The following is a 55,729-nucleotide window of genomic DNA, read 5'->3' on the forward strand; positions in this document are numbered from 1 at the left end:
AAGGATATTCTCCTGGGAGTTAGTCGCCTGGCGAACGGGCTATGGTCAGGCCCTGCCCGTGGCGCCGGTGCAGGCTATCGAAGATGTCGTGCTGCGGCACATGTCGGGAACCGAAGAGGTGGCAAACCCGGCGCATTATCGGCTGGAGAAAGACACACATCGTCCGCGTCTGGTGCCGCTGGGAACCGTGTTGCCGCCCGTGCCGTCAGGCGGGGCCGTCGTGGTGCGGTTTCGCGCAGGATTCGGTGCGGTGTGGGGCGATTTGCCCGCTGATTTGGGGCAAGCGGTTCTGCTGTTGGCGGCGCATTACTATGAGTACCGCGCCGATACGGCGCTGGGCGGCGGTTGCATGCCCTTTGGCGTGACCAGCCTGATCGAGCGATATCGCACAGTGCGCCTGCTGGGCGGGGGGGCTGCGTGATGAAGCAATTCAACCTTAACCGGCAAATGGTGCTGGAGGCGCCCATGCGCGTACCTGACGGAGCCGGAGGCTACGGCGAAACCTGGCAGCCAATCGGCGAGCTGTGGGCAGCAATCATCGCACGCACAGGGCGGGAGGTGACAGGTGGCACAGCGCAACTGTCTAGCACAGGCTACAAAATCGTAGTCCGAGCGGCGCCCTATGGTGCGCCCTCGCGCCCAAAGCCCGAGCAGCGGCTGCGCAGTGGCAGTCGCATTTTTCGGATCGAGGCAGTGACGGAGCAAGACTCGATGGCCCGCTATCTGACCTGTTACGCACAAGAGGAGGTGGCGGTATGAGCTATGGCGGTTCAGCGGCGCTTCAGGCCGCAGTTTATGGGCATCTGATCGGCGATGCGGACCTGTCCGCGCTGGTCGGCGGTGCGATCTACGACGCGCCACCAGCAGGCTCCTTGCCACCCCTTTATGTGACGCTGGGGCCAGAAGATGTGCGTGACCGTTCGGACGGGACATCAGGCGGGGCGTGGCATCGATTTACTGTGTCGGTAGTCAGTGATGCCGCTGGGTTTGCAACGGCAAAGGAGGCGGCGGCGGCGGTCGGCGATGCGCTTACGGATGCAGATCTGACCCTTGAGCGAGGGCATCTGGCGGCGCTGAATTTCTACCGGGCGCGAGCACGGCGCGACGATCAGCTAAGGCGGATCGATCTGACATTCCGCGCCCGCATTCAGGACACGGTTTAAACCTTTCAATCGGAGACAAGATAAATGGCAGTTCAAAATGGCAAAGACCTTCTGATCAAGGTCGATCTGACGGGCGACGGCAACTTTGAATCGGTGGCTGGACTGCGCGCGACGCGCATCAGCTTCAACGCCGAAAGCGTGGATGTCACCAGCCTAGAAAGTGCGGGCGGATGGCGAGAGTTATTGGCTGGCGCGGGCGTTAAATCAGCAGCGATTAGCGGGTCGGGCATTTTTCGCGATGCGAATTCAGACGAGCGGACACGGCAGATCTTTTTTGATGGAGAGACGCCCGACTTTCAAGTGGTCATCCCCGATTTTGGCATCATCGAAGGGCCGTTTCAGGTGACATCGATTGAGTACGCTGGGACGCATGATGGCGAGGCGACTTATGAGCTGTCAATGGCCAGCGCGGGCCGCATGATCTTTACGGCGATCTGAAATGGCGAACCCATGGACAGGTGAGGTGGCGGTGGTCATCGACGGTGAACGGCGCGTGCTGAAGCTGACTTTGGGCGCGCTGGCGGAGCTGGAGGCAGGGCTGGCGGCGGGTTCGCTGGTGGATCTGGTTGAGCGGTTCGAGGCGGCTGCGTTTTCGACACGCGATGTGCTGGCACTGATTGTCGCCGGATTGCGCGGCGGGGGCTGGCAAGGAACGTCGGCTGATCTGATCGCAGCCGAGATCGAAGGCGGGCCGCTGGCGGCAGCCCGCGCTGCGGCCGAGCTTCTGGCGCGCGCTTTCATGCTGCCTGAGGACCGATGAACGGATTCGACTGGCCAGGCCTGATGCAAGCGGGCCTGAGAGGCTTGGGACTGAAACCCGCCGAATTCTGGGCGCTAACGCCGGCGGAGTTGCGGCTGATGCTGGGCGAGGCGCAGGGCGGCGCACCATTGGTGCGGGACCGGTTGGATGCACTGATGCAGGCCTATCCCGATATGCGAGGAGAGAGCGATGAGTGAGCAAGAAAACATGGACGCACTGGACGCGCAGATAGAGGCGCTGGACGGATCCCTAGGGGCAGCTACCGAGATGGCGGCGGCGTTCAACGCGGAGCTAGGCCGCGTCCGCGGCACGTTCGAGAAAACGGGTTACGATGTGGCGACGCTGGACCGTGGAATGAGCCGAGGATTGCGACACGCGATCAAAGGCGCCGTCGTGGACGGCGAGAGCCTGTCATCGTCGCTGCGCACGCTAGCGAATTCGATGATTAACACCGCGTTCAATGCGGCAGTAAAGCCGGTTAGCGATCATGTTGGTGGTCTCTTGGCTAGCGGCGTGGGCAGCTTGGTCGGCGGACTAATGCCTTTTGAGAAAGGTGGAAGCTTTTCCCAAGGGCGCGTCCAGCCCTTTGCCAGTGGCGGCATCGTCAGCGGGCCTGTGACCTTTCCCATGCGGGGCGGCACCGGCCTTATGGGCGAGGCGGGTCCGGAGGCAATCATGCCTCTGGCGCGTGGGGCGGATGGCAAGCTGGGTGTGCGCGGCGGTGGCAGCACCGGGAACGTCAGCGTGGTGATGAACATCTCGACGCCCGATGCCGAAGGTTTCCGCCGCAGCCAAGGGCAGATCGCGGCGCAGATGAGCCGGGCCTTAGGGCGCGGCCAGCGCAACCGATAAGGGAGAAGAATCATGGATTTTCACGAAGTGAGATTTCCGGCAAACCTGAGCTTTGGCTCGGTCGGCGGACCAGAGCGGCAGACAGATGTGGTGACGCTGGCCAATGGATTCGAAGAGCGGAACACGCCGTGGCAACATTCGCGCAGGCACTACGATGCGGGCGTGGCCATGCGCGGTCTTGATGATATCGAGGCGCTTATCGCGTTTTTTGAGGCGCGGCGCGGGCAGATCCACGGCTTTCGCTGGAAGGACTGGTCCGACTACAAATCAGGTGGTGCACTACTGGCCCCTAGCTATGACGATCAGCTGATTGCGTTCGGTGACGATCTGACACCAACGTTCCAACTGACCAAGAGCTATCGGTCGGGCGAGCATTTTTATGTTCGACCCATTGCCAAGCCCGTTCGCGGGTCCGTGCGTATTGGTCTGGGCGGGGATGAACAGCAGGAGGGCGTGCACTACGAGTTGGATAGTGTGACGGGGGTGGTCACGTTCAACCACCCGCCAAACGAGGGCGACCGCGTGACAGCCGGCTATGAGTTTGATGTTCCGGTGCGGTTCAATACGAACCGGATCATGGTCAGCGTCGCCAGCTTTCAGGCAGGCGAAGTGCCAGACGTGCCGGTGGTGGAGATACGGATATGAGCGGGTTGAACGCTGAGCTGCACGCGCATTTGCAGACTGGTATTACCTCGACTTGTCGTGCCTGGGCACTTGAGCGCAAGGACGGCACCATCATGGGATTTACTGACCATGACGGGCCGTTGACCTTCGATGGGATCAGCTTTCGTGCCGACACGGGGCTCAGCGCATTGGCAATTCAGCAAAGCACTGGTCTATCGGTAGACAACACCGAAGCCCTCGGCGCATTGAGCGATGTGTCCATCAGCGAGGAAGACATTGAGGCGGGCCGCTATGACGGCGCCGAGATACGCGCGTGGTTGGTGAACTGGCAGGACGTGCGCCAGCGCCATCTACAATTTCGCGGAACGATCGGCGAGTTGCGCCGATCCGGCGGCGCGTTCGAAGCGGAGCTGCGCGGCCTGACTGAGGCACTGAACAGACCACTGGGGCGGGTTTATCAAAAGCCATGCTCGGCGGTATTGGGCGATGAAGCGTGCCGGTTTGACGTCGATACCCTCGGCTATTCCAAAGAGCTGACAGCGGTTGAAATCATGGAACGGCGCGCCTTTCGCTTTGCAGAGTTTGGCGGGTTCGACACCGGCTGGTTTCAGCATGGGCGGCTGAAAGTGATTAGCGGTGCAGCCCTCGGTCTAAGCGGGCTATTGAAGCGCGATTACATAGATGGCTCGAAACGCGTCATCGAACTGTGGCATCCACTGCGCGCCGATGTGCGCATAGAGGACCTGCTGCGGTTGGAGTCTGGATGCGACAAAAGAGCCGAGACTTGCCGCCTGAAGTTTCAGAATTTCTATAACTTTCAGGGATTTCCAGACATTCCGGGAGACGATTGGTCGATCACCGATCCGTCCCGCTCAAGCGGTCTCGACGGGGGGAGCAGACGATGATCGGGAGCAATCATGAGCGCTTCGCTATAGCCGCGCGCGGCTGGATCGGTACGCCATATCTACATCAGGCATCGTGCAAGGGGGCCGGGGCCGATTGTCTGGGCCTTCTTCGGGGTGTCTGGCGCGAAGTACTGGGGAGCGAGCCGGAAGTGCCGCCCGCCTATTCGATGGACTGGTCTGAGCCTGCACGCATTGAAGCGCTGTGGCAGGCGGCGTCGCGACATTTGATACCCAAGAAATTATCCTCTGACGCGCCCGGCGACGTTCTGCTGTTTCGGATGCGCGACGGTGCGGTCGCAAAGCATCTGGGCATTGCTGCGCGCATAGGCGCGGATGCGTCGTTTATTCATGCCTATTCAGGTCACGCTGTGGTCGAAAGCCCGCTGAGCCTGCCTTGGCGGCGCCGGATCGTCGCGCGTTTCACCTTTCCTGAGGAGTTGATCTGATGGCAACAATTCTACTTTCCGCCGCTGGTGCGGCCATTGGCGGGTCTGTCGGCGGCACAGTTCTTGGCTTGTCTATGGCCGCTGTCGGGCGCTTTGCCGGAGGTGTCATCGGGCGCTCAATCGATCAACGGCTGATGGGCCAAGGCTCGGACGTGGTAGAATCTGGGCGTGCAAGCCGTCTTCGACTGACCGGATCGGGTGAAGGTGATGCCATCGCGCAGATCTATGGGCGGATGCGCGTGGCGGGCCAGATAATATGGGCAACCGAATTTCGCGAAGACATCACAGTAACCAGCAGCAGCGGCGGCGGGAAGGGAGCGCCAAGCGGGCCAAAAGTGCGTGAGTTCAGCTATTCCGTCAGCGTCGCACTGGCATTGTGCGAGGGCGAAATTAGCAATGTGGGCCGTATCTGGGCCGATGGCAGCGAAATTGCGCGTAACGGCCTGACAATGCGCATCTATCCGGGCACCCGCGATCAGCTACCCGATCCGCGAATTGAAGCGGTTGAGGGCGCGGGAACTGTTCCGGCCTATCGTGGAACCGCCTATGTGGTAATCGAAGATTTGGATCTGGGCCCGTATGGCAACCGCGTGCCACAGTTTACATTCGAAGTGATGCGTCCGTCGCAGAGCGATGAGGACGGCAGCGATCTGGATCCTACGCGTGGTGTTCGTGCGGTAGCGCTGCTGCCGGGCAGCGGCGAGTACGTACTGGCCACAACACCTGTAACGCTTAACTATGGAGCGGGTGCATCGGCGCTTGCCAACGTGAACACGCCATCTGGCAAGTCCGATTTTGCCACTTCGTTAGACGCGTTGTCTGGTGAGTTGCCGGGTTGCGGCAGCACATCTCTGGTGGTCAGCTGGTTCGGCGACGATCTGCGGTGCGGAACGTGCAGCCTTCGGCCCAAGGTCGAGCAAAAGCAGTTTGAGGCGCGGAATATGCCGTGGACTGTCGCCGGACTTAACCGACAGAGCGCACGATCCGTGCCGCAAACCGCAAGCGGCAACCCCATCTATGGCGGAACACCGACCGATGCGTCTGTGATTGAGGCAATTAACGCGCTCAAGAGTGCAGGCCAAGACGTGATGTTCTACCCGTTTATCCTGATGGATCAGGTAGAGGGTAACACCCTGCCCGATCCCTATAGTGACGCCGAGAACCAGCCAGCCCTTCCGTGGCGCGGACGCATTACTCTGAATCAGGCGCCAGGCAGGATTGGCAGCGCCGACGGATCGGGCGCAGCAAATGCGGAGGTCGCTGCGTTCTTTGGCACGGCCAAGGCCAGCGATTTTACGTTGGGTTACGAGGAACCGGAGGTCGAAGCGCCGATTAGCGGCGCGCGCAGGAACGAATATTTTGATTTGCTAAAGCTAGTTCCGCCCGAGCCCCGCAGCCCAATCACCTACCACGGGCCCGATGAGTGGGGCTATCGGCGATTTATCCTTCACAATGCCGCGCTATGCGCTGTTGCGGGCGGCGTAGAGAGTTTCTGCATCGGATCGGAAATGCGTGGGCTGACGCAAATTCGGGGTGCAGGGGGCTTTCCCGCTGTTGCTGCGCTGATCGATCTGGCCGCGGAAGTGCGCGCTCTACTGGGGTCGGAGGTTAAGATCGGGTACGCTGCCGATTGGTCAGAATATTTCGGTTATCAGCCCCAGGACGGCACCGGTGATCGTTATTTTCACCTTGATCCTCTATGGGCGGACACCAATATCGACTTCATCGGAATCGATAACTATATGCCCGTGTCAGATTGGCGTGATGGGCAGGATCATTCGGATTCCGAGTGGGGATCGATTTATAATCTTGAGTATCTCAAGTCTAACATTGAGGGCGGGGAGGGCTATGATTGGTTCTATCATTCGCCGGAGGCAACAGAGGCGCAGATCCGTACGCCGATCACGGACGACGCTTATGGTGAGCCTTGGGTTTGGCGATACAAAGATATCAGAGGATGGTGGGCAAACTTGCATCACGATCGAGTGGACGGCGTGCGTGCCTCGCAGCCCAGTGCGTGGGTTCCTCAATCGAAGCCGATCAGGTTCACCGAGATGGGCTGCGCTGCGATCGACAAGGGCACAAACCAACCGAACAAGTTCGTTGATCCAAAATCTTCCGAATCCTCATTGCCAAAGTTTTCTGATGGACGGCGCGATGATCTGATCCAGCGACAGTACCTACGCGCGATGCGCGATTACTGGACTAATCCGGCGCATAATCCAGTCTCGAACGAATATGGCACGCCGATGATTGATATGGAACGCGCTTATGTCTGGGCTTGGGACGCGAGGCCGTTTCCATTCTTTCCAAACAATCGCACTTTATGGGATGACGGTTCAAATTATGCGCGTGGACACTGGCTTAACGGGCGCACATCTGCACGGTCTCTTGCATCCGTAGTACATGAGATTACGGCCCGCGCGGGTCTGCGGCATATCGATACGTCACAACTGTTCGGCTATATCAGCGGATATTCTGTTGAGCAGGTGGGCGAGGCGCGGTCAGCGCTTCAACCGCTGATGTTGCGCTATGGGTTTGATGCGATCGAGCGAGATGGCATGCTAATTTTTCGAATGCGCGACGGTCTGGTGGATGGACAGATAGGAATGAATCATCTGGTGCGTGATGTTGAAAGCGGCACACGGCTAGAGGAGACCCGTGGCGGAGCGGGGGAGATCGCCGGGCGTGTGCGCTTGCGATTTATTGAGGCAGATGGCGATTTCGACGTCATCTCGGAGGAAGCGGTGCTGCCCGATGACACGACGCACGCCGTGTCAACATCGGAGGTCCCGCTAGCTATGACGCGGTCCGAAGGTCGCGCCGTGACTGAGCGATGGCTGTCAGAGGCGCGCGTGTCTATCGATTCGGTGCGCCTGACCCTTCCGCCCTCGCAACTAGCTCTTGGAGCGGGGGACGTGATCGGACTGAACGAGGCTGGCGGCAAAGGGTTGTTTCGGATTGACCGGGTAGAGCAGATGGGCAATGCCCAGCGCATTGACGGTGTTCGCATAGAGCCTGAGAGTTATCGCCCTATAGACATTACTGAAACGCCGCCAAGTGTACGTCCCTTCGTGCCGCCGGTGCCAGTGATGCCACTGTTCTTAGACCTGCCTCTTATGACAGGCGAGGAAGTTCCGCATGCGCCGCATCTTGCGGTGACGGCTCAGCCTTGGCCGGGATCGGTCGCGCTCTATACGTCGCCGACTGACGCGAATTATAAAGTAAACCAATTAATCGAAGCGCGTTCGACTATTGGCATTCTGGAGACATCTTTGATGCCTGTATGCGCAGGAACGGTTGACCGGGGCGATGGCCTGACTGTTCGGATGCTGACCGGACGGATGGAGAGTGTGAGCAGCGATGCATTACTCTCAGGTGCGAACCTGTGTCCGGTCGGCGATGGCACCCCAGATGGGTGGGAAATGCTGCAGTTTCGCGACGCAGTGCTGGTGGACAAGGACACATATATACTCAGCCACCGTTTGCGAGGTCAGCTAGGCACAGAGACGGCAGGCGCAAACGGCTGGCCGGAGGGCAGTTATCTAGTAATGATGGACGGTATTCCGCGCCAGATTGCCCTGCAAAATGCTTTGCGCCGCAGAACGCAACACTACCGAATTGGCCCGGCAGGGCGCGCAGTCGATGATCCGTCTTATCAGCATACGGTCATAGCATTCGAGGGGATTGGACTTCGACCATATAGCCCTGTCCATCTACGCGCGGCGCTTGCAGTCGATGGAAGTACTGACATCCGATGGATTCGCCGCACCCGTATAGACGGTGACCACTGGGACACTCCCGAGGTGCCATTGGGCGAAGAGACCGAGAGCTATTTGCTGCGGATTGTTCGGAATACTAGTGTACTGCGCGAGGTCACGCTGACTCAGCCTGATTGGAGATATGATGCCAACCTGAAAGCTGAGGATGGGACAACGATGCCCTTCGAAGTGCACGTGGCGCAGATTTCGGCAAAGTTCGGGCCAGGTGTGTTCGCTAAGATAACTGTTGTCGATTAGCCTCTGGGCGCGAAATAGCCTTCACGCGGTTGGGTTATTGCCCAACCGCGCTGGCGGTGCTCCTTGCTTATTATATCCTGCATCGAATTGGCGTCCGTGATGACGTTCATCACGGCATTGCATTTTGCCAATCGCCCACATGTGATATATTAGGGCGACGAAACAGGAGCCTCGCTATGAAAAAATCACATGCACATCTATCCGAGTGCGATCCGGTCTGGCATCAGGTGACGTTAGAGGCCCAAGAAGCTATCAATGATGAGCCGTTGATGGGGGGGCTCATTCATTCCAGCGTCCTGCATCACAAAACACTGGAATCGGCATTGGCCTATCGAACTTCGATGAAACTGGCGTCGAATGAGATGCCGGAGCAGATTTTGCGAGAAATCTGCGACTGGGCCTATCGTTGCGATCCTAGCATTGGCATCGCGGCGCGGGCCGATATTGTTGCTGTCTATGATCGCGATCCGGCCTGCGATCGGTACATTCTGCCACTCTTATTCTTTAAAGGGTTTCAGGCGGTTCAGGCCTATCGTATCGCACATTGGCTGTGGGGCGAAGGCCGGCGCGACATGGCGCGGTTTTTCCAGATGCGCGTCTCAGAGGTTTTTGGCGTCGATATTCATCCCGCTGCCAAGATTGGCAAGGGGATCATGATTGATCATGCCCATAGCATCGTCATTGGCGAGACTGCGGTGGTTGGCGATAACGTTTCTATGCTTCACTCCGTCACGCTAGGCGGCACCGGCAAAGAAGAAGAGGATCGTCACCCCAAAATCGCCGACGGAGTGCTGATCGGCGCTGGTGCCAAAGTACTAGGCAACATCAAGGTTGGACGGTGCAGCCGCATTGCTGCTGGCTCGGTCGTGCTGGAAGAGGTGCCGCCATGCAAAACCGTGGCCGGCGTTCCGGCCCGTATCGTGGGCGAAGCTGGCTGCGATCAGCCATCGGTGCGGATGGATCAGTTGCTGGGTGTGCGGTAGTAGCAGGCGCTGTGGGAAGCATTGAGAGATTTTGTTTATTGGATGAGCAAGCACCGGGTTTATTCCGGTGCTTGCTTTCTTAGCAGGTCGGAACTTTAGAAAATGTTGTCGAACAAAGTAGACAGCGCGTTGTGACGGGGCGCCATGATACTGTCTGCTAAGCTGTTGAGTGGTGCGCCATTTTCACGGACACCCAGTGGGATCGTAATACCCAATCGGACGGTATCCACATCGGCATCCGAGCCGCCGGCATCCAGATTGGTCCGGGCCAATTCTAGCGAAATCTGCGCTGGCACGGTTGAGATCTGACGCAGATCGTAACTGGCGCCGATACCGTAGGACGTGGCTTCAACATTCGCAGCGTCAAAATCGACGCGGCTGATGCCGCCAAAGCCCACAAAACCAGCCCCAAAATTATGGCTCGCGCCGATGCCATAGCTTGCCAAATTACTACCACTGGCATTTGTATTCAGATCACTCAGTTGCCAGTGACCGGCAATTTTGGTGTCTGCGGTCGGCGTGTAGGAGACATTGACGCCATAGTCGATCCAATCAGAGGAATTACCAACACCTGCAATCGACGCATCGGTCCAACCGATATTCGCCTCAGCCTGAATAGTCTGATTTCCGTAACCGCCAGTGAAGCCGTAGGATGTTGCGTCCGCATCCCCGGTCAGCAGCCCGTTTCCGTTAAAATCGGTATAGTCGACATAGCCGCCAAACATCGCGCCGGAGAAGGTCTGGTACTGCAATCTCAGCCCCAGATCTGAGACATTTATATCACCGCTACCCCCATCGGGATCGGCATGGACGAACGAGCCTTCGGCGCCGATGCTCCACCCGTTTTGAAATGCGAACTTTCCAATTCCATCAAGGGTATAACTGTTCAAATCACCGCCCCCATCCGAGGTGGTGGAATGGCCGTATCCTAATGTCGCGGCGCCGGAAATATCTTGGGCTAGGCTTGTGGTCGGGAATGCGAGCAATGCACATACCAACAGTCTGTTTGTTTTAATCGTCACTGCATCTACCTCTTATTTTTTTATTGTCATTGTTAGATCTCTTGAATCACAAGAGCCCTCTTCTTAGCAACGTCTTTTCCTAAAAAACTACCGTCACTTCCCGTAAGAAAATATATGGTTAGATTTTTTTCGCAGATGAAATCACCATAAAAAAACACGCCCGTAGGCGTGCTTTTGTATTCTTATCTTACAGATTGTTATCCGTATAGCTATCTGATCACGCCAACATCACCATCGGATTTTCGAGGTTTTCAACAATGTGCTTGAGTAGATCGGCGCCCATAGCCCCGTCAATCACACGGTGATCAACGCTGAGGGTGACAGACATGACTGTCGCAACGGCCAACTCGCCATCTTTGCCGACGACAGGCTTTTTAACACCTGCTCCAACGGCAAGGATAGCGCCTTGGGGTGGGTTGATAACCGCATCGAAATTATCGATCCCGAACATGCCAAGATTCGAGATGGAAAAGCTACCACCTTGATACTCGTGCGGGGCGAGTTTGCGATCACGCGCGCGGCCTGCGAGATCCTTCATCTCGGCCGACAGGGCAGAAAGCGACTTCATGTCTGCGTCCCTTAGAACCGGGGTAAAGAGCCCGCCCTCGATAGCGACGGCGACCGCGACGTCCGATGGTTTGAGCTGTAGCACGCGATCGCCTGCCCAGACGGCATTCGCCGCAGGCACAGATTGCAATGCCAATGCGCAGGCCTTGATGATGAAGTCGTTGACGCTCAGCTTGACGCCGCGCGCTTCGAGTTGCTTGTTCAGATCGCCCCGAAACTTCAGCAATGCATCCAAGCGAATGTCGCGGCGGAGGTAGAAATGCGGCACGGTCTGCTTCGCCTCGGTCAGGCGTGCGGCGATGGTGCGGCGCATACCGTCCAGCTTGACCTCGGTATACTCACGATCCGCGTAGATCTTGGCGACGGCATCGGCAGATTGGCCTACTGGCGTTGGTGCGGTCGCAGCAGGCGCGCCCACGGTGTCCGACTTGGCAACGCTTGCCTTCTTGGTCGGCTCCGCGCCCTCGACGTCAGCCTTGACGATGCGGCCATGCGGGCCCGAGCCGTCAATCTGACTCAGGTCCAGGCCCTTGTCCGCCGCGATGCGGCGCGCGAGAGGCGAGGCAAAGATGCGCTCGCCATCGGCACTCATGGGTGCTTCGGTTTCTGTCGGCGTAGCGCCTTTAGCCTCAGATTCCGGCGCAGAATCCTCAACTTTTTCCTTTTCAGGCGCGGGTGCGCTGCCCGCGTCTTTGATGTCGCCTGCGCTCTCGCCCTCTTCTAACAGCACGGCGATAGCGGTGTTCACTTTCACCCCTTCGGTGCCGGCCTCGATCAGAATCTTTCCTATTGTTCCCTCGTCAACGGCCTCGAATTCCATCGTCGCCTTGTCGGTCTCGATCTCGGCTAGCAGGTCACCGGAGGACACGGTATCGCCCTCCTTAACCAGCCATTTGGACAGTGTGCCCTCCTCCATCGTGGGGGAAAGGGCGGGCATCAGAATTTGTATCGGCATCGCTCTTTCTCCTTAGCGGTAGGTCACTTTATGCACCGCGTCCAAGACCTCTTTGGTCGAGGTCAGGGCCAGTCGTTCTAAGTTTGCTGCGTAGGGCATGGGCACGTCCTTGCCGAGGCAATTGATAACGGGTGCGTCGAGGTAATCGAACGCGCGCTCCATAATGACGGCCGCCAGGTGGTTTCCGATGGACGCCACTGGGAAGCCCTCTTCGACGGTCACGCAGCGATTGGTCTTCATCACGGACGCGATGACCGCGTCATAATCAATGGGGCGCAGGGTGCGCAGGTCGATGACCTCGGCCGAGATGCCGTCCTCTGCCAGTTTTTCGGCGGCTTCCATCGCGTAGGTCATGCCGATGCCAAAGCTGACGATTGTCACGTCCTCGCCTTCGCGCCAAATGCGCGCCTTGCCAAACGGCACGGTGTAGTCGTCCATCACCGGCACGTCGAATGCCTTGCCGTAAAGCATCTCGTTCTCGAGAAAGACCACTGGGTTCGGATCACGGATGGCCGTTTTCAGCAATCCCTTGGCGTCGGATGCTGAATAGGGCTGGACCACCTTTAGTCCGGGGATATGCGCGTACCAGGCGGCATAATCCTGTGAGTGCTGGGCGCCGACGCGCGCCGCCGCACCATTGGGGCCGCGAAACACGATGGGGCACCCCATCTGGCCGCCCGACATATACAAAGTCTTGGCCGCCGAGTTCAGAATCTGGTCAATCGCCTGCATGGCGAAATTCCAAGTCATAAATTCCACGATGGGACGCAGACCTCCAAAGGCAGCGCCAACGCCAATTCCGGCAAATCCATGCTCGGTGATCGGCGTGTCGATCACGCGTTTGTCGCCAAACTCTTGTAGCAGGTTCTGAGTGATCTTGTAGGCGCCCTGATACTCGGCCACTTCCTCGCCCATTATAAATACGTCGCCATCGCGGCGCATTTCCTCGGCCATTGCCTCGTTCAGCGCCTCGCGGACGGTCTGCTTTTTCGTCTCGGTGCCTTCAGGCCAATCTGGCGTGCTGTCTGGTTTCGGGGCTGCCGCCTTGGCCGGGATGGCCTTGTGCGCGTCCCGCTCAGGCTCGGATTCCTCGCCTGACTTCGGCTCTTCTTTGGCGTCTTTCTTGGGCGCATCGCTGATGTCTTCCGCGCTTTCGCCTTCTTCCAGCATAACGGCGATGGCGGTGTTTACTTTCACCCCTTCGGTGCCGGCTTCGATCAAGATCTTGCCGATCGTGCCTTCGTCAACGGCCTCGAATTCCATCGTAGCCTTGTCGGTCTCGATCTCGGCGAGGATATCACCGGAGGCGACGGTGTCGCCCTCCTTGACCAGCCATTTGGACAATGTCCCCTCTTCCATCGTGGGGCTGAGGGCGGGCATGAGAATCTCTATTGGCATGTGGTCTCCTCCTCAGGCGTTCTGCGGCGCGATTTCAGCATAGATGTCCGTCCAAAGCTCGGCTGGGTCCGGCTCGGGGCTGTCCTTGGCGAATTCGGCGGATGCGTTGACGATCTTCTTGATCTCTTTGTCGACCGCCTTCAGATCATCCTCGGTTGCGTGCTTGCCGGTAAGCAGCAAGTCGCGCACATGCTCGATGCAGTCCTTTTCTTCGCGCATCTTCTGCACTTCGTCGCGGGTACGGTACTTGGCCGGGTCAGACATCGAATGGCCGCGATAGCGGTATGTCTTGATCTCTAGAATGTACGGACCTTTACCAGAACGGCAGTGCGCCACAGCCTTTTCACCAGCTTCTTTGACAGCCAGCACGTCCATACCATCGACAACCTCGCCGGGGATGCCGAACGCCTCGCCCCGCTTGTACAGCTCAGCACTGGAGGTGGAGCGCTTTTGCGCCGTGCCCATCGCATATTGGTTATTCTCTATGACAAAGATGACGGGCAGATCCCACAATTTGGCCATGTTGAACGTCTCGTAGACCTGTCCCTGATTGGCCGCGCCGTCGCCGAAATACGTAAACGTCACGCGATCATTGCCGCGATACTTGTCGGAAAACGCGAGACCCGCGCCCAGCGGCACGTTCGCGCCGACGATGCCATGACCGCCGTAGAAATGCTTTTCTTTTGAGAACATATGCATCGAGCCGCCTTTGCCGCGGCTATAGCCATCCTGCCTGCCTGTCAGTTCGGCCATGACACCGTTCGGGTCCATGCCGCAGGCCAGCATGTGACCGTGATCGCGGTAGGTGGTGATGCGCTTGTCGCCCTCTTCGGCGGCGGCCTCCAAACCGACGACGACGGCCTCTTGCCCGATATAAAGATGGCAAAAGCCACCGATCAGGCCCATGCCATATAGCTGTCCTGCCTTCTCCTCGAATCGCCGGATCAGCAGCATGTCGTGATAATACGCCTTCAGTTCATCAGCCGAAGCGTTTGATTTGCTTGCTTTCTTCTGGGCAGCCATTGGCAGGTATCCCCTTGGTTGGCACAGTTGTCATGGATAGTTTAACGCTAAACTATACGCGGCACAAACACTTGCGCGCCTCCAAGCATGATAGGCACTGCACCATGGCGGGGGCAAGCGATCTTAGCGGATGACGATTTCGTCGCTGCGCAACAGGCCGATCACAGCGCGCGCCTGCTCGTCCAGCAAATCCAGATCCAGATAAGTATCGGACAGCCGGTGCGTCAGGTTTTCCATCAACACAACCTCCGCATTCAACAGATCTAGCTGCACTTGCAACTCGCTGGCCTCGGCGTCGATCTCGGCGCGGCTGAATAGGCCAAAATCACCCTGCACAGCGGCAAACGTGAAATATGCACCCAGCGAGAAGGCGATGACAAAGTAAACGAACACCCCCACAGGGAGATTTTTGCGATTAATCACTGGTCTTGCCTCAATGCTATGCCTCTGAGCGGGCCTTGTCGGTACCTTGTCATATATGCCGCACCTAGGGAATCCCATTTCGCGGCAGCCAATCAATCGCGCGGTGGGCGTTGCAATCTTGTGCGTGCGCCGCGTAAATGCGCTCGCTAAAGGAGAGCCATCAATGCCCCACACCCGCAATAGCGCATCCAGCGGCCCCCATTCCGAGACCGACACACACGCTATTACAAACCAGCCCGCACCGCGCGGCGATCTGGATTTGTGGGCAGATGATCCGGCCCTACAAGATCACGCGTTGGATACGGATCACGACCACCTCGCGCTCTTTGGCCGCAAGATGGGGCGCATGGGCATGCGCGATGCCGGAATGGACGCAAACCGTCACCAGCCGGAGGCCCGTCTCTTTGACTCAGGCGGACGGCGGCTGGACGAAGTGGCGTATCACCCCGCCTACCACACGCTGATGCAGGCCGGTCTCGGCGCCGGATATGCTTCATTGCCTTGGGAGGGGGCAGAGGGCGGCCATGCCACCCACGCCGCGATGGTGTATCTGGCATCGCAGGTCGAGCCGGGTGTTTGTTGCCCAATGGCGATGACCTACGCCGCTGTCCCGGCACTGCGCGCGTCCAGCACCCTCTTTGATACGTGGGTGCCAAAACTGACCGCGCGCCTTTACGATCCAGCGGTAAAGCCGTTGGCACAGAAGGCTGCGGCGACCATGGGCATGGCGCTGACCGAAAAACATTGCGGCTCAGACCTAAGCCAGGCCTCCACCCGCGCAGTGCGTGACGGCGACGCATACCGTCTGCGCGGTCACAAGTGGTTCTGCTCGGCCCCAATGTCGGACGGATTGGTAACGCTGGCGCAGACAAATGGCGGGCTGACCGCATTTCTGGTGCCTCGCTGGCTGGACGGCACACGAAATGCGGTTCACATTCAACGGCTGAAGGACACGCTGGGCAACAAATCAAACGCCCTGGCCGAGATCGAATTTGCCGATGCGCTGGCGTATCCATTGGGCGATGAGGGTGACGGCCTGCGGCACATCATGACAATGATCCACCACACCCGCCTCGACACCGCCATCGCCCCCGCCGGGCTGATGCGCGCAGCATTGGGTGCAGCGCACCATTGGACGCAGCACCGCAGCACCGCTGAGGGAAGGCTGATCGACCAACCACTCATGCAGAGCGTTCTTGCCGATCTGGCCCTAGACTGGGAGGGGGCGCTGGCACTGGGCCTAGGGGTCGCCCGCGCTTTCGATGACACCACGGAACAGGGCCGCGCCTTTGCCCGCCTCGGCGTTGCGCTGGCGAAATTTCTAGGAAGCAAGCTGTGCCCCGTCGTTGTCGGCGAGGCAATGGAGTGCCTGGGAGGCACCGGATACATTGAGGAGAGCGGCCTGCCGATGCTCTACCGCGAGGCGCCGATGAACGGGATCTGGCAGGGGTCCGGCAACGTCATATGCCTCGACATTCTGCGCACATTGCGCGCCGTCCCGATGGCGGGCGAAGTTCTAAGTGATGCACTCGGTGCAGTCACAGGCGAGTTTCGCCGCTATGATGCGGCCCTTCGCGCGCACATGGAGCGCTTTCCCCGCCTCCCTGACGAGGCGCAGGCGCGCTGGTATGCAGACAGCCTCGCGACGCTGCTGACCGCGTCGGTCCTGATCCGGCAAGCGCCACCCGCGATCGCCGAGGCCTACATCGCCACCCGCCTGACCAGCGAGCGCGGCCGCACTCCCGGCGCGATCTCTGGTGTCGATACAGGCGCCATTCTTGCGCGGCTTGGCTGAAGGCGCTTCAGAAAAGAGATTTTTTGCCTTCGGCGAGGATATTTATCCGCAAGAAGAAAGCCTGCCCGGTCTTCTTGCAGTCAAGTATCCCGGAGGCAGAAATGGAAATCCAGTAGGGTTTTCCGCGAGGGGGGCTAGCCCCCCCGATTATGCAGCTTATCCTGCGATGGATGCGGAATGAATACTGTCAATCGTTGCACCTATCGTCTGGTTGAATTCGGCGTCGCTCTGATCTGCCGAAAGCCCTTCGGTCAGCGCGCGGCTAAAGCTGGCGACGATGCCGCTGTTTTGCGCCAGACGACGGTTCGCCTCGTCCCGTGAATAGCCGCCCGAGAGGGCAACGACGCGCAAGACTGCGGGGTGTCGGGTCAGCGGGTCATAGCAGCCAGCCTTTTCGGGAAGGGTCAGTTTCAGCATCACCTCGGTGCCCGTCGGTAGCGCGTCCAGATGGCGGGTGAGCGCGTCCAGCAGCAACGCTTCCGCTTCGGCCTTATCATTGATCGAAATGGTGACTTCAGGCTCTATGATAGGAATCAGGCCGTGAGCCAAAATCTGGCGGCCCACCTCAAATTGCTGCGCGACGATGGCCTCGATTCCAGTAGCCGAGGCCGCATCTATGACCGAGCGCATCTTAGTGCCAAAAATACCCGCCCTGGCCGCCCGCGCGCACAGCGCGTCTAGATCTGGCATCGGCTTCATCAGGCGCACGCCATCCGATGCGTGCTCCAGACCCTTGTCAACCTTTAGGAACGGCACGACTTCGCGCTCTTCCCACAGGTATTGCGCCGAGGGTTTGCCGCCTATTTCGCGGTCCATCGTCATCTCGAACAGGATTGCGCCAATAACTTTGGAGCCGTTGAAATCTGGCGCTTGGGCAATCCGCGCGCGCATAGCGTGGATTAGGTCAAACATTTCCGCCTCGGAGCTGTACGCATCCTCGGGCACGCCATAAAGCGCCAGCGCTTTGGGCGTCGAACCGCCGGATTGGTCCAACGCCGCAACAAAGCCGTTTCCGGCGCGGATTTTTTCGGCTTGGCGTTTATTGGTCATATCGGTCTGGCTCCACCCTTTTCGTTCGCGCCTCTGCACATAAGCGAGCGGCGCAGCCGTTGCAATTGTGGTGGCGCTAACGGCTGGCGGTGAAGGCGGCGAGAAGGTCAGACAGCGATAGCTCGCTTACTCGCAAGGGCTGCTGGTCGATATTCGCCGAAATTAAGACGGGTGGTTGCCTATCCTCCAACCAGCCGACATGCGGGCCTAACTTAGCAACACTCAGATCCGTCTCAAGCCTGCTCGCCGTGATTTGCTCTCCTCCTAGGCCGCGCAGCATCATCGCTACCTCGGCAGGCGCTCGCAATTCATTTGCACATCGTCCAGTGCCAGCAACGATCGCCTCTTTGATCGTACGGGCCAACTAATTGCAGCGCGGCCTAGCCTGAGCGACGATTGAAATCGCCCGCGGCCCGTGGATTAGCCCTTTAGGGCGGCGACACCGGGCAGATCCTTGCCCTCCATCCACTCTAGAAATGCGCCGCCCGCAGTCGAAATGTACGTGAATCCATCTGCCGCGCCGGCCCGGTTCAGTGCCGCGACTGTATCACCCCCGCCTGCGACTGAAATCAGCTTGCCCGCGCGGGTCAAGTCTGCAGCATGACGGGCGGCGGCATTGGTGGCTGCATCGAAAGGGGCGATCTCGAACGCGCCCAATGGGCCGTTCCAGATCAGTGTCTTCGCGTGGTCCAGCGCCTTCGCCACACGCGCGACGCTACGCGGCCCGGCATCCAGAATCATCGCGTCGTCGGGGCACAAATGCACAGCAACTGTTTCATTAGGGGCGTTCTCAGCAAACTCTCTCGCGACGACGATGTCGGCAGGCAGAATAATCTCGCAGCCCTTATCTGCCGCCTTCGACATGATCTCGCGGGCGGTTCCTGCCATGTCATGCTCACAAAGTGATTTGCCAACGCCCTGTCCTTGGGCGGCGAGGAAAGTATTCGCCATGCCGCCACCGATCACCAGACTGTCGACCTTTTCGACAAGGTTGCTCAGCAGGTCCAGCTTGGTTGAAACCTTGGCACCGCCGACAACGGCGACGACCGGGCGCTTGGGGTTGCTTAACGCCGCCTCCAGGGCCTGCAACTCGGCCTGCATCAGGCGGCCAGCGCAGGATGGCATCAGATGGGCAATGCCTGTGGTGCTAGCATGGGCACGGTGCGCGGCAGAGAACGCGTCGTTGCAATAAACATCGCCCAGCGCAGCCAGACGGGCGGCAAACTCCGCATCGTTGGCTTCCTCGCCGGGGTAGAATCGGATATTCTCCAGCAGGAGCACTTCGGCGGCGGTGGCCTCGGCTGTGATGTTTTCCGCGCCCTCCAGCGTCTCAATCAGGCGAACAGTGTGGCCCAGCGCAGCTTCCAGCGCAGGCAGAAGTGTTCGCAATGACAGATCCAGCACCACCTTGCCCTTGGGCCTGCCAAAATGTGCGATCAGCATGGGGCGTCCACCCTTTGCGAGGATGTCGTTCACAGTCGGCACGATCCGCGTCATGCGCGTGTCGTCGGTCACGCGCCCTGCCTCGACTGGCACGTTGATGTCCACACGAACCAGGACGCGCTTGCCGCTCAAGTCCATATCGTCGAGGGTTTTCCAGCTCATCCCGCCATCCTTGCCTTGCGAAGTCTGGCCCCTCTTGGCGCGCCAATGCAGGCAGGTCAAGACGGCCTGCTTGGCAACGCGCGCCCGAGCACCTAGATATCCTTGCGACGCATATCAAAAAAGGAGGCCCATCCATGGCCGAGATCAAAGACCCAGAAAACACCATCCTCATCGAGCTGAAAGACGGCACCGTCGCGATTGAGTTGCTGGCCGATGTCGCCCCCGGCCATTCTGAACGGATGAAGGAGTTGGCGCGCAGCGGCGCCTACGACAACGTGGCGTTTCACCGCGTCATCAACGATTTCATGGCCCAGACGGGCGACGTGCAGAACGGCAATATGGAAAAGGATTACAATCCGCGCGGCGCCGGAACCGGCGGCAGCGACCTGCCTAACCTGAAGGCCGAGTTCTCTAAAATCCCGCATGATCGCGGCACGTTGGGTGCAGCGCGCAGCCAAAGCCCCGACAGCGCGAACAGCCAGTTCTTTATCAACTTCAAGGACAACCATTTCCTGAACGGTCAATACACCGTCTACGGCCGTGTCATTCAGGGGATGGAGCACGTGGACGCCATCGCTAAGGGCGAGCCGCCCGCGAACCCCGACCGCATGATCAGTGTAAAGGTTGCCTCCGATGCGTAACCTACTGGCAGCCGCACTTCTGATGGCGACCGCCGCACCGGCGCTGGCCACAGGTCTCGAAATCGACATCGCGGGCGAGGCGAACGGTACAGTCACCATTGAGCTATTCGATGATGTTGCACCGGGCCACGTTGAGCGAATCAAAACCCTGGCAGAGCAGGGCGCCTATGACGGCGTCGTATTTCACCGCGTCATCAGTGGCTTCATGGCCCAGACGGGCGATGTGCAATACGGCAAGGTGGACGGCGATACCTCTGGTGCCGGGTCCGGCGGATCAGACATGCCCGACCTCAAGGCTGAATTTTCCGATCAGCCGTTCGAGGCTGGCGTCGTTGGCATGGCCCGCAGCCAAAGCCCCGATAGCGCGAATAGCCAGTTCTTTATCATGTTCGGCCCCGCGCCGCACTTGAACGGCCAGTACACAGTCGTCGGCAAAGTGATCGACGGCATGGACGTGGTGGAGAGCATCAAGCGCGGTACCGGCGGCAACGGCGCCGTCGCAGGCACCCCAGACGTTATGACCGCCGTTCGCGTCACGGACTGACGTTGACTGCACCGGACATCGCCACGGGCTATGAGCCACTAAACACGCTCAAGCCCGTGGCGGACCGCATTTGGCTCATCGACGGACCTGCCCAGCGTTTTTATGGGATGCCATTCTCGACGCGCTGTACTGTCTTGCAGCTTGAGAATGGCGATCTGTGGGTCCACTCGCCAACCCTGATGACAGGTGCCCTGCGCGCCGAGTTGGACAGCCTGGGACCCGTGAGGCACCTCATCGCACCCAACTGGATCCACTACGCGCATATTAGTGAATGGCACCGTGCCTATCCAGGCGCTGTCACCTACGCCGCGCCCGGCGTGGCGGCACGCGCCGCCTCAAAAGGGCTGATAATAACCTTTGATCACGATCTCGGACCCGAGGCCCCACCGCCGTGGCAGGGACAGATCGACCAGATGATTGTCGACGGCAGCAAGGTTCACCGCGAGGCTGTGTTCTTTCACCGCGCCTCGGCCACGCTGATTGTGACCGACCTCATCGAAAATTTTGAGACGGCCAAGCTACCGGTATGGATGCGCCCTCTTGCCTGGATCGCCGGGATCGACGACAGCGATGGCAAAATGCCGCCGGATATGCGTCTGACCTTTCGCAAGGGGCCGCTGGCCAATTCGGTTGAACGCATGATCGCCTGGCAGCCGCAGCGCCTTATCCTTGCTCATGGCCGCTGGTACGAACAGGGGGCCGTGGATGAATTGCGCCGCGCCTTTCGCCGTATCCTGCGCGACCGGGAATGGACGGGCGCGATGGATAGGATCGAGGCGGACCGCGCCCAAAACGGGCGCCGCGACGAGTAACCCTCGCGGCGCCGGTAATTGTCAATACGGGCGCCAACTTTAGGTGCGTTACGACAGCGCCAATGTCGGCTTTGAAGGTGCTGCAACGCAGAGATTACCACCCGTTTCGATGTGTTATATGGGCCAGAAACGCTGCCTGCAAAGGGCGGAGAGGCAGTCAGTCCCGATGTCTTCAATTTGAGCAAGGCGGACCTTGATTGAGAGCCCGAAATCCAAACTGCAATTCTAAAAAGGGCCCGATCCAATCACGGGCGCGTTCAATCTGGTAGCGGAATAAACTCATCCCGGTCATTTACGGGGAGGTCAAAGAGCCCTTCACCCCAACGGTTAGCACGCCATTCTTCTTTGGCGGTCTCGATTTTCTCACGGCTGGAGGCCACGAAATTCCACCAAATATGACGCGGCCCATTTAGCGTTGCACCGCCAAGGGCCATGAGCCGGGCACCCCGCGGTCCAGCCGAAACGGTGATTTTGTCGCCCGGGCGAAACACCATCATTTGCCCTGCTGCAAAATCTTGACCTGCGATGCTGACTGATCCTTGGGTGATGTATAGACCGCGATCTTCGTGATCTTCCGGCAGAGGGAACCGCGCGTCGGGGTCCAAAATGACGTCAAGGTAGAAGGTTTCGGAAAACATCGTTGCTGGGGCACTCTCGCCGTAGGCTGTGCCGAGGATCAGCTTGGCATTGATCCCTTTATCATAAATCTCTGGAATCGCTTCTTTGCCATGATGTTCGAAAATAGGGTCCATGTCTTCCATTTCGTCGGGCAACGCCATCCATGTCTGGATTCCAAATAGGGAGTGTGGCCCCTTGCGGCCCTCAACCGATGTGCGCTCAGAGTGGGTCACACCTTTGCCCGCAACCATCCAGTTCAGCGCGCCAGGGTGGATGATCTGGTCGGTGCCAATGCTGTCTCGGTGGTGGAAATCGCCCTGATAGAGATAGGTCACCGTGCCAAGACCAATATGGGGATGCGGGCGCACGTCGATCCCTTGTCCGGTGAGGAATTCAGCGGGTCCGGCCTGATCGAAAAAGATAAACGGCCCCACCATCTGTCGTTTGGGTGCAGGCAGGGCGCGCTTTACCTCGAACCCGCCAAGGTCGCGCGCACGGGGTATTATCAGGGTTTCGATGGCGTCCACCCCGATTTCATCAGGGCAACTGGGGGTCAGGGCGGGATTCCAACTCATAGCGTCCTCCTATCGGGTTGGCTAATTATGGATCTTCTCCGCCGAATTTGTAAACGGCGAGCTGTTCTGACTCAAAGAACGCGGTGTTCGTCACCCGGCGGTTCGGTTGATCCGGCAAAGCACATATTTCAGGGTGGAGGGGCGCCCATCGTATGTGCTGCGCATCAAAATGAAGGAGTCCAAGATGACCACCGGCATCCATCACGTCACCGGTATCACCGCCAATGTTCAGGCGAATGTGGATTTTTACGTCGGCTTTTTAGGGCTACGACTGGTTAAGCGCACGGGCGGCTTTGAGGATGCTGAGCAACTGCATCTGTTTTATGGCGACAGGGCAGGATCACCCGGCTCTCTCATCAGCTTTCTGGTTTGGGAAAGCGGTGCGCGCGGACGGGTCGGCCATGGGCAAGTGGCGGAGGTCGCTTTTGCCGTGCCGCCAATCAGCATGGGTGAATGGCTTACGCGCGCCATGGATGCGCGTGTTCCGGTCGAAGGGCCAAAGCGCGAAATGGGCGAGCCGGTGCTGCGCCTGAAAGATCCGGATGGTTTGATCGTCAAGCTGGTTGGCGTTGAAGGGCGCGCGGCGGCTCCGCTGACCGGTCCCCACGCACCGACGCGCCTTCGTGGCGTGACAATCCTGTCTGAGCGTCCTGATGAAACTGCGGGTTTTGTCGCCCTGTTCGGCTACCGGGAAATCGGCGCCGAGGGGGCAATCCGGCGGTTGGTGTCGGACCATGATGTGGTTGATGTACGCGACGTCTCCGGCTTTGTGCCCAGCGTTCCGGGTGCGGGGATTCTGGATCATGTGGCTTTCCGTGCGCCAGATGAGGAGGCTGTTCGCGCGATGCGGCTGTCGATGAAGAACGGTGCAGACGTGACAAATGTCCATGATCGCAAATACTTCCTTTCGCTCTATATGCGCGAGCCTGCCGGAACATTGATCGAATATGCCACTGACGCCCCCGGATTCGCAGTGGATGAGCCCATCAATCATCTGGGTGAAACCTTGTTCGTGCCGCCGAACGACACGGACCGGGCGCAAGACCTGAAACTGATGTTGCCGCAATTCGCCCTGCCTGGCGAGGAAAGGTTTCCCATGCGCGATTTGCCGTTTATCCACCGTTTCCACCGACCCGACCGCCCCGATGGCAGCACTATGGTGCTGTTGCACGGCTCCGGCGGCAATGAATCAGATATGATGCCGTTGGCCCATCGGATCAATCCGCGTGCAACTCTGCTGGGCGTGCGCGGACGATCGACCGAGGAAGGGATCAACCGCTGGTTCCGCCGTTTTGACGCGATGACCTACGACCAGGCTGACATCCGCGCTGAGGCGAAGGCCTTCGGTGCCTTTGTCGACGGCGCGGTCTCTGGCTATGGGCTGGATGCGGGGCGAATCGTTTTTCTTGGTTATTCAAATGGGGCCAATCTGCTGGGTGCGGTGATGCAATTACAACCCGGTACTATCTCACGCGCGATCCTGCTCCGGTCAGTGCAGGCGCTGGAAGACGCGCCAACAGCCGATCTTGCGGGTGCAAATGTGTTGATGCTGAACGGGGCCGATGATCCATTTGGTCGGATGGCCCCGGCGCTGGAACGCGCACTATGCGCGGGCGGCGCGACTGTAGATAGCCGCACCTTGGCCGCGGGCCATGAATTGACGCCAGAAGACGCAGACCGCGCGAAACGTTGGCTGTTGAAGGCGCTGCCACGCGAGCAAGCCGAAAGAGAAACGCATGTCTGATCCCGTCGGCGCAGATAGAGGAAAAGCCGCTGCCGATGAAATAGCTGCGGTCGCGGACCGATCTGGCCGTATTCTTTGGCAGCATCTGGCAGACGAGGAGGATGTAGTGAGTCCGCTGATCATCGCCGACCCGGTTAGAGCGCCTCAGAGAATCCGGTTAGAAATGCGAACAGTTGTTCACGGGTGGTTTCATCCACGAGGTTGCCGTCATCGTTGAACAGAGGCCCCGCCCGCGAGACGAGCAGCCGTCCCTCGACCCAAGGCCGCGTGCGCAGTGTGCGCAACACCGGCAGCCAGTGATCCTGCGCAAGCACCGTGCCAAACCCGCCGGGCGAGGCACCGATGACGGCGACAGGTTTTCCCACAAAGATTTCTAGGCCCGGCCCCCGTGACATCCAGTCGATGGCATTTTTGAACACGCCCGGAACGCCATTATTGTATTCCGGCGTGACCAGCAGCAGCGCATCGGCGGCTGCCAACTGATCCTGCAATGTCTTAACCGCCGGGGGTAGCCCAGATTCAGCTTCTTTGTCTGCGTCATAGAGAGGCACCTCGTGGATTGAGCCGATCTGGACCGTCACACCGTCTGGGGCGAGTTCAACCGCGGCGCGCAGCAGACCTGAGTTATAGGATGCGCGGCGCAAGCTGCCTGAAAGGCCGAGAATTGTGGTCATGAGATGCTTCCTCTTGATGATGCGTGGCTCAATCTGCGGCGGATCATGGCGGTTGCCACCAAGAACAATGCGATGAGCTCCAATGCCATTGGCGCGGTCAATGCGATAAGTAATGTTACACCCGCGACGACCAGCAGCATCCAGCGCCCTACGCCTTTCAGGCAAAACCGGTCGCGGATCAGCCAAAGTGTCGCCAGATAAATTGCGACGGACACTGCCGTTGCCAGTATCCCGATCTGCGGGCCGATATGCGCGGATTGATCCAGGGCGTGCGCCATAACGATCATGCCGGCACCGGCGGATGCCCCAGCAGCAAAAAGCGCAAAATGGCCGTAGCCCCACAACAGTGCCTGTCCTAATTCAGCGCTTACCAGATGGTCATCATCCGTGAAATAGACGCCCCAAAGTGAAAAGGCGATGATGGCTGACAGGACCGCCAGCCAGAGAAACTCCCGGTCGGGAAAGATGGCGTTGTTCTCAAGCTGGATCATCGCGGTGATCGCAATGAAGGTTTCGCCCAGAACGATGATGTTCAACAGACCGTAGCGTTCGATCAAATGATGGCGGTGCCATGCGGTGGCGCCGCTGCGTTCGGCAAGGGCGGGAACCACCAATTCCCCCACAACACCAACGACAAAGAGCGGCAGGTAAATCGCTGAATACGGCGGCACCAACACGACAAGTGCGATCCAGTAGACCTGCATCACGGTGATACCTCCGGCATAGCGCAATGCGGTCGTGCGGCGTTCGGGATCACCGTGTGCCGCGCCCAGCCAAAAAACCGCCATGCCAAGTCGCATCACGATGAACCCCAGTAGGGCCAGCCAAATACGTTCATGTGCGAAAACCGTCCCGATGCCTGCTGCAAGCATCAACGCGCCAAACATGACGACCATGGTGAGAATACGAAACGCCAAGGAGTTGTTGTCATAGGCCGAGGCGAACCACGTGTAGTTCATCCAGGCCCACCAGATCATGAAGAAACTACAGAGGAAGCCGATCACGCCCTGTATGGTATGGGCCTCTTCTATCGCATGTGCGAGGCCATGTGCGGCGGCGGCGATGGCGATAACCGAGGCAAGGTCAAACATCAGTTCCAGCGGTGTCGACGCGCGGTGTGTCTCGGCAGGATTGCGGGCGGGGAAGTGAAAGACGCTATTCAAAGTCATACCGATCTAAATGTGTCTTGAAGCTATATTCAATCTATTGGGTTTTGATATTTTGCATAGGCATCATCTATGGAAACAGGCCGCCGGGGTTTCCGGCGGCCAGAACATCAGTCCAACGGCTTCAGACCCGCTTCAATCTGCGCGCGTTTATCTTCGAGGAAGGGCGGTAGGGCGAGGCTCTCACCCAGCGCTTCCATCGGCTCGTCTACGGCAAAGCCCGGCCCGTCAGTTGCGATCTCGAACAGATTGCCGCCCGGTTCGCGGAAATACAGGCTGCGGAAGTAATACCGTTCGACCTCGCCGGAATTGGGAATTTTGAATTCGGCCAAGCGTTCTGCCCATGCATGGCTCGTATCCCTGTCCGGCGTTCGAAACGCTACGTGGTGCACCGCGCCTGCGCCTTGTCGGGCCGTCGGCAAATCGGGCTGAACGGCAACATGCAGTTCGCTTGCCGCACCGCCGGCGCCCATCTCAAAGACATGCACCTTCCCGCCGCCGTCCGGGCTGGCATAATCACGTGTCGGGCGCATGTTCAGAACCTGTGTCAGCACCGTATGCGTTGGGCCCAGGTCAGGCACCGAAATCGTGATTGGCCCCAGACCTCGGATCTGATGTTGCGCCGGCACTGGGCTGCGCTCCCACGGATGCGCGTCGCCCGCATCATCTGCGGTCAGTCGGAACCGCTGCCCCTCCGGATCATCAAAATCAAGCGTGGCGCGGCCATCGAGCGTGGTGATTTTGCCCTGTTTCAGTCCGTTGTCGGACAGACGTCCGGCCCAGAAATCAAGACTATCTTGGTTAACCCGCAGCCCGGTGCGGCTGATCGAACGGGTGCCGCGACGTTCCTGCGCCGCTGGCCAGTCAAAGAATGTCAGGTCTGTGCCCGGCGTTGCCTTTCCGTCGGCATAAAACAGGTGATAGGCGGATGTGTCGTCTTGATTAACGGTCTTTTTGACCAGACGCAGGCCCAGTATTTGAGTGTAGAACCGCTTGTTTGCCGCTGCGTCGGCGGTGATCGCTGTCAGATGGTGGATTCCAGTTAGGTCCATTTTGGCCCCCTTTCGTTGCATCAAATATCAGGGTTTTGATCGTTTGTTGCCAGCGATAGAGTTGCGAAAGCCGCGTTCTGTTATTGCGAACGGCTTGGTGCCTGCTAATCTTTCCCAATGCGGTATACTTTGGATGAGATCGAAACCTTCCTCGCTGTCATGGAGCTTGGCACCATAACGGCTGCCGCTGCGCGTCTGAATCTATCGAAATCCGTTATCAGCAAGCGTATTTCGGATCTGGAACTTACGCTCGCTACGGCACTGTTTCGCCGCAACGCAGGTCGCATCACACCAACCGAGGCCGCCCAGATGTTGGATGGCCGGTTACGTCCGGCTTTGGCTGAATTGACCGCCGCCACCGAAGGCGCCGCCTGGGGCGGTGCGGGAGACGACATCCTGCGTGGAACGCTCTCGATCGCCGCGCCGATGAGTTTTGGAACGCTTTATCTGTCGCCGATCATTGCCCGCTTTGCGGCGCAAAATCCGGAACTTCACCTTCGCCTCGACTATGACGATCGGGCGCGCGATCTGCTGCATGATGGCTTTGACGTGGCTATTCGCATTGGCCAATTGCGCGACACCGCTCTCATGCAGCGCAAACTTTGTGAGGATGAAACTATCCCCTGTGCCAGCCCTGCCTATCTAGATCGAAATGGGCGGCCGACGTCCTTGGCAGAATTGCGTGATCATCAGGTTATCGGTTACAACCATATGTCGAACGCGCAACTTTGGACGCTCCATGGCAATGTTCCGCCACCACTGCACAGCCGCCTTACGTTGAACAACGGTGAGGCGATCCGCGACATGGCAATCGAAGGACTGGGCATCGCTATCCTGCCCGGCTTTCTCGTGGCGGCTGCCATTTTCCATGGCGTGCTGGAACGTATCTTGCCCGGCATGGAAACACGCCGCTTGCCAATCGCTGCCGTTTGGCCGCCCGTCACGCCGATGCCGCCGAAACTACGTCACTTTGTTGATCACTTGCTTGTTGAGCTTGATGGTGGGCAGCCATGGAAGTTTCACTAACAAGACCTCTAGTACTGCAGGTATATCCGCGCCAAGATGTAGGCCGGATCGGCTGGGCGCTATCTCATCCAAATTTCGACACGGCGATTGGCGCGACGGCCCCATTCGCTGTCATCGCAGGCCATTGGCATCGCTTCACCAAAGGCTTCGGTTTCTATCTTGAGGCGGTCCAGTTGCGCCGTCTCGGCGGAGTGAAGGACCGCATCGCGCACAGCCTTGGCGCGGCGCAGGGCGATTTTGCGGTTCGCGCCCGCTGGACCCTCACCATCGGAAAACCCGACAAAAACCAACTGCCGCCCATCGTAGAAGCCGCTCTCTAGCGCGCGGGCCAGACCATCGACGTTAGAGCGTGACTGCGCGTCCAGCCGGGCAGATCCCGGCTCGAACCGAAAGGTCGTGGTCAGGCGTTTTAGCGGGCTGAGAATCTGTGTCATGCGCTGCAGGTCGCCCAAAGTCACCTCCTGGCCAGCGCGCAGCACGGCGTTGGCAAATCGGTCGCCCTGATCGTTTATCGCAATCTCTTCGGGCAGTTGATCGACGAATCCAGCGCGCCGGATCACGAGCTGCGCGGCAGGCTCACGCGTGAAGGCCAGAAATTCGCGCACCAGCTTGGGCAGGCGGCGGGCCGGCAGATAGAGAAACATGGGCGCGGTCAGGGGGTAATCCTCGGTCTTGACCGCGCGGCGTGTCGCCTGCATCGCAAAGCCGCACTCACCCGTCAGGGCCAACTCGAAGGTCAGCCCCTTTTCCGAGCGGCTTCCAATGCCCAGCGCAAAGGGATCCTGTGACACGGCCTGCGACAGCGCGGCCCCGTCCAAGTGCCGGATTGTTCCGTCCACAAATGCGGTGGCGCCGCCCTGCAACATGCGCCGCTCGGTCGACTGACCGAGGCCGGTCGTGGAGTCATGCAAATGCACCGCGATTGGCGCATCGGCGCCTCCCAATTGCACCCAGTCGGTAATCTCACCCGCCAGCACTTGGGCCAGTTGGGGTGTCGTGATCGTCGTGACCGGATTGCCCGCCGACACCAGCGGCACCAACGCGTCGAGGGCCAGAACCCGGCTGCGCCGCGTGTCCCGCAGATCACCCAGGCCGGCCTCGCGGCCACGGATCGCCTCGCTGCGGGTGACTTCGCGCAGGGACATGACCATATCGGCCTCGCCTGCCAGCAGGTCGGCAAAGCCCTCGTCGGTGTTGGTCAAACGTAGGTAGAAACGCCCGCGCGCCTCGCCGTTGGTGGGATCGGACAGCGTGTAGGCAAAGCTGACGTCGGAGGCATTATCGCGCGCCGCCTCAAGGCCTTGGCGCAGCGCGAATGCCTCAATCAGGGCAGGCATCAGGATATGCCCGATCGTCGGTGCGCCCGATAGGGTGACCTCGGCGACGTACGCGTTGAGGTTTGGGCAACCCGGCCCCTCGCACAGCACCCCCGAGCCATCGACGGTAAGTTCGCCATAGATGGTGTCGACCCGGTAGAATTCACCGTCGAAGCCCAGCAGATCGCCGGTGATAGTGACATCGCCGTCACGCGACGTCAGAGTCACGTCCTGAGCCATGGCAGGCAGGCAGGCCATAAATGGGAAAAGTGCGGCGAAAATCGCCGCACGTATCTGTCTCATCGGTTTGCCCTCGGACGCAGGTGTCAGTTGCGCGCGATGGTGAGGTCATTCAACAGATTTTTCAACACCAGAAAGTCGCCAACCGCATCACATCCCGGCATCATCAGCGTCAGATCCTGCACTTTGAGGGTGCCAGTCGGCTCCATTTGCAGTGCCTGTGCCTCGACATCGCGGTTACAATTAAGCGCTGTCACCTCTGCATCGACCTGTAATGCGACATCACCATCACGGCCCGACATCTGGCTGGGGAAGGTATATATTTCAGCCATCAACGCGTCAGGCTGATCCGCAGCGCCTAGCCGCGTGAGAAAGCCGCGGTCGCCATCTGCAGCGGCTGCGACGTTGCGGCGCGCATTTGCCCATACGTGACCTTCGTCAGAGTAATCTGCACCAAATTCCAGCGCGTGAAGCGTAATGCCTGCATCGCCCTGCCATTGCACAGCGGCGCGCTGATAAAATTCCAAGCTCTCTACATCGGCATTTGCCACGGCGCCCTCGCCATTGGTGAATGCGGCAATAAACACCGCCTTTTTCGTAAGTGCAGGCACCAGCATGGTCGCTTGGCCGCCCTCATCGGTGACTTCCGTAAACATCATGCCATTGTGGTGCAGGGTAAATCGCTCGCCAGGGGCGCATCGGGCGTCCAAGGTCAAGGCAACCATGGCGCCGGGCGCAGGAGCTGCGCTCAGCTCATACTCGCACGCGAGGCTTGGGGCTGGCTCCTCGCTGGGAAGGGCATCAGTCATGACGGCGGCCAGCGCATCGTCAAGCGCTGCCTCGCGGACAGGCTCATCCGGCAGGATTGCAGGCTCCATCGCGGCGGCGGGCGGTTTGGGCACAGACGATGTCAGCGTGATTGACGACAGTTGCAGGGCAGCAGCATCGCGCGGTGCGGCGGGTGTGGGTGCGATTTCTTCCAGCGCGACCGGATCTTTGGTCGTGCGGGATTGCATGAAATGGCCTGCGCCTAGCGCTATGGCCAACGTTCCGCATCCAAGGGCGATCATTTTGATCTTTTGCATCACATACCTCCACACCTGAAAAATAGGCTATGCGGAGGGTCTAGCTGCCGATAAGGGCGCACATGTGGCACAAGCGGGGTCTCATTCGGGCCGCACTATGGCGGCCCGGTGACCAAGGTCATTGCTGTTCCGGCGGGAATTGCTGCGCTGCCTTGTCAGGCAATGCGCCCATGACAATGCTTGAACTTGTTACCCGATCCACAGGGGCAAGCCGTGTTGCGGCTTGGGTTGCCCCATGTCGACTGGTCGCTCTCGTCAAAGCCTTCTAGCGCGGCTTCGGAGGGGGTGTTCGCGGTCTGCTCCCCATCCGGTTGCGGGCTCGCGGCGTCGGTCTGAGCCTTGAGCGCGGCGCGCTCATCCATCATCTGCTGCAGCATTTTTTGCTGGTCTGGCTCGGCCATTGGCTGCACCTGTCCCAGTTTTTGGGTCACATCCTGGCGCAGCGTGTCCAGCATCGTCTCAAACAGGGCGAACGCCTCGTTCTTGTACTCATTCAGAGGGTCGCGCTGTGCGTAGCCCCGAAATCCGACGACGCTGCGCAGATGTTCAAGCGTCAGCAGGTGTTCGCGCCACTTGGCATCAATCGTCTGCAGCAGAAGCTGTTTTTCCACCAAACGCATATTGCCCGGACCGAATGCGACAGCCTTCTTGGCCATCATCTCGTTCGCATTCTTTTCAATCCGTTCGCTGATGTCTTCGTCGTCGACACCTTCCTCTTCGGCCCATGCCTGCACGGGCAGATCCATGTTCAGCTGCTCCATGATGGCTGTGTGCAGCCCGTCCATGTCCCACTGATCGGCGTAGGTTTTCGGTGGCATATATTGATCGACCAGATCGTCAATCACCTCGCCGCGCATGTCCTTGACGATATCGCTCAGATCGTCAGCGCGCATAATGTCGAGGCGCTGCTTAAAGATCACCTTGCGCTGCTCGTTCATCACGTCGTCGAATTTCAGCAGCTGCTTTCGGATGTCAAAGTTGCGACCCTCGACTTTGGCTTGCGCACGTTCCAGCGATTTGTTCACCCACGGGTGAATGATCGCTTCGTCCTCTTTCATGCCAAGGCCCGACAGCACCTTTTCCAATCGCTCCGAGCCGAAAATGCGCATCAGATCGTCGTCAAGCGACAAGAAGAAGGACGATTGGCCAGGATCGCCCTGACGGCCCGACCGGCCGCGAAGCTGGTTGTCAATCCGGCGGCTCTCGTGGCGTTCGGTCGCGAGGACAAAAAGACCGCCGGCGTCGATCACTGCCTGCTCTTCTGCGGCGTGACCGGCCTCGATGCGACCGCGGATTTCTGCCGGATCGCCTTCGGGATCGGCATTGATCGCGTCCATAATCTTGAGCTCGATATTGCCGCCGAGTTTGATGTCGGTACCGCGTCCGGCCATGTTGGTGGCGATGGTCACTGCGCCCAGTTTGCCCGCGTCGCCGACGATCTGCGCCTCTTTTTCGTGCTGGCGCGCGTTCAGGACGTTATGGTCAATCCCCGCATCGGTCAGCAACTGGCTAATCGTTTCCGATTTTTCGATCGATGTGGTGCCGACCAGCGTCGGTTGGCCCTTTTCCTTGGCTTCTTTGATCTCTTCGACCACGGCCTTGTACTTCTCTGCCGTGGTGCGGAATACCGCGTCGTCCTTGTCAACGCGCGCGATGGGCCGGTTCGTTGGCACGGCGATCACGCCTAGGCCGTAAATCTCGGCAAATTCGTCCGCCTCGGTCATCGCGGTTCCGGTCATACCCGATAGCTTGTCATAGAGTCGGAAATAGTTCTGGAACGTTACCTGTGCCAGCGTCACGTTCTCGGGCTGAATGTCAGCGCCTTCCTTTGCCTCAATAGCCTGATGCAGACCGTCGGACAGGCGACGGCCCGACATCATACGGCCGGTAAACTCGTCGATCAGCACGACCTCCGTCCCTCGGACAATGTAGTCTTTGTCTTTTTGGAACAGTTTGTGCGCGCGCAGGCCTTGGTTGACGTGATGCACGATCGTCGTGCTTTCTGGGTCATACAGCGATTGATCTTCGGGCAGCACGCCGCGCTCGACCAGCAGCGTCTCAAGAAATTCGTTACCTTCGTCGGTAAAGGTAACACCGCGGGTCTTCTCATCGACCTTGAAGTGTTCTTCCTTCAGCTCAGGTATTAGCTTGTCTATCGCCAGATACAAATCGCTGCGGTCCTGCGCAGGGCCAGAGATAATCAGCGGGGTGCGCGCCTCATCAATCAAGATGCTGTCGACTTCGTCCACGATAGCATAGTTGTGGCCGCGCTGGTTCATCTGGGTCAACTCGGACTTCATATTGTCGCGCAGGTAGTCAAAGCCCAGCTCGTTATTGGTGGCATAGGTGACATCGCAAGCATAAGCGCGCTGCTTTTCGTCCTCGGGCTGGTTCGGGTAGACGACGCCAGTTGTCATGCCCAGCGCGCCAAATACGGCACTCATCCACTCGGCGTCACGTTTGGCCAGGTAGTCATTGACCGTTACGATGTGCACGCCCTTGCCGCCAAGCGCGTTCAGATATGCAGGGAAGGTCGCGACCAGCGTTTTGCCCTCGCCAGTTTTCATCTCCGAAATATTGCCCTGATGCAGAAAAATGCCGCCCATCAACTGTACGTCAAAGGCCCGCAGACCCAGCGCACGGCGCGCCGCCTCTCGGCAGTTGGCAAAGGCTTCGGGCAGCAGATCGTCCAGCGCCTCGCCTGCCTGTAGGCGGGCACGCAGGTCCTCAGTTTTGGCGATTAAGCCCGCGTCGTCCAGCGTCTCAATCTCAGGCTCCAGCGCATTGATCTTTGCGATCAGTGGCCGCGTCGCCTTGACCAAGCGGTCATTCTGAGTGCCGAAAACCTTACGGGCGACCGTTCCAATACCCAGCATGTTCAATACGTTCCCGTCTTGTGATCTGTTGTGTCTGGCAATGACTTGTCCCGTCAGCGTTGCCACCCTATGTCGGGCGGGGTATCAGCGGGATATGCCTTTAATCCAAAGGCGATGTAAGCTTCCGCTGGCTTAGTGTCAACGTCGCGCACCCTGCGCGGCACCTACCGCCGCAAACTGTGAAGGAATAATATATGTTCGACCGTCTCAAGCCGATCATCACCTCTGCCATGCTGATTGGGGCGCTTGGCGCGTCGCCTCTCCTTGCTGAGGGCGAAACAGGGGACGCACCTAACGCCGACACGGTTGTCGCGACGGTTGCGGGCACCGACATAACGCTGGGCCATATGTTGACCCTGCGCGCGGGCCTGCCCGAGCAGTTTGCGCAGGTTCCTGCCGACGTGCTCTATCCTGGTATTCTGGACCAGTTGATTCAGCAAACCCTGCTGGCGGATGCCCATGATGGCGATTTGTCCCGCCGTGCCGCCCTGTCGCTAGAGAATGAGCGCCGTGCGCTGATCGCCGCCGAAGAAATGGCCGACATCGCCGAAACTGCTGTGACGGATGAGGCTGTCCAGACCTATTTTGACGAGAATTTCCTGAATGGCGAAGCGGTCACCGAGTATAATGCCGCGCACATTCTGGTCGAAACCGAAGAAGAAGCGGCGGCACTGGTAGAAGAGCTAAAAGGCGGCGCTGATTTCGGCGCACTGGCAGAAGAGCATTCCACCGGCCCATCCGGTCCGTCGGGCGGTCAGTTGGGCTGGTTCAGCGACGGCATGATGGTCGAGCCATTCCAAGTAGCGGTTGAGGGTATGGAGCCCGGCAGCGTCAGCGATCCGGTCCAGACGCAATTCGGCTGGCACGTCATCAAACTGGAAGAAACCCGCGCCAAGGACGCCCCCAAGCTGGAGGACGTGCGCGCCGAGATTGAGGACGCACTGCGCCAGCAAGCCATCACGCAGGCCATCACCAAGCTGCAGGGTGAGAACGATGTCGACCGCACCGCCGGCGATGCGATGGACCCCGAAGTGCTGAACCAAATCGACCTGCTGGACGAGTAAGCGCGAATGGCCAAGATCACCTCCGTTTCTCCGCTGGCGCCTGCGGCGTTTCCCGATCTGCCCGTGATCGAGGGGGTCCGGTTTGCCAGCATCGCCGCAGGCGTTCGCTATGCCGGGCGTACAGACGTCATGCTGGCGCACCTCGCGCCCGGCAGCACGGTGGCGGGGGTGTTCACCCGGTCGGCCACACGGTCAGCTCCTGTGCTGGATTGCCAGGCCAAGATCAGTCGGACTGGCAACGAGGGCGCGGCAATCATTGTGAACTCGGGTAATTCTAATGCCTTTACCGGGCGGCACGGCGTGGCATCTGTGCGCGCCGTGACCTCCGGTGTGGCTGAGATACTGGGGCTGCCCGATTATCGGGTGTTCTCCTCCTCCACCGGTGTGATCGGCGAGCCGATGAAGCACGAGAGAATCGTCGCAGTTCTGGGCGAGTTGAGCGCATCGCTGAGCGCGAGCGGCATCGCCGACGCGGCCCGCGCGATTATGACGACTGACACATTCCCAAAAGGATCGTCTACCGAGGTCGAAGTAGACGGCAAGGTCGTGCGTATCGCCGGAATCGCCAAAGGGTCAGGCATGATTGAGCCTGATATGGGCACGATGCTGGTTTATATCTTCACCGACGCCGCTGTGCCGCAACCCGTCTTGCAATCAATGACTGCTGCGCTGAACCGGACGACATTTAACTGCATCACAGTAGATAGCGACACGTCGACCTCCGACACACTCTTGGTAGGCGCGACGGGCGCATCCGGTGTCGCGATTTCCGAGCATTCCATAGGGTTCATGGAGGGGCTGCGCCGCGTCATGCTGGACCTCGCACAACAGGTGGTTCGCGATGGCGAAGGTGCGACTAAACTGGTCGAGATTTCAGTAACAGGCGCAGCCAGCGATGCGGATGCCCACAAACATGCGAAATCAATCGCCAACTCACCCTTGGTCAAAACGGCCATCGCGGGTGAAGACCCAAATTGGGGCCGCATCGTTATGGCCGTGGGAAAATCCGGCGCGCGCGCGGATCGCGATACACTGGCGATCTGGTTTGGCGATATCAAAGTGGCCGAAGATGGCTGGGTCAGCCCCGCCTATGACGAAGACGCAGCGGCAGCCTACCTGAAGCGCCAAGAGCTGGTCATCCACGTCGATCTGGGCCTTGGCGGCGGAACTGCGCGCGTTTGGACCTGCGATCTGACGCATGGCTATATCGACATAAACGCTGACTACCGCTCGTGAAGACCGTCCTTGTATCGGCGGTTGCGCTGATCGACGTGGACGGGCGCGTGCTGCTTGCGCAGCGCCCTAAGGGCAAATCGATGGCAGGCCTTTGGGAGTTTCCGGGCGGCAAGGTGGAGGCGGGCGAGACGCCAGAGGCTGCGCTGATTCGCGAGCTACGCGAGGAGCTTGGCATTGATACATGGTCCAGTTGCCTCGCTCCGCTGACTTTCGCGAGCCATTCTTACGATGATTTTCACCTGCTGATGCCGCTATTCGCCTGCCGCAAATGGGACGGGATTGTTCAGGGACGCGAGGGGCAGGCGCTAAAATGGGTACGGGCGGGCGATCTCAGGGATTATCCGATGCCAGCCGCAGACGTGCCGCTTATCCCAATCCTGCGGGATTGGCTCTGAGGCACAGCGCCTTCGGCAGATTTGGACGCAGACAACGCCTCAGCACAACGAAAGAGGGGCGCCCTGATGGACGCCCCTTTTCATTTGTTGCGGACCCAGATTAATCCAGAGTGCGGACAATCTCTTCGCGCTCGAAGATCTCGATAACGTCGTCGGGCCGGATGTCTTCGTACTTCTCGAAGGCCATACCGCATTCCTGACCAGACGGAACTTCGGCCACTTCATCCTTGAACCGCTTGAGCGTTTTTAGCGTGCCCTCGTGGATCACGACGTCGTCACGCAGCAGGCGCACACCGGCGGACCTGCGGGCAACGCCTTCGGTAATCCGGCAACCGGCCACTTTGCCGACGCCTGTAACCTTGAACACTTCCATGATCTTGGCGTAGCCGATGAACTTTTCGCGGATCTCTGCACCCAAGAGGCCAGAGGCCGCCGCCTTCACGTCGTCCACCAGATCGTAGATGATCGAGTAGTAGCGAATTTCGACACCCTTCTGATTCGCGCTCTGGCGGGCAGGCGCATTGGCACGAACGTTGAAGCCAATAACCGGCGCACCCGACGCTTCGGCAAGGCCGATGTCCGACTCTGTGATCGCACCGACGCCGGAATGAAGGACGCGGACGCGCACCTCGTCGTTGCCGATCTTTTCCAACGCCTGAACGATGGCTTCGGCAGAACCCTGCACATCGGCCTTCATCACAATAGGCATCTCGGCCATATTCTTGTTCTCTTTGGCCTGCAGCATCATCTGGTCCAGCGTCACGGCGGCACCAGCGGCTGCGCGCTTTTCCTTGGCGGCATTGGCACGGTATTCGGCGATCTCGCGGGCCTGCGCCTCGGTCGCAACGACGTTCAGCACATCGCCAGCCTCGGGTGTGCCGCTAAGGCCCAGCACCTCGACTGGAACAGACGGACCAGCCTCCTTGATACGCTTGCCGTGATCATTGATAAGCGCACGCACTTTGCCGAACTGCTGGCCCACGACAAAGATGTCGCCGGTGCGCAATGTGCCTTTCTGGATCAAAACTGTCGCGACAGGGCCGCGGCCGATATCCAACTGTGCCTCAATCACGGCGCCCTCGGCGGCGCGATTCGGGTTCGCCTTCAGCTCAAGGATCTCAGCCTGCAGCGCGATGGCCTCTAGCAGAGTGTCCAGACCTTTGCCCGTCTTGGCGCTGACCTCGACGTCCTGCACGTCGCCCGACATCGCCTCGACGACGACCTCGTGCTGCAGCAGGTCGGTGCGCACTTTTTGCGGATTCGCCTCATGCTTGTCGATCTTGTTGATCGCCACGATCATCGGCACTTTCGCTGCTTTTGCGTGGTTAATCGCCTCAATGGTCTGGGGCATTACAGCATCATCGGCGGCAACCACCAGTACGACGATATCCGTCACCTGAGCGCCGCGCGCACGCATTGATGTAAAGGCTGCATGGCCGGGCGTGTCGAGGAACGACAGAACGGAACCGCTGGCCGTTTTGACCTGATAGGCACCGATATGCTGCGTGATACCGCCCGCTTCGCCGGTCTGCACCTTGGCGTCGCGGATCGCGTCGAGCAGCGACGTCTTGCCGTGATCGACGTGGCCCATGATAGTGATGACGGGCGGGCGCGGCAGCATGTCCTCGGGCTTGTCATGAACCTTGGCGATAACATCCTCCACGTCAGCATCCGACACGCGAACGACGCGGTGGCCGAACTCTTCGATGATCAGCTCGGCAGTGTCGGCGTCGATCGCCTGGTTTTGCGTCACCATCATATCGTTGTTCATTAGCGCCTTGACCACGTCACCGACGCGTTCGGCCATACGCTGGGCCAGCTCGGCGACGACGATGGTCTCGGGCAGTTGCACGTCGCGAATGATCTTTTCACGCTCTTGGGTGCCGCCCATTGCCTTCTGGCGGGCGCGCTCCTGTTTGCGCTTCATAGCGGCCATGGATTTCTGGCGGCCACCTTCGCCGCCCGACAGGGCCTGATTCAGCGTAAGCTTGCCCGAGCGACGATTGTCGTCACCCATGCCCTTGCCCTTTGTCGGGCGCTTTTGCTCGGTGTCGCGATCCTGCTTGCGCGGGGCCGACGACGGCGCAGGGCCGCGCGGCGCGGCGCGCGCGCCTTCGGGTTCGGACGAGGGTGTAGCGGCGACCTGTTTGGCCTCATCGGCCTCGCGGCGCTGGCGCTCGTCCTCATCGGCCTTAGCCTTGAGCGCGTCGACACGCTCTTTCTCTTCGCGTTCTTTGGCCTCGGCTTCTTCGCGGCGACGCTGGCGATCTTCTTCGCGTTCTTTTTCTTCGGCCTCGCGGCGCAGAGCGTCCTCGCCCTCGCGCGCCTTCGCAGCCTGAAGCGCCTTCATACGGCGTTCCATCTCGGCATCCGAGATGCCAGCAGGCCGCTTGGACGGGTCGCTAATAGGGGCAGGTTTACCTGCGCCAGCCATGTTGCCCGCACCCGGTTTGGGCACAACAACGCGCTTACGCTTGGTTTCCACCACGACGTTCTTGGTCCGGCCATGGCTGAAGCTTTGCTTCACACTGCCCGCACGCGGACCGCCACTGACACCCAATGTCTTTTTACCGTCGTTGTCGCTCATGAGGTCTTCTTTCCTTTCCGATGGCCGTTGCCATCGTCCGAAACGCGCAGGCCTTTCAGCCTTGCCGCTTCCTCTACAACACGTTGCGTCAAACCGCCAGCGCCCAGTGCCGCGTGGATCGTCGTTTGGCGCCCGAAGGCCTGGCCCAGCTCATCGGCGGTCAGCCACCCGATGAAAGAGCCGTAATGCGGCGTGCTAAGCTTGGATTTCCCACGCTCGGACCCGTCGCTGGCCTGTATAAGTACTTCAGCCTCTTCTTTATCGAGGCTACTCTTGACCTTTTCGTAACCCGACACGGCACGCCCGCCTTTGCGCGCGAGGCTGATCAGATTGATCACCCGCTGTGCCAACAGCTTTTCGACCCAATTGGTCAAACCGTCTGGCACCTGAACAGGCTGCTTCGCGGCGCGGGCGAACAAGCCTTTGCTCGCCGCTTTGTCCAATGCGGCCCGGTCCGCAGATACCCAGATGCCACGGCCCGGCAGCTTCTCCATCAGGTCGGGGGCGACCTGACCATCTGGCCCAATCACGAACCGGATCAGGCCAAACTTCGGCTGCACTTCGCCCGTGGCGATGCATTTACGCTCTGGACCATCACTTTGGTCTTTGGAATGCCCACCGCGTCCCATCAGGTTCTTTCCGAGGCCTGCAATCAGGCCTCGGCTTCCTCTTCTGCTTCGCCGTCGTCAGTAGCGCCTGCCATCTCGGTCGGATCGACCCAGCCCAGCATAACACGCGCAGTCATAACCATGTTCTGCGCTTCTTCCAATGATACGTCGAAGGGCTCCAGAAGACCGTCGTCCTTGATGCGCTCGCCGTCTTGCACGGTCCAACCGCCGGCAAGCTCCCAATCGGCGCAGGTTGCGAAATCTTCCAGCGTCTTTACGCCATCCTCGGCCAGCGCCAACACCATTTGGGGTGTCAGACCCTCAAATTCAATAAGGCTGTCCTCGACGCCCATCTCGCGCGCCTTGTCCAGTGCGGCTTTGGCCTTGGCCTCCAGTATGTCGCGGGCGCGAGCCTGCAGTTCCTTGGCTGTGTCGTCGTCGATACCATCGATGACCATCAGCTCGTCCAGATCGACATATGCGACCTCTTCGAGATTGGTGAAACCTTCGGACACCAGCAGCTGGGCAAAGAACTCGTCCAGATCTAGATTCTCCATGAAGAGGCCAGTGCGCTCTTCGAATTCTTTTTGGCGCCGCTCGCTATCCTCGGCCTCGGTCATGATGTCGATGTCCAGACCGGTCAGCTGGCTGGCCAAACGCACGTTCTGGCCGCGGCGGCCAATGGCAAGGCTCAGTTGCTCTTCTGGTACGACGACGTCGATCTTGCCAGCTTCTTCGTCAAGAACGACCTTGGTCACCTCAGCAGGCTGAAGCGCGTTGACGAGGAATGTCGGCTGATCGTCATTCCACGGAATAATGTCGATCTTTTCGCCCTGAAGCTCGTTGACGACGGCCTGAACACGGCTGCCGCGCATACCAACGCAGGCACCGACGGGGTCGATACTGCTATCATAGCTGATGACGGCGATCTTGGCGCGGCTGCCCGGGTCGCGGGCAACTGCTTTGATCTCGATGATGCCGTCATAGATTTCGGGCACTTCCATCTTGAACAATTCGGCCATGAATTCAGGCGCTGTGCGCGACAGGAAGATCTGCGGCCCGCGCTGCTCGCGGCGCACATCCTTGATGTAGCAGCGGATACGGTCGTTCGGACGGTACGCCTCGCGGCCGATTTTCTCATTGCGGCGCAGAATTGCCTCGCCGCGGCCCACATCCACGATGACGTTGCCATACTCTTCGCGCTTGACCAGACCGTTGATGATAGTGCCGGCGCGGTCTTTGAATTCCTCGTACTGACGGTCACGCTCGGCTTCGCGAACCTTTTGCAGGATCACCTGCTTGGCCGATTGTGCAGCGATACGGCCCATCTCGACGGGGGGCACTTCTTCGATGAATTCCTGCCCAATTTCCGGGTCGGCCATGTATTGCTTGGCCTGCTCGACGGTGAATTCGGCCTGATAATTTTCGACCTCGTCATCGGCGACCACGGTGCGAACGCGGGTAAATGTCGCGCGACCTGTTTTGCGGTCAATCGACACGCGAATGTCCATTTCAGCGCCGTAGCGCGATTTGGCAGCACGCGAGAGCGATTCTTCCATCGCCTCGACCACCAGACCGGGGTCGATCATTTTTTCGCGTGCGACAGCTTCGGCTGTTTGAAGCAGTTCAAGCTGGTTTGCGGATGTAATTGCCATGGATTTCAGTCCTCCTCAGAACCGGTATCAGTCTGGATTTCGTCAAACTCGGTTTCATCAATGTCAGTTTCGCCCGCCGCCTTACGTTGGCGCAGCATTTCCTTGATCAGCTCGTCGGTCAGGACCAGCTTGGCGTCGGCGAGCCAATCAAATTGCAGGCCGATAGTGCCTTCCTCAACGTTAATCAGTACTTCGTTGCCCTCAACGCCCGCGAGCATCCCCTTAAAGCGTTTGCGGCCATCGATCAGATCATTCGTCTCAATCTTAGCCTCATAGCCCTCGAACGCCGCGAAATGCTTGAGCATTGTGAGGGGCCGGTCAATACCGGGGCTGCTGACTTCCAGCGTGTAGGCCTCGGCCAGCGGGTCCTCAACGTCAAGGGTTGCGCTGACGGCGGTGCTGATACGGGCGCAATCGTCCACTTCGATACCGCCCTCGGGCCGCTCGGCCATGATTTGCAGCGTATGATACTTGCCACCCATCAGCCGCACGCGCACCAGATCGAATCCCATATCCTCGATCACCGGTGTGATGATCTCGGCCAGGCGGCGGTCGATGGCGGCTTTGGCGATAAGGTCGTTGGTCATGGCAATCAGGTCTGTCTCTTTCGGGGTCGTGGCCTGAGGTGGCCCTCAAGCACAAAAAAACGGGCGCGCGGCCCGTTGAATTATCCGGTGGTGCGTTTTGGTGTGGACCCGAAACGCGCCGCTATTAATGGGGATATAGCGAGGGGGGCGACTGGATGCAAGCGGATTGCCACGGGCCTTCGGCGATTACCCGCGTTTGAGCCCGTCCATCACGCTTACCAGTTCCGCGCTGATGCCCGGCTCAGACAGGGCGTGGCCGGCGACGGGGATCATGTGCAGGCGGCTGCCAGACCAAGCATTTGACAGCTTGTACGCCGTGGCGGGCGGGCAAATCATATCGTAGCGGCCCTGCACGATGGTGCCGGGGATACCCGCCAGCTGTGCCATGTTGTCCATGATCCAGCCGTCATGCGTCAAAAATCCAGCATTGGTGAAATAGTGATTTTCAAGCCTAGCAAAAGCGCGGGCGTACTCAGCCGGGCTATCGCCACCAACCCCGGAGGAGCGGACGGTCGCGAGCGCATTTTCCCAACCACTCCACGCACGCGCATGCAGTACCTCGGTATGGCTGTCGCCCGAAAACAGGCGTTTATGATAGGCTGCGATCATATCGCCGCGTTCTGCCTCAGGGATGAGGCTTTCGAATCGCGCCCATGTTTCTGGCCAGAAGCGACCTGCGCCGCCACCATAGAACCAATCCAGTTCAGCCTGGGTCATGGTAAAGACGCCGCGCAGCACCAGATGCACGCACCGCTCGGGATGCGTGATACCGTAAATCAGCGCCAGCGTCGCGCCCCAGCTGCCGCCAAAAACGATCCACCGCTCAATGCCCATTGTGGTGCGTATCAGCTCGATGTCATCCACCAGATGCCAAGTTGTATTCGCCTCGACCGAGGCGTGCGGCTTGGACCGTCCACAGCCGCGCTGATCGAACAGAATAATCCGGTAAACAGCGGGGTCGAAATAGCGCCGCATCGCAGGGCTGCATCCGCCGCCGGGGCCGCCGTGGAATACGACAACAGGCGCGCCGTCTGGGTTACCCGACTGCTCGACATAGACCTCGTGGCCGTCGCCTACGTCCAGCATCCGGCGGTCAAACGGCTCGACCGGGGGATATAGATACTGCACTGCGTTTTTTGCTCCCGCGATTTTATCCATGATCGTCCTATGTTAAGCCGCAACATAATTGAACATACGGGAGGGCGGAATGCAAAGGGCAGCATCCACGATAGACGAAGGCGAAGTCGCCAAGTTTCAGGCTATGGCCGAGGAGTGGTGGGATCCCGCTGGCAAGTTCAAGCCTCTGCACATGATGAACCCTTGCAGACTGGACTATATCACCCGCCAGATTGCAGCCGAGTTTGAACGTGACCTTGGCACAGATGCGCCCTTCAAGGGTCTACGCATCCTCGATATCGGATGCGGTGGCGGCCTGCTGGCCGAGCCTATGGCGCGTCTGGGCGCGGAGGTCGTCGGCGCAGACGCGGCCGAGCGGAACATTCCCGTCGCGCAGGTCCATGCCGAGCAATCGGGCCTGAAAATCGACTATCGCCACACAACAGCCGAGGCGCTAGCAGAGGCGGGCGAGCAATTCGATGCCGTACTGAACATGGAAGTGGTGGAGCATGTGTCAGATCCACTCGCCTATCTGACCGCCTGCCGGGAGTTGCTCAAACCTGGCGGGCTGCAAATCTGCTCGACCCTCAATCGCAACCCAAAGAGCTACGTTATGGCGATCATCGGCGCCGAACATGTGATGCGCTGGCTGCCTAAGGGCACCCATGACTGGTCTAAATTCATCACGCCTGACGAGTTATATGATCTGCTGCGTCAGGCTGGTCTGGAGCCGGTAGATCGCAAAGGGTTTGTTTTTAACCCGGTCAGCTGGAGATGGTCCGTCTCAGATCGAGATCTTAGCGTGAATTACGTCACTGCCAGCCGCAAACCGGGCAACTCCAGCTAGGCATCAGGCTCTAGCCGGGCGCGCAGACTGCGCAGCACGGGCAGGGCGGCGCGCACTTTGCTTTCGCCCAGTTCGGCCACGACCTCGGAGATTAGCGGCGTTATCGACGATATCGCCGCCTCGCGCGCCGTGCGGCCCGCCGGGCTAATCGACACGCGCTTGCGCCGGGCATCGTCCCAATCAGGCCGGATATGGACGTATCCGGCCCATTCCAGCTTTTGGAGCGTATTGGTCATCGCGCCGCGTGTGACATGAAAACTCTTGGCAAGCTCTCCCGGGCTCCGCTCCGCTCCCGCGCGTGCCAGATGGTTTAGCACCGAGAAATGCGACACCTCCATCCCCTTGGGCAGAACCCGCGCCAGTTGATTACGGATCAACTGATCGTTCGTCAGGATCTCGCTAAAAAGCGCAACGGCTAAGGCATTTGTGGGCGTATCTTCCATCAGGGGCCGCCGAACGTTGGGTCATGCATCATCGCAGGGATGCGCTGTCGCGCTTGTGCCACCTCATTCATGTCCAGATCAACGTAAATCACCCCCGGTTCGGTGCCGCCGTCGGCCAGCACCTCGCCCCACGGCGATACCGCTAGGCTGTGCCCGAAGGTCTGACGCGGCTTTCCTGCGCTCGCCGCATGCGTACCGGTCTGCGCGGGGGCTAGCACGTATGCGCCCGTCTCTATCGCGCGGGCGCGCAGCAAGGTGTGCCAATGCGCAGCGCCCGTTACAGGCGAAAACGCGGATGGCACGGTGAGTATTCCAGCGCCGTTCTGCGCCAAATTGCGGTAGAGGTGCGGAAAACGGACGTCGTAGCAAATGGTCATGCCCATGCGGCCCCAAGGCGTGTCCGCCAAAACCGCCTGAGCGCCGGGGCGATAGCCTGCTGATTCCCGATAGCTTTCGGTGTCGCTGATCGTAACGTCGAACATGTGTATCTTGTCATAGCGCGCCTTGATACCACCATCCGGTCCGATCAGGAACGAGCGGTTGGCAAACCGCCCGTCCGCATCGCCCGTTTTTATGCAGAGCGATCCGATCAGCAGCCAGATGCCCCGCGACGCCGCCAGATCGCAAAGCGCGGCGAGGGTGATGTCATCCTCCTCGCGCGTCAGCACTTCTTGCTGCCGCGCGCGGCTGGCCGAAACGCAATTGGTCACTTCAGGCGTAAGGATCAGCTGCGCCCCGGCATCTGCCGCGCGATGCACCAGAGCCGCTGTTACAGCGAGGTTGGCGGCAGGATCATCGCTGCTGCACAACTGGATTAGCGCGGCCTTCATGCCGCTAGCAGCGCGTCCAGCTTATTAGCGCGCTCCAGCGCATACAGCTCATCGCAGCCGCCGATATGGATATCACCTACAAAGATTTGCGGCACGGTGCGACCGCCTTCGGCGCGCTTTGTCATTTCGGCCCGCTTTGCTGGCTGCGCGGCAATGTCGATCTCGGTGAAAGTGACGCCTTTCTGCGACAGCAACCGCTTGGCCGCGTGGCAAAAACCGCAGAGCGGCGAGGTGTAGATGTCGACAGGCTTCATGGGCGGCGTTCCTTAAATTCAGATGGTCCCCCTGAATTTAGGCATCCTTGGCCGCGCGCGCCAGTACCAGAATGTCTACATTCGCCGCGCCGGCCGCGCGGCACGCCTCTGCGGCGGCGGCGAGGGTCGCGCCCGAGGTCATGACGTCGTCCACCAACAGAACGGGTCGCCCCGACAGGCGGTGGCGCCGCTTTGGGTGCACCTTGATCGTGCCCTCCATCGTGGCAAAACGGGCATCCCGGCCTAGTCCGCCCAAGGATGGCGTAGCACGCGGACGGACCAACAAATCGGGGCACACGGCGCGATCTACCTCGCGGGCCAGCGCATGCGCCAGCAGCGCCGATTGATTATATCGCCGCTTCAACAGGCGCAGCCAGTGCAGCGGCACAGGCGCGATCAGCGTATCTGGTCTGAGCAAAGGAAGCGCCGCGCGCGCCATCCAGGACGCAGCCGGACCCGCCATATCGTGCCGATCACCATGCTTCAGTCGCAGAACCATCTTGCGACCATTACCGTCATATATCAGCGCCGCGCGCCCTCTGTCCCAGGGACGCCGCACAGTGAGGCATTCGTCGCAACTTAGCACATCGTCTGGTGCGTCAGGCCCAGACGGCAGCGGAACCCCGCACAGATTGCACACCTGCCCCGCGATGAACGGCGTGTCGCGCCAGCAAGGGCCGCACAGTCCGAAATCACTGTCGACCAAGCCACCGCAAAAGGTGCATCGCGAGGGGTAGACCAGCCGAATGGCCGATTGAACATAAGCCGCCTTCATCTATATGTCCCCTCATGACAGCTATTCTTACCGACCGCACCGCACTAGCGCGCCAGCGCGCCCGCGCCGCCGCCGCGCCCGCGCTATTCCTGCATGAGGCGGCAATCGCTGAGGTGCATGATCGTCTGGCGATGGTTAATAAATCCTTTACCGCGCCGAGTATCGTGACTGGCTGGCCCGCGCCGTGGCGCGCCGCATTTCCAGATGCCCTGATCGCGCCCGACGACGACACTCTGGCACTCGTGCCGGGCGCGCATGATCTGGTTATTCACGCACTGTCGCTGCACTGGGCCAATGATCCGGTAGGCCAGCTGATCCAGGCGCGCCGCGCGCTGCGCCCAGATGGGCTATTTCTAGGCGTCATGCCCGGCGGCACGACACTGCATCAGCTGCGCGCCAGCTTGGCGCAGGCCGAGGCTGAGGTGACGGGCGGTCTGTCACCGCGTGTTGCCCCCACGGGCGAGGTGCGCGATCTGGGCGGGTTGCTGCAACGCGCAGGCATGACCATGCCCGTCGTCGACAGCGTCCCGCTGAGTGCCAGCTATGCCAGCATGATCGCGCTGCTGCACGATTTGCGCGCCATGGGCGAGGGCAACGCGATGGAGGCACGGCCACGCCATTTCGCACGGCGCGCCGTATTCGACCGCGCGTCACAGATTTACGCCGAGAATTTCGCAGGGCCAGATGGCCGGATCAAGGCGACCTATGATCTGATATTTCTCACCGGATGGTCGCCCGACGCCTCGCAGCCACAGCCGCTGCGCCCCGGCTCGGCCACGACGCGGCTAGCCGATGCCCTGAACACTGATGAAACCAAGCTGCCCGATTGACCACCATGTTGATTCGCTTATGTCCGCTGGCAAGGCGGCACTATCCGCGCGCATGACAAAGGACCGATAGCCCATGACACAGCCAGCCAGCGATGCCACCTGCCCCGCCCACGCGCCCAAAAACCACCCGGCGATTCCGCGCGAAAAAATCGGTGTCCTTTTGGCCAATCTGGGTACGCCCGATGCCACCGATTACTGGTCGATGCGGCGCTATCTGAACGAGTTTTTGTCTGACCGCCGCGTGATCGACTATGCGCCATGGAAATGGCAACTGCTATTGCAGCTGATCATCCTGACCAAGCGGCCATTCACAAGCGGCAAGGCCTATAAATCCATCTGGAACGAGGAGCTGGACGAGAGCCCGCTAATGACTATCACGCGTGACCAGACGGGCGCCCTTCGCACTGCGCTCACAGCCGAATATGGGGACGACATCATGGTCGACTTCTGCATGCGCTACGGCAATCCATCGACCAAATCCAAAGTTCGCGAGATGACAGAGGCAGGCTGCACGCGCATTCTGTTTTTCCCGCTCTATCCGCAGTATGCCGGCGCTACGTCAGGCACGGCAAACGATCAGTTCTTTCGCGCGTTGATGGATGAGACACGCCAGCCCGCCGCGCGCACCGTGCAGCCTTACTTCGACCATCCCGAATATATTGATGCGCTCGCACGCTCTATCGAGACGGCCTATGCGGGCGACATTAATCCCGAAATCCTGATCGTATCCTATCACGGCATGCCCAAGCGCTATCTGATGCAAGGCGACCCCTACCATTGCCAATGCCAAAAAACGACGCGCCTGCTAAAGGAACGGCTGGGCTGGACCGATACCCAGATCACGACCACGTTCCAATCGGTGTTTGGCCCAGAAGAATGGCTACAGCCCTATACCGTAAAGGAGGTTGCGCGTCTCGCCAAGGAGGACGGCAAGCGCCGCATCGCGGTGGTTGCGCCCGCCTTTTCCGCTGACTGCATCGAAACACTGGAGGAGATTAATGAGGAGATCCGCGAGAGCTTTGAGCATGCGGGCGGCGAGGAGTTTACGTACATCCCCTGCCTGAACGACAGCCCGGCCCATATCGAGGCGCTGGCCCATGTGATCCGCGAGAATTTGCAAGGGTGGGCGAGCAGATCATAGCCCAAAGAAAAAGGCGCTGAAACCCATAGGTTCAGCGCCTTTCACGTGTCTGCAAATCAGACTGGCAGCATCTGAGGCAGTCCGTAATGCAAACCTGCCTCTAAACGCTATTAGTCGGCTGCGATGACAGCTGCGACGATCGCCAGCAGAACCAGCGGAACCCAAACGCCAGCGGACGACGAGCTTGCGTTTGTTTCTTCGACGATGACGGGCGCTTCCATCATAGGCGCTTCCATGTTGCCAGCGAAGGCGGTGGAAGCAGCGGCGGACAGAGCAGCGGCGAGAACGATTTTTTTCATAGTATCCTCCAGAAAATTAGCGTGACATCGCATTTGCGACGACAGGCACCCAAGACGTTTACCTCGTGTCAATTCTTCAAACAGCAAATTTCCGTGATAGCAATTGTAACTTTGCCAATATGTCGCACTTCGCGCACCGATATCGTCAAATAAGCAACACTTGCGTGCCGACCTTTGCAAAGCTGAACAGCTCTGAAATGTGCTCATTATAAAGGCCGATGCACCCATTGGACGACTTGCGCCCGATCTTGCGCGCGTCATGAGTGCCGTGAATACGGTAGTACTTCCATCCCAGATAGAGCGCATGCGTACCCAGCGGATTGTCTGGCCCGGGCGGCACATATCGGGGCCAGTCCGGATTGCGTCTGAGCATATTTGCGGTGGGTGACCAGCTGGGGCCTACGACCTTGCGGGTGATGCTGGTGCGGCCCCGGCGTGTCAGATCCTCAGACAATGGAACTGACGACGGGTATAGCTTGTAGGTGCGGCCATCCCCGCTCCAGTAGTGCAGGACCCGCGAATCAATATCCACTAAAATGGCGCCGTTCCTGAGGCTTTTGAAATACGGCTGCCATGTCATTGAGCGAAAACTGGAGATGTTGCGACGCGTGCTGGCCGTGATATCACGCTCCATTTCGATTCCGTCGATCGTCTGCGCGAACGTGGGCGTGCCGATTACGGCGGCAGCACCGGCGAGAAAACCACGTCTATTCAACGGCTTGAGTATGTTATCGGTCATGAATATCTCCACGGCGAGCGGTTTGCCCAGAATGGCGTCGATCATATGGCGCGAAAGTCGCAGTCGCAATTCAAACAATGCCGCGCGGCGAAGTTCGGATCATGTGGGTTTGAATCGCAACGCCCGGCACTGTAGGGATTGGCAAAACAATAATTCTGGATGGTTTTACCCATGTCGCGCATTCTGGTTCTTCTCGTCTCTGCCCTTCTTGCCCTCTCTGCCTGCGCTCCGCCCGCCCCGCTGCAGCCGCAAATCGGCGCCGACGGCAAGCCTCTGCCAAAGGTTTATCGCATCCGCTCAGGCGACTCTTCGGCCATCCAGTTTCGGATGCTCGACTCGGTCAATTCGCTGCGCAGCGCCGCGGGCCGCCAGCCCGTCCAGCTGAACGCACAGCTGAACGCAGCCGCTGCAACCCATTCGCGCGATATGGCGGTACAGAATCGGCCTTGGCATTTCGGCTCGGACGGCTCATCGCCGATCGACCGGATTGTACGTGTGGGATATACAGGCGGCCTCATTGGCGAAAACATCTCCGAGACGTACGAGACAGAGCTTGAGACGCTTGCCGCATGGATGGACGACAGCAGCACTCGCAAGATTATCCTGTCGCCCAATGCCAGAAACCTCGGATTTTCCTGGCTCCAAGAAGACAGCGGCAAGATCTGGTGGACATTGGTGATGGGCAGCTAAGCGCCACTCTCGCTGTTTAGAAGAAACGAAAAAGCGCCGGGATGGATCTACTCCACCCCCGGCGCTTTTACTTATGTGCTACCGTCCCAGCATTAGGCTGCGTCATCAGGGCTGGATCGTGATTGGCGTGCCGTCCCTCACCATCGCATAGATCCACTCAATCTCTTTGTCTTTCACGGCGATACATCCCGCAGTCCAATCTTGGCCATTACGCCCTTTGAAGGCGTTGGGCTGGCCGTGGATAAAGATGTCGCCGCCCGGGCTTTTGCCGCGGGCATGTGCCTGCGCACGGTCGAATGCGTTGGGATATGAGATGCCTATCGACAGATGGAATTTGCTGTTGGGATTGCGGCGGTCGATCAAATAGGTGCCCTCGGGCGTGCGTCCGTCGCCCTCTTCGCCCTTATGACCAGCGGGGGCAAAACCCAGATCGAAATCATAATCTTCCAGCACCCGGTTATGATGCAAGAGGTACATTTTGCGCTCGGTCTTGTTGACCACCACATGCGTGACCTGGGGGCCTTTGTATGTCTTGAACTTGGAGCCGCAGGCCGAAAGGCCCACGATCATCAGCATGATCGCCATTAATTTGAAAAGTTTCATATGCCCTACTCGATGTTTTTTTTCTTTTAATAACCCGAGATGGGTGCAGCGGGCTAGCGAAAATTCGCTGCAACCTGCTCACGCAAGCGTGAAGCGTGCCACCAATTCCACATGGCTGGACCAGCGGAACTGGTCCACGACGCGCAATGCGCTCAAGATATAGCCGCCCGCCACCAGTGCCGCCGCATCCCGGGCGAAGGTGACCGGATTGCAGGACACATAGGCGATGCGCTGGACGCCTGCGGTGATTAGCTGCGCGATTTGCGCCTCCGCGCCAGCGCGGGGTGGGTCGATAACCGCGCCGTCATAACGCTTTAGCTCGTCGGGCAGAAGGGGCCGACGATAGAGATCACGCGCCTCGACGGTCACCTGTTTCAGCCCGTCCGCCTTGCGCCATCCGGCATCCAGCGCGTCCATCATCCCCGAATCGCCCTCAACTGCATGGGTGCGCGCCATCTGCGACAGCGGCAACGCGAACGTGCCACATCCGGCAAAGATATCGACAATGCGCGTCGCGCCCTCCATCGCGGCCTTGACGTCTGCCAGCAGCGCCGCCTCACCCTCGGCCGTGGCTTGCAGGAAAGCACCCGGAGGCGGCAACACATCGGCAGTTCCAAAGCGCTGAAGAGGGGCGCGGCGCATCGCGATCACCTCATCCTCCCATGACAGGCGGGCCAGATCATGGGTTTCGGCCAACTGTGCCAGCATCACGCGGAGCGGTCCGTCCAATGGCTTGCCGCCCATGATATGCACGTCGAGGCCGCCTTGTGACAGGCACACGGCGACGTCCAGCCCGCCTTTGCGGCTGGCCGTATGCAGCGCCAGCGCTTCGGCCACGGGCACCGCGTGCATCAGATCGGGATGCAACAACCGGCAGTCCGGAATTTCCACGATCACGTCTGACGCGCGCCCGTGAAATCCAGCCATTGCCGCCTTTTTCGTGCGCCGTGCCGATAGGGTTGCGCGCCGCCGTGCCTGCGCTGGCGACGTGGCGATGGGCAGAAACGCTGTCTCTAACCCGTGTGCAGCAAGGGCGGCCCGAACGACGCCCTCCTTGAATGTGGCGACAAACGCATCGTCGGCGTGCTGCAATTGGCAACCGCCGCATGCCTTGAAATGGCGGCAGGGCGGCGCGACGCGCCGGTCGCTGGGCGCTTCAATGCGGATGTCGGTCAGGCGCTGCCCGTTAAGCGTGCCGGTCACCTGCTCGCCCGGCAATGTCATCGGCGCAAAAACGGGTCCGGCAGCAATGCCATCGCCCTGATGGCCCAGTCGTTCGATCAGATAGCTCATATGCCCTCTTTCAGCAGATCGCTCTTGGTAAGGGCAAAGCCCGATGCAATCCACCGCTCTTCGAGCATTTTCAGTCGCGCGCCAAGCGCCGCGCCCACGTAGTCCGGCATCAAGTCCGCCGCTGAGACCGGGAAAACTGACTTTGCGCCCATTTCAGCCGCCTCTAGCGCACCGGGATCAAGCGGCTGTTCCAGCAGTGCAGCCCTCAGCAGTAGGACGTCGCGCGCCGCATTTGCGCCATGACGGTAACCCAGCGCACCAGCGCCGGCCATGTCGCCCACCGCGCCGCGCAGCAGATCAAGCCGCGCCGCATCCGCATTGCTCAGCCGCAGCGCATCGCGCGCGCCATCGCCGCCCATCGCTGCGAGGTGGCGAATCGCATCTGGCGGCACGCGCATGTCGCACTCCAAATGGATAAGCGGTCCCAGACCGCGATAATCCGCACCCGGCAATACCCGCGCCAGCGCGCCGACCTGAGCCATTGCTGCGATCGACGGCGCCGGATCAGGAGCGCCCAGCATCCGCAGCATTTCCGACCCAATCCGTTCACGTGCAATGCCTTTCAGCCCGTCCAGATTATCGGCGACAGCGGCAAGCCCTTCTTCATCGATGCCCGCATCGCCGGCATATTGTGCATGAAAGCGGAAAAATCGCAGGATGCGCAGGTAATCCTCGCGAATGCGCTGGCCCGCATCCTCGATAAAGCGCACGCGGCGCGCCAGCGCATCCGGCAGCCCGCCAAGCGGGTCGATCACTTCGCAATCTGATCTGGCATAAAGCGCGTTCATCGTAAAATCGCGGCGGCGTGCGTCCTCCTGGATATCGGAGGTGAAGGAGACGGTGGCATGACGGCCATCCGTTTCGACATCGCGCCGAAAGGTCGTAATCTCAAACGGGACGCCGCTTGCGACTAGCGTCATCGTGCCATGGTCGATCCCGGTCGGAATGGACTTCATCCCGGCAGCATTTGCCAACTGCGCCATCTGTTCAGGTGTCGCATCGGTCGCCAGATCAAGATCGCCAATAGCCTCGCCTAAAACGGCGTTGCGCACAGCGCCGCCGACCAGATAGGCGCGAAATCCTGCGACCTGAAACGCGGCAAAGATCGCCGCTAGCGGTGCATCCTGTAACCATGGAGCATCTATTTTCATGGCCGTCCTGCCAATTCGGCCAGCGAACGTAGCATCCGCGCGGTCGCGCCCCAGATGTAGTAAGGACCAAACGGCACAGTGTAATAGCGCCGCATCGTGCCGCGCCAATAGCGCGCCTCGATCCGGTAGCGGCTGCGCATCAGCACATGGTCCAGAGGAACGTCAAACACTTCCGCGACTTCGCCGACCTCTGGCACAGAGCTGAATGGCGCAAGAATTCGTCCAATCACAGGCGTCACGATGTACCCCGTCACTGTCTCATGCATCGGCAGGTGGCCCAATATTTCCACATTTGCGGGATCTAGTCCGATTTCCTCATGCGCCTCGCGCAAGGCGGCAGCGGTGACATCTGCATCGCCCGCGTCCTGCTTGCCGCCCGGAAACGCGATCTGGCCGGGATGCTGCTTCAGCGCTGACGATCGCTGCGTCAGCAAGAGGCGGGCGCCGCCCGGACCCATCAAAAGCGGCACCAGCACGCCCGCCGGACGCAACGTGCGCCCTTCAGGTAAAACAGTGCCCACGTTCAAGTCAAAGTCCGAGGTCGGCGCGCCCGCGCGGCCCAGCGCAGCGGTGATATCCGCTATGGTACCAAGTGCGCTCACGCGTTGTCAGCCGCTCCTGCGCCCTGCTCCGCTTCAAAGCCCAGTTCGGCCGGGTCCAGATCATAATGCGCGCCGCAAAACTGGCAGTCAGCTGTGACGCGGCCATCGTCGGTGGTCATCGTCGCAAGGTCCTTGGCCGAGTAGATCGATAGGCTTTGCCGCACGCGCTCCTCCGAACAGGTGCAACCAAAGCAAACAGGCTGTGCATCATAAACCCGCGGGCCTTCCTCATGGAACAGACGCAACAGCAGATCCGTGGGCGCGACGCTGGGGCCGATCAGCTCCAACGCGTCGACGGTATCCAGCAAAATGTTCGCGCGGGTCCAGTTCTCACCCTCCTCGCCATCCGGAACAACATCGGCAGGCTGAAGCAAGCCCTGCTCTCCACTACCGCCCTCAAGCTCTGGGGCGGGTGCGGCAGCAAAGGGCGATGCCTTGGGCATATGTTGCAGCATGATGCCGCCGGCACGCCAATGCTCACCCGTTCCTGCCTCGGTCGAGAGGCCGAAATTCACAGAGAACCGCGTCGGAATCTGCTCAGACTGGGCGAAATACGCCTCAGCGCAGGCGCGCAGGCTACCGCCTGCGAGCGGCGTGATGCCCTGATAGGGCGCAGTGCCCTTGCCCTGATCGATCATGATGGCAAAATAGCCCTCGCCGACCTGCGCAAACGGATCGGCCTCCGTCAGGCGATCCGCATCATAGCTGGCATATGCGCGGATGCGCGCAGGTTTGCCGTCCTCTTGCGGGCCGTAGTAGTCGGTGGCGATCATTCGCACCGGGCCGTTCGATTGCACCTGCAAAGACAGCTTCCACCGCAGCTTGATCGTTTGGCCGATTAGCGCGGTCAGCACGGCCATTTCTGCCACCAGCGCCTCGACGACTGGCGGGTAGGTGTGCTGTTTCAATACACCGCTCAGCACGCCGTCCAGGCGCGCTACGCGTCCGCGGATATTGGATTTGTCCAGTTGGAACGGCAGGACAGTATCGTCCCAGCTAAGTTTTTCACCAAAAGTCATGGGGGTTTCCTTATGTGCCGGAGATTGGCATATCGCGAAGATATAGGCAGGGGCAACCCGGCGTCCAAGAGGAGCGGAGCAGATGATCAGACGCGTGGGCCAACCGCCGCACCCGGACCAGACGTATCGCCTGCGTCATGGCGTCTATGCCATCTTGCCTTTGCAAGGGCAGCTTTTGGTTACGCTGCAGCATTCACCAGGGCCGGAATTACAGCTTCCTGGCGGGGGTATCGATCCGGGCGAATCGCCGCTGCAGGCGCTGTATCGCGAAGTGATAGAGGAAACCGGCTGGACCATCACAGCGCCGCGCCGACTGGGTGCATTTCGCCGATTCGTCTTTATGCCCGAATACGAGATGTGGGCCGAGAAGCTGTGCGCAATCTATGTTGCGCGGCCCGTGCGGCGCATTTGCGCCCCGACCGAGGCCGGGCACACACCGCTGATCGTTGATCCGGGCATCGCCGCCGCAGAGCTAGGCAACGAGGGCGACCGCATGTTCGTCAGCCGCTGGGCGGGTTTGGCTTAATCTCTAGCAGGATGGCCGAAACGTCGTCGGCAAATGTATCATCGCCCGCAAAGTCGGCCAGCTTCCAAATCAACGCTTCGAGACTGGGCATGCCGCGCGTGCCGTGCAGCTGACGCAGGATGCGGGCGAGGCCGTCATCGTCCAGCAACGTGCCATCGGGCGCAGCACATTCAGTGACACCGTCCGAGTGGATCATCAAGCGATCGCCCGGTTCCAGATGCACCTCAAATTCCTGATACTCCGCGCCGTGGATCAACCCGACAGGCAAACCGCCATCCCCAACCATTTCGACACTGCCATCCGCCCGCTGGATCGCGGGATATGGATGGCCCGCTTGCGCCATGACGACCCGTCCACTGGCCAGATCAACATCCGCCAGCAGGAGCGTAAAATAGTGCTCTGTCTCCATCTCGCTCAGGAACAAATCGTTTAAGGCCGCGATGGTCTGCGCCGGCGGGCGCGGCTCATAGCTGCCGTCGG

At 59.7% G+C, this 55,729-nt stretch carries 57 protein-coding genes (2 of these 57 running past the window's edge); 26 read left to right on the plus strand and 31 right to left on the minus strand.

The genetic code is table 11. The annotated features are described in order from the left end of the window. The 12 genes from MK6180000_RS16565 to cysE all read left to right on the plus strand — a co-directional run. Positions 1–421: the 3' portion of a head-tail connector protein gene (locus MK6180000_RS16565; protein WP_138935736.1), read on the plus strand. Its footprint begins 179 nt before the window's first position; 421 of the gene's 600 nt are visible here — the last part of the coding sequence; its start codon lies beyond the left edge, outside the window; its stop codon occupies positions 419–421. Beyond that, the gene (locus MK6180000_RS16570; RefSeq protein WP_138935737.1) at positions 421–759 is read left to right on the plus strand and encodes a head-tail adaptor protein; all 339 of its coding nucleotides are present in this window, start codon (positions 421–423) and stop codon (positions 757–759) included. The genes MK6180000_RS16565 and MK6180000_RS16570 overlap by 1 nt, the downstream gene beginning before the upstream one ends. Then, positions 756–1,163: a DUF3168 domain-containing protein gene (locus tag MK6180000_RS16575; RefSeq protein WP_138935738.1), complete on the plus strand. Its 408-nt coding sequence runs from the start codon at positions 756–758 to the stop codon at positions 1,161–1,163. Before MK6180000_RS16570 ends, MK6180000_RS16575 begins: the two co-directional genes overlap by 4 nt. 24 nt (positions 1,164–1,187) lie before the next feature. Beyond that, positions 1,188–1,601, plus strand: a complete 414-nt coding sequence (locus MK6180000_RS16580) for a phage major tail protein, TP901-1 family (protein WP_138935739.1) — start codon at positions 1,188–1,190, stop codon at positions 1,599–1,601. Position 1,602: 1 nt separating this feature from the next. Then, the gene (locus MK6180000_RS16585; protein ID WP_138935740.1) at positions 1,603–1,923 is read left to right on the plus strand and encodes a gene transfer agent family protein; all 321 of its coding nucleotides are present in this window, start codon (positions 1,603–1,605) and stop codon (positions 1,921–1,923) included. Then, positions 1,920–2,120 carry a rcc01693 family protein gene (locus MK6180000_RS16590; protein WP_138935741.1) on the plus strand — a complete coding sequence of 67 codons (201 nt, stop codon included), beginning with the start codon at positions 1,920–1,922 and terminating at the stop codon, positions 2,118–2,120. Before MK6180000_RS16585 ends, MK6180000_RS16590 begins: the two co-directional genes overlap by 4 nt. Continuing rightward, complete coding sequence (locus MK6180000_RS16595) at positions 2,113–2,775, plus strand: phage tail tape measure protein (protein WP_138935742.1); 663 nt, start codon at positions 2,113–2,115, stop codon at positions 2,773–2,775. Before MK6180000_RS16590 ends, MK6180000_RS16595 begins: the two co-directional genes overlap by 8 nt. A gap of 12 nt (positions 2,776–2,787) precedes the next feature. Then, the gene (locus MK6180000_RS16600) at positions 2,788–3,420 is read left to right on the plus strand and encodes a DUF2460 domain-containing protein (protein ID WP_138935743.1); all 633 of its coding nucleotides are present in this window, start codon (positions 2,788–2,790) and stop codon (positions 3,418–3,420) included. Continuing rightward, positions 3,417–4,304: a DUF2163 domain-containing protein gene (locus MK6180000_RS16605; RefSeq protein ID WP_138935744.1), complete on the plus strand. Its 888-nt coding sequence runs from the start codon at positions 3,417–3,419 to the stop codon at positions 4,302–4,304. Before MK6180000_RS16600 ends, MK6180000_RS16605 begins: the two co-directional genes overlap by 4 nt. Beyond that, a complete protein-coding gene (locus MK6180000_RS16610; RefSeq protein ID WP_138935745.1) occupies positions 4,301–4,750 on the plus strand; it encodes a C40 family peptidase in 450 nt (149 codons plus the stop codon). Before MK6180000_RS16605 ends, MK6180000_RS16610 begins: the two co-directional genes overlap by 4 nt. Further along, a complete protein-coding gene (locus MK6180000_RS16615; RefSeq protein WP_138935746.1) occupies positions 4,750–8,769 on the plus strand; it encodes a baseplate multidomain protein megatron in 4,020 nt (1,339 codons plus the stop codon). Before MK6180000_RS16610 ends, MK6180000_RS16615 begins: the two co-directional genes overlap by 1 nt. A 176-nt stretch (positions 8,770–8,945) precedes the next feature. Beyond that, on the plus strand, positions 8,946–9,752 hold the full coding sequence (gene cysE / locus MK6180000_RS16620; RefSeq protein ID WP_138935747.1) for a serine O-acetyltransferase: 807 nt from the start codon (positions 8,946–8,948) through the stop codon (positions 9,750–9,752). A gap of 95 nt (positions 9,753–9,847) precedes the next feature. Here the strand turns inward: cysE and MK6180000_RS16625 are convergent, their stop codons facing one another. The 5 genes from MK6180000_RS16625 to MK6180000_RS16645 form a co-directional block, all read right to left on the minus strand. Continuing rightward, positions 9,848–10,774, minus strand: a complete 927-nt coding sequence (locus MK6180000_RS16625) for a hypothetical protein (protein ID WP_138935748.1) — start codon at positions 10,772–10,774, stop codon at positions 9,848–9,850. A gap of 217 nt (positions 10,775–10,991) precedes the next feature. Further along, complete coding sequence (locus tag MK6180000_RS16630; protein WP_138935749.1) at positions 10,992–12,296, minus strand: pyruvate dehydrogenase complex dihydrolipoamide acetyltransferase; 1,305 nt, start codon at positions 12,294–12,296, stop codon at positions 10,992–10,994. 12 nt (positions 12,297–12,308) lie between these two features. Then, positions 12,309–13,694, minus strand: a complete 1,386-nt coding sequence (locus MK6180000_RS16635; protein ID WP_138935750.1) for a pyruvate dehydrogenase complex E1 component subunit beta — start codon at positions 13,692–13,694, stop codon at positions 12,309–12,311. Between the two features lie 12 nt (positions 13,695–13,706). Beyond that, complete coding sequence (gene pdhA, locus MK6180000_RS16640) at positions 13,707–14,717, minus strand: pyruvate dehydrogenase (acetyl-transferring) E1 component subunit alpha (RefSeq protein WP_138935751.1); 1,011 nt, start codon at positions 14,715–14,717, stop codon at positions 13,707–13,709. Positions 14,718–14,840: 123 nt separating this feature from the next. Continuing rightward, positions 14,841–15,137, minus strand: coding sequence for an FtsB family cell division protein (locus tag MK6180000_RS16645; RefSeq protein ID WP_246040620.1), 297 nt, complete (start codon positions 15,135–15,137; stop codon positions 14,841–14,843). 166 nt (positions 15,138–15,303) lie between these two features. On the opposite strand from MK6180000_RS16645, the gene MK6180000_RS16650 reads away from it, so the two are divergent. Beyond that, positions 15,304–16,935 (plus strand): acyl-CoA dehydrogenase family protein, encoded by a 1,632-nt coding sequence (locus tag MK6180000_RS16650; protein ID WP_138935753.1) that lies wholly within the window; start codon positions 15,304–15,306, stop codon positions 16,933–16,935. Positions 16,936–17,091: 156 nt separating this feature from the next. On the opposite strand, the gene MK6180000_RS16655 is transcribed toward MK6180000_RS16650, so the two are convergent. After that, positions 17,092–17,985: a fructose bisphosphate aldolase gene (locus MK6180000_RS16655; RefSeq protein ID WP_138935754.1), complete on the minus strand. Its 894-nt coding sequence runs from the start codon at positions 17,983–17,985 to the stop codon at positions 17,092–17,094. 420 nt (positions 17,986–18,405) lie between these two features. After that, positions 18,406–19,590 carry a phosphoglycerate kinase gene (locus MK6180000_RS16660; RefSeq protein WP_138935755.1) on the minus strand — a complete coding sequence of 395 codons (1,185 nt, stop codon included), beginning with the start codon at positions 19,588–19,590 and terminating at the stop codon, positions 18,406–18,408. A 134-nt stretch (positions 19,591–19,724) separates the two neighbouring features. Between MK6180000_RS16660 and MK6180000_RS16665 the strand changes: the two genes are divergently transcribed. From MK6180000_RS16665 to MK6180000_RS16675, 3 genes are read left to right on the plus strand one after another with little or no spacing between them, the layout of a single operon-like run. Continuing rightward, entirely contained in the window at positions 19,725–20,231 is a 507-nt protein-coding gene (locus MK6180000_RS16665; RefSeq protein ID WP_138935756.1) for a peptidylprolyl isomerase, read from the plus strand. Continuing rightward, entirely contained in the window at positions 20,224–20,775 is a 552-nt protein-coding gene (locus MK6180000_RS16670; protein WP_138935757.1) for a peptidylprolyl isomerase, read from the plus strand. Before MK6180000_RS16665 ends, MK6180000_RS16670 begins: the two co-directional genes overlap by 8 nt. 2 nt (positions 20,776–20,777) lie before the next feature. Continuing rightward, positions 20,778–21,587 carry a DUF4336 domain-containing protein gene (locus MK6180000_RS16675; protein ID WP_246040559.1) on the plus strand — a complete coding sequence of 270 codons (810 nt, stop codon included), beginning with the start codon at positions 20,778–20,780 and terminating at the stop codon, positions 21,585–21,587. A gap of 257 nt (positions 21,588–21,844) precedes the next feature. Here the strand turns inward: MK6180000_RS16675 and MK6180000_RS16680 are convergent, their stop codons facing one another. Further along, a complete protein-coding gene (locus MK6180000_RS16680) occupies positions 21,845–22,780 on the minus strand; it encodes a pirin family protein (protein WP_138935759.1) in 936 nt (311 codons plus the stop codon). A 184-nt stretch (positions 22,781–22,964) separates the two neighbouring features. Here MK6180000_RS16680 and MK6180000_RS16685 point away from each other — a divergent pair, with 184 nt between their 5' ends. After that, on the plus strand, positions 22,965–24,524 hold the full coding sequence (locus MK6180000_RS16685) for a VOC family protein (RefSeq protein WP_138935760.1): 1,560 nt from the start codon (positions 22,965–22,967) through the stop codon (positions 24,522–24,524). Between the two features lie 134 nt (positions 24,525–24,658). Here MK6180000_RS16685 and MK6180000_RS16690 read toward each other — a convergent pair whose 3' ends face one another. The 3 genes from MK6180000_RS16690 to MK6180000_RS16700 all read right to left on the minus strand — a co-directional run bounded on the left by MK6180000_RS16690 (position 24,659) and on the right by MK6180000_RS16700 (position 27,416). Next, positions 24,659–25,198 carry an NADPH-dependent FMN reductase gene (locus MK6180000_RS16690; RefSeq protein WP_138935761.1) on the minus strand — a complete coding sequence of 180 codons (540 nt, stop codon included), beginning with the start codon at positions 25,196–25,198 and terminating at the stop codon, positions 24,659–24,661. Next, positions 25,195–26,367: a low temperature requirement protein A gene (locus MK6180000_RS16695; RefSeq protein WP_138935762.1), complete on the minus strand. Its 1,173-nt coding sequence runs from the start codon at positions 26,365–26,367 to the stop codon at positions 25,195–25,197. Before MK6180000_RS16695 ends, MK6180000_RS16690 begins: the two co-directional genes overlap by 4 nt. A gap of 107 nt (positions 26,368–26,474) precedes the next feature. Continuing rightward, positions 26,475–27,416 carry a ring-cleaving dioxygenase gene (locus tag MK6180000_RS16700; protein ID WP_138935763.1) on the minus strand — a complete coding sequence of 314 codons (942 nt, stop codon included), beginning with the start codon at positions 27,414–27,416 and terminating at the stop codon, positions 26,475–26,477. A gap of 129 nt (positions 27,417–27,545) precedes the next feature. Between MK6180000_RS16700 and MK6180000_RS16705 the strand changes: the two genes are divergently transcribed. Next, a complete protein-coding gene (locus tag MK6180000_RS16705; protein WP_246040560.1) occupies positions 27,546–28,442 on the plus strand; it encodes a LysR family transcriptional regulator in 897 nt (298 codons plus the stop codon). A gap of 59 nt (positions 28,443–28,501) precedes the next feature. Here the strand turns inward: MK6180000_RS16705 and MK6180000_RS16710 are convergent, their stop codons facing one another. The 3 genes from MK6180000_RS16710 to secA all read right to left on the minus strand — a co-directional run bounded on the left by MK6180000_RS16710 (position 28,502) and on the right by secA (position 33,959). Next, entirely contained in the window at positions 28,502–30,061 is a 1,560-nt protein-coding gene (locus tag MK6180000_RS16710; protein WP_138935765.1) for a substrate-binding domain-containing protein, read from the minus strand. 23 nt (positions 30,062–30,084) lie between these two features. Next, positions 30,085–31,083, minus strand: a complete 999-nt coding sequence (locus MK6180000_RS16715; protein ID WP_138935766.1) for a hypothetical protein — start codon at positions 31,081–31,083, stop codon at positions 30,085–30,087. Positions 31,084–31,238: 155 nt separating this feature from the next. Beyond that, complete coding sequence (gene secA, locus MK6180000_RS16720; protein WP_138935767.1) at positions 31,239–33,959, minus strand: preprotein translocase subunit SecA; 2,721 nt, start codon at positions 33,957–33,959, stop codon at positions 31,239–31,241. Between the two features lie 194 nt (positions 33,960–34,153). Here secA and MK6180000_RS16725 point away from each other — a divergent pair, with 194 nt between their 5' ends. Genes MK6180000_RS16725 through MK6180000_RS16735 form a run of 3 tightly spaced genes read left to right on the plus strand, consistent with a single transcriptional unit; the run spans position 34,154 to position 36,654 of the window. Beyond that, on the plus strand, positions 34,154–35,023 hold the full coding sequence (locus MK6180000_RS16725) for a peptidylprolyl isomerase (protein WP_138935768.1): 870 nt from the start codon (positions 34,154–34,156) through the stop codon (positions 35,021–35,023). 6 nt (positions 35,024–35,029) lie between these two features. Further along, on the plus strand, positions 35,030–36,259 hold the full coding sequence (gene argJ, locus MK6180000_RS16730) for a bifunctional glutamate N-acetyltransferase/amino-acid acetyltransferase ArgJ (RefSeq protein ID WP_138935769.1): 1,230 nt from the start codon (positions 35,030–35,032) through the stop codon (positions 36,257–36,259). After that, positions 36,256–36,654 (plus strand): (deoxy)nucleoside triphosphate pyrophosphohydrolase, encoded by a 399-nt coding sequence (locus MK6180000_RS16735; RefSeq protein ID WP_138935770.1) that lies wholly within the window; start codon positions 36,256–36,258, stop codon positions 36,652–36,654. The genes argJ and MK6180000_RS16735 overlap by 4 nt, the downstream gene beginning before the upstream one ends. A 100-nt stretch (positions 36,655–36,754) precedes the next feature. Here MK6180000_RS16735 and infB read toward each other — a convergent pair whose 3' ends face one another. The 5 genes from infB to pip form a co-directional block, all read right to left on the minus strand. Then, positions 36,755–39,241 carry a translation initiation factor IF-2 gene (gene infB / locus MK6180000_RS16740; protein ID WP_138935771.1) on the minus strand — a complete coding sequence of 829 codons (2,487 nt, stop codon included), beginning with the start codon at positions 39,239–39,241 and terminating at the stop codon, positions 36,755–36,757. After that, a complete protein-coding gene (locus MK6180000_RS16745; protein ID WP_138935772.1) occupies positions 39,238–39,870 on the minus strand; it encodes an RNA-binding protein in 633 nt (210 codons plus the stop codon). The genes infB and MK6180000_RS16745 overlap by 4 nt, the downstream gene beginning before the upstream one ends. A gap of 23 nt (positions 39,871–39,893) precedes the next feature. Continuing rightward, positions 39,894–41,504: a transcription termination factor NusA gene (nusA, locus tag MK6180000_RS16750; protein ID WP_138935773.1), complete on the minus strand. Its 1,611-nt coding sequence runs from the start codon at positions 41,502–41,504 to the stop codon at positions 39,894–39,896. Positions 41,505–41,509: 5 nt separating this feature from the next. Beyond that, positions 41,510–42,091, minus strand: a complete 582-nt coding sequence (gene rimP, locus MK6180000_RS16755) for a ribosome maturation factor RimP (protein WP_138935774.1) — start codon at positions 42,089–42,091, stop codon at positions 41,510–41,512. A 186-nt stretch (positions 42,092–42,277) separates the two neighbouring features. After that, a complete protein-coding gene (gene pip / locus MK6180000_RS16760; RefSeq protein WP_138935775.1) occupies positions 42,278–43,249 on the minus strand; it encodes a prolyl aminopeptidase in 972 nt (323 codons plus the stop codon). Positions 43,250–43,298: 49 nt separating this feature from the next. On the opposite strand from pip, the gene ubiG reads away from it, so the two are divergent. Then, the gene (ubiG, locus tag MK6180000_RS16765; protein ID WP_138935776.1) at positions 43,299–44,054 is read left to right on the plus strand and encodes a bifunctional 2-polyprenyl-6-hydroxyphenol methylase/3-demethylubiquinol 3-O-methyltransferase UbiG; all 756 of its coding nucleotides are present in this window, start codon (positions 43,299–43,301) and stop codon (positions 44,052–44,054) included. On the opposite strand, the gene MK6180000_RS16770 is transcribed toward ubiG, so the two are convergent. Genes MK6180000_RS16770 through MK6180000_RS16785 form a run of 4 tightly spaced genes read right to left on the minus strand, consistent with a single transcriptional unit; the run spans position 44,051 to position 46,356 of the window. Beyond that, positions 44,051–44,497 carry a MarR family winged helix-turn-helix transcriptional regulator gene (locus tag MK6180000_RS16770; protein ID WP_138935777.1) on the minus strand — a complete coding sequence of 149 codons (447 nt, stop codon included), beginning with the start codon at positions 44,495–44,497 and terminating at the stop codon, positions 44,051–44,053. The two genes, ubiG and MK6180000_RS16770, sit on opposite strands and share 4 nt — an antisense overlap. Beyond that, positions 44,497–45,327: a carbon-nitrogen hydrolase family protein gene (locus MK6180000_RS16775; RefSeq protein WP_138935778.1), complete on the minus strand. Its 831-nt coding sequence runs from the start codon at positions 45,325–45,327 to the stop codon at positions 44,497–44,499. The genes MK6180000_RS16770 and MK6180000_RS16775 overlap by 1 nt, the downstream gene beginning before the upstream one ends. Beyond that, positions 45,324–45,581: a glutaredoxin 3 gene (grxC, locus tag MK6180000_RS16780; protein ID WP_138935779.1), complete on the minus strand. Its 258-nt coding sequence runs from the start codon at positions 45,579–45,581 to the stop codon at positions 45,324–45,326. The genes MK6180000_RS16775 and grxC overlap by 4 nt, the downstream gene beginning before the upstream one ends. Positions 45,582–45,618: 37 nt before the next feature. Next, positions 45,619–46,356 (minus strand): double zinc ribbon domain-containing protein, encoded by a 738-nt coding sequence (locus MK6180000_RS16785; RefSeq protein WP_138935780.1) that lies wholly within the window; start codon positions 46,354–46,356, stop codon positions 45,619–45,621. 14 nt (positions 46,357–46,370) lie between these two features. Between MK6180000_RS16785 and MK6180000_RS16790 the strand changes: the two genes are divergently transcribed. Then, positions 46,371–47,186 carry a class I SAM-dependent methyltransferase gene (locus MK6180000_RS16790; protein ID WP_138935781.1) on the plus strand — a complete coding sequence of 272 codons (816 nt, stop codon included), beginning with the start codon at positions 46,371–46,373 and terminating at the stop codon, positions 47,184–47,186. Positions 47,187–47,259: 73 nt separating this feature from the next. Beyond that, the gene (gene hemH / locus MK6180000_RS16795) at positions 47,260–48,327 is read left to right on the plus strand and encodes a ferrochelatase (RefSeq protein ID WP_138935782.1); all 1,068 of its coding nucleotides are present in this window, start codon (positions 47,260–47,262) and stop codon (positions 48,325–48,327) included. A 110-nt stretch (positions 48,328–48,437) separates the two neighbouring features. On the opposite strand, the gene MK6180000_RS16800 is transcribed toward hemH, so the two are convergent. Beyond that, positions 48,438–48,626, minus strand: a complete 189-nt coding sequence (locus tag MK6180000_RS16800; protein WP_138935783.1) for a hypothetical protein — start codon at positions 48,624–48,626, stop codon at positions 48,438–48,440. A 145-nt stretch (positions 48,627–48,771) separates the two neighbouring features. After that, complete coding sequence (locus tag MK6180000_RS16805) at positions 48,772–49,365, minus strand: L,D-transpeptidase (protein WP_138935784.1); 594 nt, start codon at positions 49,363–49,365, stop codon at positions 48,772–48,774. Between the two features lie 171 nt (positions 49,366–49,536). On the opposite strand from MK6180000_RS16805, the gene dalA reads away from it, so the two are divergent. After that, positions 49,537–50,055 carry a divisome-associated lipoprotein DalA gene (dalA, locus tag MK6180000_RS16810; protein WP_138935785.1) on the plus strand — a complete coding sequence of 173 codons (519 nt, stop codon included), beginning with the start codon at positions 49,537–49,539 and terminating at the stop codon, positions 50,053–50,055. Between the two features lie 105 nt (positions 50,056–50,160). On the opposite strand, the gene MK6180000_RS16815 is transcribed toward dalA, so the two are convergent. The 5 genes from MK6180000_RS16815 to hslO form a co-directional block, all read right to left on the minus strand. Further along, positions 50,161–50,658, minus strand: a complete 498-nt coding sequence (locus MK6180000_RS16815) for a L,D-transpeptidase family protein (protein ID WP_138935786.1) — start codon at positions 50,656–50,658, stop codon at positions 50,161–50,163. A gap of 78 nt (positions 50,659–50,736) precedes the next feature. Then, positions 50,737–51,951: a class I SAM-dependent RNA methyltransferase gene (locus MK6180000_RS16820; RefSeq protein ID WP_138935787.1), complete on the minus strand. Its 1,215-nt coding sequence runs from the start codon at positions 51,949–51,951 to the stop codon at positions 50,737–50,739. Further along, complete coding sequence (locus MK6180000_RS16825; RefSeq protein ID WP_138935788.1) at positions 51,948–53,102, minus strand: CCA tRNA nucleotidyltransferase; 1,155 nt, start codon at positions 53,100–53,102, stop codon at positions 51,948–51,950. Before MK6180000_RS16825 ends, MK6180000_RS16820 begins: the two co-directional genes overlap by 4 nt. Continuing rightward, on the minus strand, positions 53,099–53,704 hold the full coding sequence (locus tag MK6180000_RS16830; RefSeq protein ID WP_171054673.1) for a CoA pyrophosphatase: 606 nt from the start codon (positions 53,702–53,704) through the stop codon (positions 53,099–53,101). The genes MK6180000_RS16825 and MK6180000_RS16830 overlap by 4 nt, the downstream gene beginning before the upstream one ends. Next, positions 53,701–54,723 (minus strand): Hsp33 family molecular chaperone HslO, encoded by a 1,023-nt coding sequence (hslO, locus tag MK6180000_RS16835; RefSeq protein WP_138935789.1) that lies wholly within the window; start codon positions 54,721–54,723, stop codon positions 53,701–53,703. Before hslO ends, MK6180000_RS16830 begins: the two co-directional genes overlap by 4 nt. Before the next feature lie 82 nt (positions 54,724–54,805). Here hslO and MK6180000_RS16840 point away from each other — a divergent pair, with 82 nt between their 5' ends. Next, positions 54,806–55,249 carry an NUDIX domain-containing protein gene (locus MK6180000_RS16840; protein WP_138935790.1) on the plus strand — a complete coding sequence of 148 codons (444 nt, stop codon included), beginning with the start codon at positions 54,806–54,808 and terminating at the stop codon, positions 55,247–55,249. On the opposite strand, the gene MK6180000_RS16845 is transcribed toward MK6180000_RS16840, so the two are convergent. Continuing rightward, positions 55,224–55,729, minus strand: partial view of a PP2C family protein-serine/threonine phosphatase gene (locus MK6180000_RS16845; protein WP_138935791.1) — the final stretch only. The gene runs 769 nt beyond the window's last position; only the last 506 of its 1,275 coding nucleotides appear in the window; its start codon lies beyond the right edge, outside the window; the stop codon is at positions 55,224–55,226. The two genes, MK6180000_RS16840 and MK6180000_RS16845, sit on opposite strands and share 26 nt — an antisense overlap.

The sequence above is a fragment of the Roseovarius arcticus genome, assembly GCF_006125015.1.
Taxonomy (GTDB): domain Bacteria; phylum Pseudomonadota; class Alphaproteobacteria; order Rhodobacterales; family Rhodobacteraceae; genus Roseovarius; species Roseovarius arcticus.

Bases quoted from the DNA above. Each gene is read 5' to 3' on its own strand.
- MK6180000_RS16570 (WP_138935737.1), top strand. From the start codon at position 421: ATGAAGCAATTCAACCTTAACCGGCAAATGGTGCTGGAGGCGCCCATG.
- MK6180000_RS16575 (WP_138935738.1), top strand. From the start codon at position 756: ATGAGCTATGGCGGTTCAGCGGCGCTTCAGGCCGCAGTTTATGGGCAT.
- MK6180000_RS16580 (WP_138935739.1), top strand. From the start codon at position 1,188: ATGGCAGTTCAAAATGGCAAAGACCTTCTGATCAAGGTCGATCTGACG.
- MK6180000_RS16585 (WP_138935740.1), top strand. From the start codon at position 1,603: ATGGCGAACCCATGGACAGGTGAGGTGGCGGTGGTCATCGACGGTGAA.
- MK6180000_RS16590 (WP_138935741.1), top strand. From the start codon at position 1,920: ATGAACGGATTCGACTGGCCAGGCCTGATGCAAGCGGGCCTGAGAGGC.
- MK6180000_RS16595 (WP_138935742.1), top strand. From the start codon at position 2,113: ATGAGTGAGCAAGAAAACATGGACGCACTGGACGCGCAGATAGAGGCG.
- MK6180000_RS16600 (WP_138935743.1), top strand. From the start codon at position 2,788: ATGGATTTTCACGAAGTGAGATTTCCGGCAAACCTGAGCTTTGGCTCG.
- MK6180000_RS16605 (WP_138935744.1), top strand. From the start codon at position 3,417: ATGAGCGGGTTGAACGCTGAGCTGCACGCGCATTTGCAGACTGGTATT.
- MK6180000_RS16610 (WP_138935745.1), top strand. From the start codon at position 4,301: ATGATCGGGAGCAATCATGAGCGCTTCGCTATAGCCGCGCGCGGCTGG.
- MK6180000_RS16615 (WP_138935746.1), top strand. From the start codon at position 4,750: ATGGCAACAATTCTACTTTCCGCCGCTGGTGCGGCCATTGGCGGGTCT.
- cysE (WP_138935747.1), top strand. From the start codon at position 8,946: ATGAAAAAATCACATGCACATCTATCCGAGTGCGATCCGGTCTGGCAT.
- MK6180000_RS16630 (WP_138935749.1), bottom strand. From the start codon at position 12,296: ATGCCGATACAAATTCTGATGCCCGCCCTTTCCCCCACGATGGAGGAG.
- MK6180000_RS16635 (WP_138935750.1), bottom strand. From the start codon at position 13,694: ATGCCAATAGAGATTCTCATGCCCGCCCTCAGCCCCACGATGGAAGAG.
- pdhA (WP_138935751.1), bottom strand. From the start codon at position 14,717: ATGGCTGCCCAGAAGAAAGCAAGCAAATCAAACGCTTCGGCTGATGAA.
- MK6180000_RS16650 (WP_138935753.1), top strand. From the start codon at position 15,304: ATGCCCCACACCCGCAATAGCGCATCCAGCGGCCCCCATTCCGAGACC.
- MK6180000_RS16655 (WP_138935754.1), bottom strand. From the start codon at position 17,985: ATGACCAATAAACGCCAAGCCGAAAAAATCCGCGCCGGAAACGGCTTT.
- MK6180000_RS16660 (WP_138935755.1), bottom strand. From the start codon at position 19,590: ATGAGCTGGAAAACCCTCGACGATATGGACTTGAGCGGCAAGCGCGTC.
- MK6180000_RS16665 (WP_138935756.1), top strand. From the start codon at position 19,725: ATGGCCGAGATCAAAGACCCAGAAAACACCATCCTCATCGAGCTGAAA.
- MK6180000_RS16670 (WP_138935757.1), top strand. From the start codon at position 20,224: ATGCGTAACCTACTGGCAGCCGCACTTCTGATGGCGACCGCCGCACCG.
- MK6180000_RS16680 (WP_138935759.1), bottom strand. From the start codon at position 22,780: ATGAGTTGGAATCCCGCCCTGACCCCCAGTTGCCCTGATGAAATCGGG.
- MK6180000_RS16685 (WP_138935760.1), top strand. From the start codon at position 22,965: ATGACCACCGGCATCCATCACGTCACCGGTATCACCGCCAATGTTCAG.
- MK6180000_RS16690 (WP_138935761.1), bottom strand. From the start codon at position 25,198: ATGACCACAATTCTCGGCCTTTCAGGCAGCTTGCGCCGCGCATCCTAT.
- MK6180000_RS16695 (WP_138935762.1), bottom strand. From the start codon at position 26,367: ATGACTTTGAATAGCGTCTTTCACTTCCCCGCCCGCAATCCTGCCGAG.
- MK6180000_RS16700 (WP_138935763.1), bottom strand. From the start codon at position 27,416: ATGGACCTAACTGGAATCCACCATCTGACAGCGATCACCGCCGACGCA.
- MK6180000_RS16710 (WP_138935765.1), bottom strand. From the start codon at position 30,061: ATGAGACAGATACGTGCGGCGATTTTCGCCGCACTTTTCCCATTTATG.
- MK6180000_RS16715 (WP_138935766.1), bottom strand. From the start codon at position 31,083: ATGCAAAAGATCAAAATGATCGCCCTTGGATGCGGAACGTTGGCCATA.
- secA (WP_138935767.1), bottom strand. From the start codon at position 33,959: ATGCTGGGTATTGGAACGGTCGCCCGTAAGGTTTTCGGCACTCAGAAT.
- MK6180000_RS16725 (WP_138935768.1), top strand. From the start codon at position 34,154: ATGTTCGACCGTCTCAAGCCGATCATCACCTCTGCCATGCTGATTGGG.
- argJ (WP_138935769.1), top strand. From the start codon at position 35,030: ATGGCCAAGATCACCTCCGTTTCTCCGCTGGCGCCTGCGGCGTTTCCC.
- infB (WP_138935771.1), bottom strand. From the start codon at position 39,241: ATGAGCGACAACGACGGTAAAAAGACATTGGGTGTCAGTGGCGGTCCG.
- MK6180000_RS16745 (WP_138935772.1), bottom strand. From the start codon at position 39,870: ATGGGACGCGGTGGGCATTCCAAAGACCAAAGTGATGGTCCAGAGCGT.
- nusA (WP_138935773.1), bottom strand. From the start codon at position 41,504: ATGGCAATTACATCCGCAAACCAGCTTGAACTGCTTCAAACAGCCGAA.
- rimP (WP_138935774.1), bottom strand. From the start codon at position 42,091: ATGACCAACGACCTTATCGCCAAAGCCGCCATCGACCGCCGCCTGGCC.
- pip (WP_138935775.1), bottom strand. From the start codon at position 43,249: ATGGATAAAATCGCGGGAGCAAAAAACGCAGTGCAGTATCTATATCCC.
- ubiG (WP_138935776.1), top strand. From the start codon at position 43,299: ATGCAAAGGGCAGCATCCACGATAGACGAAGGCGAAGTCGCCAAGTTT.
- MK6180000_RS16770 (WP_138935777.1), bottom strand. From the start codon at position 44,497: ATGGAAGATACGCCCACAAATGCCTTAGCCGTTGCGCTTTTTAGCGAG.
- MK6180000_RS16775 (WP_138935778.1), bottom strand. From the start codon at position 45,327: ATGAAGGCCGCGCTAATCCAGTTGTGCAGCAGCGATGATCCTGCCGCC.
- grxC (WP_138935779.1), bottom strand. From the start codon at position 45,581: ATGAAGCCTGTCGACATCTACACCTCGCCGCTCTGCGGTTTTTGCCAC.
- MK6180000_RS16785 (WP_138935780.1), bottom strand. From the start codon at position 46,356: ATGAAGGCGGCTTATGTTCAATCGGCCATTCGGCTGGTCTACCCCTCG.
- MK6180000_RS16790 (WP_138935781.1), top strand. From the start codon at position 46,371: ATGACAGCTATTCTTACCGACCGCACCGCACTAGCGCGCCAGCGCGCC.
- hemH (WP_138935782.1), top strand. From the start codon at position 47,260: ATGACACAGCCAGCCAGCGATGCCACCTGCCCCGCCCACGCGCCCAAA.
- MK6180000_RS16800 (WP_138935783.1), bottom strand. From the start codon at position 48,626: ATGAAAAAAATCGTTCTCGCCGCTGCTCTGTCCGCCGCTGCTTCCACC.
- MK6180000_RS16805 (WP_138935784.1), bottom strand. From the start codon at position 49,365: ATGACCGATAACATACTCAAGCCGTTGAATAGACGTGGTTTTCTCGCC.
- dalA (WP_138935785.1), top strand. From the start codon at position 49,537: ATGTCGCGCATTCTGGTTCTTCTCGTCTCTGCCCTTCTTGCCCTCTCT.
- MK6180000_RS16815 (WP_138935786.1), bottom strand. From the start codon at position 50,658: ATGAAACTTTTCAAATTAATGGCGATCATGCTGATGATCGTGGGCCTT.
- MK6180000_RS16820 (WP_138935787.1), bottom strand. From the start codon at position 51,951: ATGAGCTATCTGATCGAACGACTGGGCCATCAGGGCGATGGCATTGCT.
- MK6180000_RS16825 (WP_138935788.1), bottom strand. From the start codon at position 53,102: ATGAAAATAGATGCTCCATGGTTACAGGATGCACCGCTAGCGGCGATC.
- hslO (WP_138935789.1), bottom strand. From the start codon at position 54,723: ATGACTTTTGGTGAAAAACTTAGCTGGGACGATACTGTCCTGCCGTTC.
- MK6180000_RS16840 (WP_138935790.1), top strand. From the start codon at position 54,806: ATGATCAGACGCGTGGGCCAACCGCCGCACCCGGACCAGACGTATCGC.